The organism is Streptomyces albiaxialis (genome assembly GCF_039530985.1).
Taxonomy (GTDB): Bacteria; Actinomycetota; Actinomycetes; order Streptomycetales; family Streptomycetaceae; genus Streptomyces; species Streptomyces albiaxialis.
In genome coordinates, this window is sequence record NZ_BAAAPE010000007.1 from 1039932 (window position 1) to 1095136 (window position 55205).

The window sequence follows — 55205 nt, forward strand, 5'->3', positions numbered from 1 at the left end:
TCCGGGGCGGTTCAGACGGCCCCTTCGGGGCGTAGCCCGGAAGGGGCGCGGGGAACTGCGCGAGCAACCAGCGCGGCGCGGCAGCCTGGCACGCGCGGCAAGGGGCAGCCCCTGCTCAGCGCGCGCAAGCCGCTAGCAGCCGCGCTCGTAGCCGGTGATCGCCGCGACCTTCGCCGCGGAGCCGGATGTCTCGTCGAAGCGCTGGTCCAGCCACTCGTCCAGCAGCGTGCGGGCCAGCTCCAGGCCGATGACGCGCTGCCCGAAGCAGAGGACCTGGGCGTTGTTGCTGAGCACGGAGCGCTGGACGGAGTAGCTGTCGTGCGCGGTCACGGCGCGTATGCCGGGCACCTTGTTGGCGCTGATGGCGACGCCGAGCCCGGTGCCGCAGATCAGCAGCGCGCGGTCGGCCTCGCCGTCCGCGACGCGGCGCGCGGCCTCGACGGCGACGTGCGGGTACGCCCTGTCCTTGTCGGTCCCGTCGCTGCCCACGCCGACATCCGTCACCTCGGCGACGCGCGCGTCGCCCTTGAGATCGCGCTTCAGCGCCTCCTTGTACTCCAGGCCGGCGTCGTCGCAGCCGACGACGACACGAAAGGGCTGTGCGGTGGTCATGACGGGTCAGCCTCCCAGCGGGATCAGGGCGTTGAGGACGAGGGCGAGCGAGGTGGCGCCCGGGTCGGGGGTGCCGATGCTGCGCTCGGCGAGGGGGCGGGCCCGGCCGAGCCTCGGCCGCAGCTCCGCCGTGGCCTCGGCGGCCGTACGGGCCTCCTCGGCCGCGGCGGCGAAGGCGGCGGCGGGCTCCTCGCCCGCGCCGGTCCGCCGCGTGAACGCGGTCACGAACGGGTCGAGCGCGTCGACCAGCGTCTTGTCGCCGGGCTCGGCCTTGCCGAGCGCGGTGACGGCGTCGCGCGCGGCCCGCGCGCCCGCCGCCCACTCGGCGGGTTCCGGGGCGCGGTCGGCCGGGAGTCCGGCGCCGAGCGCGCGCAGCCCCGCGCCCCACAGGGCGCCGGAGGTGCCGCCCGCCTCGGCGGCCCAGGCGTCGCCCGCCGCCGCGAGCAGCGGCGCGGGCGCGGCGCCGTCGGCGTGCGCCTTCTCGGCGGCGGCGAGCGCCGCGTCGACGCCCTTGCACATGCCCCGGCCGTGGTCGCCGTCCCCGGCGACCGCGTCGAGGCGGCCGAGCGCCTCCTCCTGCTCGTGCAGCACGGTGTGCGCGGCGCGCAGCGCCCGTACGGCCGTCGCGGAGGTCCCGGCGGCGGCGCCGGTGGCCGTCTCCAGGGGGGAGGAGGCCGCGGCGGCACGGGGCTCGGGGGCTGAGTCACGTGCCGCCACGACCGGTCGGGGGGCGTCCGCGAGCTGTCCCCTGCGGAACGCGGGGGTGTCGGCGGGCGCCAGCCACAGCCGCTCCAGCTCCTCGTCGAGCCAGGTGAGCGTCAGCGAGCAGCCCGCCATGTCGAGGCTGGTGACCAGCTCGCCGACCTCGGGGCGTACGAGTTCGAGGCCCGCGTCGGCCAGCAGCCGGGCGACGGTGCCCCAGAGGACGTACAGCTCCTCGTACTTGGTGGAGCCGAGCCCGTTGAGGATGACGGCCACGCGGCGGTCCTCGCGCGCCTCCTCGGGGCGCTCGGCGAGCAGTCCCTCGACCAGGGTGCGGGCCAGGTCCGCTGCGGACGTCAGCTCGCTCTCGCTGACGCCGGGCTCGCCATGGATGCCGAGCCCGAGGCCGAGCTTGCCCTCGGGCACGGTGAAGAGGGGCTCGCGCTGGCCGGGCAGCGTGCAGCCGGCGAAGGCGACGCCGAGGGTGCGGGTACGGGCGTTGGTGCGCTCGGCGATCCGTACGACCCCGTCGAGGTCGGCGCCCTCCTCGGCGGCGGCCGACGCGGTCTTGTAGACGGTGAAGCCGCCCGCGATGCCGCGGCGCTTCGCGAGGTCCTCGCGGGGCGCGCTGGCGATGTCGTCGGTGACGGCGAACGTCCGTGCCGGTACGCCCTCGGAGGTCAGCCGCTGGGCGGCCTGCCCGAAGTTCATGACGTCACCGGCGTAGTTGCCGAACATGAACAGGACCCCGCCGCCGTTCTCCGCTTCGCGGCCGACGCTGTACGCCTGGGCGGCGGAGGGCGAGGTGAAGACGTTCCCTATGACGGAGCCGTCGGCGAAGCCGTCGCCCACGACGCCGCAGAAGGCCGGGTAGTGCCCGGAGCCACCTCCGGTGAGGACGGCGACCTTGGCCTGCGGGCTCTTTCTCGCCCGCACGACTCCGCCGTGCACGGCCCGTATGTGCTCGGGGTGTGCCGCCGCGAACCCGGCGACCATGTCCTCGGCGAACGTCGCCGGGTCGTTGAACAACCTGGTCATGAGTGAGCTCCATGTATCGGCTGCGGCTGTGACTGCGGGTGCGGGTGCGGCTGCGGCTGCGGGTGCGGGTGCGGGTGCGGCTGCGAACGGGCTGCCCCTTGCTGTGCATTGCAGAGTGCGCGCGCGTCGTGGCTGGCCGCGCAGTTCCCCGCGCCCCTGAAGCGCCCCTTCGGGGCGCGCTTCGGGGCGCGGAGCGGCTTCGGGCGCCTGCCGGGCGCGCGGCGGAGAGGGGGCACCCCTGCGATTCCCGGCTGTGCTTGGGAGGTCTGCGCCGGAGGCGCAGGGCTGGCAAGCGCAGCCCCGATGCCGGGTACACACAGGTCGGGCCTCACCAGTTGTCCCTCGCTACCGCCAGGGACCGGAGGTACTGGGCGTAGCCCTCCTCGTAGAAGGCCAGGGCCTCCTCGTCGGCCCGGACGACGTGTGGTTCGGCTCCCTCCGCCTGGGCGGAAACCCCGAGGGCCTCGAACGCGACGCGGGCTGCGCCGCGGATGCCGACCGCGTCGTCGCGGACGTAGAGGTCGCGGCCGAGGACGCCCGCGAAGATGCGTCCCCACTCGCCCGAACGGGCCCCGCCCCCGCAGGCCGTGACGGACGCGGAGACGCCGAGCGTCTCCAGGCAGTGCCGGGCCGAGTAGGCGACCGATTCGCACAGGGCGCGGACCAGGTCCGCGCGGCCGGTCAGCGGGGAGAGCCCGTCCAGGCGGCCCCTCGCCCGCGCGTCCACGAAGGGCGCGCGTTCGCCGCTCGTGGAGAGGAAGGGGAGCGCGGTGACGCCCCCGGCCCCGTACGGGGACTGGGCCAGCAGCGCGTCCAGCTCCTCGATGCGCACGTTGAGCATCTTCAGCAGCCAGTCCAGGCCCGCCGTGCCGATCATCGCGGGCATGACCTTGAGGTACCGGTCCTCGTACGGCGTCGCCAGCACCATCCCGGCCGCCTCGTCGCCGCCCGCCGGGGACGGGTCGTCGGAGAGGACCTGGCACGCCAGGGTCGTACCGATGATCATGTGGCCCTGGCCCGGCTCGCTGAGCCCCGAGCCGAAGCCGCAGGCCGGGATGTCGAACGGGCCCGCGCTGACCGGCAGTCCGGCGGGCAGGCCCAGCTCGGCCGCCGCCTCGGGGAGGAGCGGGAAGAGCGCGCCGCGCGCCGCCGGTTCGGCCAGGAGCTTGCGCCACTCGCCGAGCCCGCACAGGTCGAGGGCCTCCTCGTCGTACGTACGCGCGACGACGTCGAGGAAGGGGACGGACGCGTCGGAGGCGTCGACGGTCCGCTCGCCGGTGAAGCGCTGCACGATCGCGTCGACGCAGTACCCGGCGGTCTCGGCACGCTCCAGGCGCTCCGGCTCGTGCTCGGCGAGGTACGCGAGCAGCGGGCCCGCGGAGCCGGGAAAGAGCCCGGCTCCGGTACGGGCGTGCACCTGGCGCGCGACCCCGTCGGCGACCCAGCGGTCGAGGACGGGGGCGGCGCGGCCGTCCATCCAGGACAGGGCGCGGCCCACGGGCCTGCCCTCGGCGTCGCGCAGCCAGAGGCCGTCGCCCTGTCCGGTGAGGGCCAGGGCCTCGACCGGCTCGTCCGGGTCGAGCGCGGCGGCGTCGGCGACGGCGGCACGGACGACCGTGACGACCGTGCCGACGACCTCGTCCAGGTCCTGCTCCACGCGGTTGCCCGGGAGGGTGTAGACGGTGCTGCGGGCCTCGTGTGCCGGGCCCGTGCGCCCGTCGCGCGCGATGAGCTGGGCCTTGGTGACGGAGGTGCCGACGTCGACCCCGACGATCATGACGCGGAACCTCCCCCCAGTACCTCGGGGTTGGCGACGTGCCGCAGCGGCTCGCCGCGCAGGAAACGCGCGGCCTCGCCCGCGGTGATCGCGGCGGCGCGGTCGGCGGTCTGCCGGGTGGCGCCCGCGAGGTGCGGGGTGGTGATGACGTTGGGCGCGTGGTGCAGGGGCCAGTCGGCGGGCGGCGGCTCGACGTCGTAGACGTCCAGGGCGAGGGCGCCGAGGTGGCCGGAGCGGAGCATGTCCGGGAGCGGCGCGTAGTCCATCAGCTCGCCGCGCGCGGAGTTGACGAGGACGGCGCCCTCGGGGAGGAGGGAGAGGTTCCCGGCGTTGAGCATGTGCCGGGTCTCGGGGGTCACGCGGGCGTGGAGGGAGACGACGGAGCTGCGGCGCAGCAGGTCCTCCAGGCCGGTCAGCTCGACGCCGTCGGCGGCGGCCTTCGCCGGGTCGCAGTACGGGTCGTGGACCAGGACGCGGGAGCCGAAGGCGTTGAGCACGCGGGCGACGATCGAGCCGATCGCGCCGTAGCCCACGAGGCCGACGGTGGTGCCGTCGAGTTCGATGCCCGCGTTCTCGATGGCGTAGTAGTCGCCGCGCCAGACGCCCTTCTTCAGCTCGGCGTCGGAGGAGGGGATGCGGCGCAGCGCGGCGAGCATCAGGCCGAGGGCGAACTCGGCCGCGGCGGCGGCGTTGCGGCCCGGGGTGAAGGTGACGGGGATGCCGGCCTTGGTGGCGGCCGCGACGTCGACGTTGACGGGGCCGCCGCGGGCGACGCCGATCAGCTTGAGGTGGGGTGCCTTCTCGATGACCTCGGCGGTGAAGGGCGCCATCTGGATGAGCGCGATCTCCGCGTCGCCGAGCGCTTCGAGCAGCTCCTCCTCGGTGCCGCTGGCCTCCTTGACGTTCCCGACGGGCCCGAAGGGGGTGAGCGGCCAGGGGGTGGTCTGGGTGCGGAAGTCCAGCTCGATACCGGGCGCGGCCTCGCGCAGCGCGTCGACGAAGAGCCCCGGCGCGATGAAGTGGTCGCCGGAGGCGAGGACCTTGCGCGCGTTCGTGCTCATGCGCGGGCACCTTCCTTGAGCTTGGTGAGCAGGTAGCGGCGTACGTCGGCGTGGTCGGCGGCGACGTGCGCGGACCCGGCGAGGGCGTCCTCGGCCGGGGGGTACGTGGGGTTGGGGATGGCGACGACGGTCATCCCGGCGGCCGCGGCGGCCCGCAGCCCGTTGCTGGAGTCCTCGACGGCCAGGCAGTCGGTGGCCGGGACGCCGAGCTTCCCGGCGGCGGCGAGGTAGACGTCCGGGCTGGGCTTGCCGCGCGGCACCTCGGCGCTGGAGACGGTGGCCTTGAAGTGGTGGTCGACGGCGTGGTGGGCGAGCACCGCGTCGATCACCCGGCGGGGCGCGGAGGAGGCGAGCGCGATGGGACCGAGGGACGCGGAGTCGGTGACCATCTCGCGGGCGCCGGGGAGGAGGTCGATCTCGCCGTCCTCCAGCGCCTTGATCATGCCGTCCACGACGGTCCGCTCGGTGTCCTCCGCGCTGTCGCCCGCGCCCGCGAACTCGGTGAGGAAGGCGGCCCACTCGGGGGCGCTCATGCCCTGGCAGCTCTTGGTCTGCTCGGGTCCCCACTGCTTGCCGCGCTCCGCGGCGAACGCGGTCCACAGGCCTTCCCAGAGGTGCTCGCTCTCGACGAGCACTCCGTCCATGTCAAACACCACTGCATCGGCCACGGCCGGTACTCCTAACATCGCTGTCTCAGCAAATTAACACCCAATCTGTTAGTTGTCACCGACTCATTGATACCGGTGTGGGCCTCGACGACCCCCAGGAGGCAAGATGGCCCGTATGACCGCCCAAGGATCCGGATCCGCCCGTCCCACGCGCCAGAAGCGCCAGCAGCAGATCGTCGACCACGTGCTGGCCAAAGGGGACGCCACCGTGGCGGAGCTCACCGAGCTGACCGGTGTGAGCCTCATGACGGTGCACCGGGACATCGCGGAGCTGGCCGACCGCGGCATCCTGCGCAAGTACCACGGCGGGGTCTCGGCCCAGCCGTCCACCGTCTTCGAGTCCAGCTCCGACTTCCGGCTGCACGCGCACCCCGGCGAGAAGGGCGCGCTGGCCCGCGAGGCGCTCGGCTTCCTCACCCCCGGCATGTCCCTGATGCTGGACGACTCGACCACCGCGCTCGCACTGGCGAAGCTGTTGCCGCAGGTCGGGCCGTTGACGGTAGTCACGAACTACCGCCTGATCACGGAGGAGCTGCGGGCCGCCGACGACATCAGGCTGATCCTGGTCGGCGGCGAGTACTCGCGCACGCACGACTCCTGGATCGGGCTCTCGGCGCTGGAGATGATCAAGAGTTTCTCCGTCGACGTCACGGTCGTCTCGACGTCGGCGATGACGTCCGAGATGACCTTCCACCAGGAGCAGGAGATCGTGGCGATCAAGCGCGCGATGCGCGAGGCCGGGGCCCTGAGCGTCCTGCTGATGGACCACAGCAAGGTGGGGCGCAGCGCCCTGCACCGGCTCGACCCGGTCTCGTCCTTCGACCACGTGGTGCTGACGCCGCCCGTGGAGGACGCGGTCCTCGCGGACATGCGGAAGCTCACGGACGTACGCGTCGTGGGCACCGGCGAGGAACAGGTCACGGAATAACAAAGAGCGTCGTTACCTTTAACACAGCTCTTGATATTTATCGCGACCCGGCTGAGTATCCCTGGTGCAACCTGGTTACCTCAGAGTGGAGGCCGCGATGCTGCTGGATCGCATAGGGCTGCCGAAGACCCTGGTCCTCGGCTATATCGGCGTACTGCTGTTCATGATCGGCGACGGCGTGGAGAGCGGCTTCATCGCTCCGTACATGGCCGACCACGGCGCCGGCACCGACGTCAGGGCCGGTTACGTCATCACCGTCTACGGCGTCGCGGTCATGCTGGCCTCCTGGTTCTCCGGGGCGCTCGCCGAGGTCTGGGGCCCGCGCAAGGTGATGTGGGTGGGCCTGGCGATCTGGGCCGTCTTCGACGCCGCGTACCTGGTCTTCGCGCTCGGCACCGAGAACTACCCGATGATGCTGATCCTCTACGGGCTGCGCGGCTTCGGCTATCCGCTCTTCGCCTTCGGCTTCCTCGTCTGGATCACCGGCACCGCGCCCAAGGCCCGCCTCGGCACCGCCGTCGGCTGGTTCTACTTCGCCTTCACCGGCGGCCTGCCCACCCTGGGCTCGCTCTGGGCCAGCTTCACCATCCCGTCACTGGGCAAGATGGGCACCCTGTGGACCGCGCTCGGCCTGATCCTCATCGGCGGCGCCATCGCGCTGGTCGGCGCGAAGAAGCGGCCGGGCGGCGACCGTATGGCCCCGCCGGAGGTCACCACGGGCGAGAGCCTCAAGAACAGCGTCTCGATCATCAAGACCCACCCGAGGGTCCTGGTCGGCTGCCTCGTGCGGATCATCAACACCGCGCCCGAGTTCGGCATGCTGGTCTACCTGCCGCGCATCTTCTCCGACGACGTCGGCTTCGGCGACGACAAGTGGCTCCAGCTCCTCGCGATCATCTACGGCACCAACATCTTCTTCAACCTGATCTTCGGCGCCGTCTCCGACAAGATCGGCTGGCGTACGACGATCGCCACGTTCGGCGCCCTGGGCTGCGCGATCAGCGTCACCGTCCTCTACTTCGTCCCGACCTGGCTCGGCCCCGACTACTACTGGGTCGCCGTCCTCGCGGGCATGCTCTACGGCGCCACCCTCGCGGGCTTCGTCCCGATCTCGGCGCTCATCCCCTCCATGGCGCCCGAGAACAAGGGCGGCGCGATGGCGCTGCTCAACCTGGGCGCGGGCGGCGCGACGTTCGTCGGCCCGGCCATCGCCAGCCTCTTCCTCCCGCTCGTCGGCGCGGGCGGCGTGACGATCGTCTTCCTCGCCCTCTACCTGGTCGCGATGGTGCTCACGTTCTTCCTCAAGCTCCCGGAGGAGCGCGGCGGCTCGTCCTCGGGCACGCCGAAGCCCAAGAAGGGCGACAGCGAGTCCCCCGCACCGGCGACGGCACCCGCCTGACCCCTCTCCCCTCCCCTCCCCTCCCCTGCCCGCGGGCCCGGTCGCACGGACGACCGGGCCCGCTCCCGTGTCACAACCCCGCGCCCCCGTACGTCATGGGAACGAGAGCGCGGCACCGGGCCGCGCTCCGCACCAGGAGGGCCCGCACATGACCACCACCCCGCGCATCCCGAACCCCGCGATGGCCGTTCCCGGAGCCGTCACGGCGATCCGGGACCTGTTCTCCTCCCTCCAGCAGGGCGGCGTCCCGCAGAAGACGATGGAGCTGGTCCACCTGCGCGTCAGCCAGATCAACGGCTGCGGCTTCTGCGTCGAGTTCGGCGTACGCGGCGCCAAGAAGAACGGCGAGACCGACGAGCGGCTGCACGCCGTGGCCGCCTGGCGCGAGTCGACGCGCTTCGACGACGCCGAGCGCGCCGCCCTCGCCCTCGCCGAGTACGCGACCCGCCTCGCCGACCGTTCCGACCCGGTGCCGGACCCCGTCTGGGAGGACGCCGCCAAGCACTACGACGAGCAGGGGCTGTCCGCGCTGGTCCTGATGATCGGCCTCACGAACCTGGTCAACCGGGTCAACGTCACGACCAAGCAGCCCGCCGACCCGAACGCCACGTTCTGAACCTTCCGGCCCCGGCGTTCCGCACGGCGTCGTAGGCTGTGCGGGACTCGGATACGCGTACGAAAGGGAACAGGCGTGAGCGGCACGAAGTGACTCCAGCGTGCTGACGGCCCCGGCGACCGGCAACGGATCGTCCTGACCGGGCCGACGGCGCGACAGGTGCTCATCGTTCACTCGGCTCTCGCCATGCCCCGGCGAGTGCCTGGCCTGGAGTTCCCTTTTCGTGCACACCTCTCGTCGGCGCGCCCTGGGCGTGCTCTCCCTCCTTCAGTTCCTCATCGCTGTCGACGTCACCGTCGTGAACGTCGCCCTGCCCTCCATCGGCGCCGAACTCGGCGCCGGTCCCGCCTCGTTGACCTGGGTGGTCACGGGGTACGCCCTCGCGGGCGGCGGGCTCCTGCTGCTCGGCGGCCGGATCTGCGATCTGTTCGGCAGGCGCCGGATGTTCCTGCTCGGGACCGCGGTGTTCGGTCTCTCCTCCCTGCTCGCGGGCGTGGCGGACGGCCTGCCCCTGCTGCTCGCCGCCCGCCTCGGGCAGGGCGCGGGCGAGGCACTGGCCTCGCCCGCGGCGATGTCGCTGATCGCGCTGCTCTTCCCCGTGCCCGAGGAGCGCGCGCGGGCGCTCGGCATCTGGGGCGGCATCTCGGCCTCCGGCCTCGTCGGCGGCGTCCTGCTCTCCGGCGTGCTCACCGAACTGCTGCACTGGCGCTGGATCTTCCTCGTCAACGTGCCGCTGGTCGCCGCCGTGCTCGTCGCCACACCCCTGTGCGTACGGCCGGACGCGGCGGGCGGCGGAGCGCGATGGCGGCGGCTGGACCTGCCCGGTGCCGCGCTCCTCACCTGCGGGCCGCTCGCCCTCGTCCACGGCGTCCTGCGCGCCGCCGAACGCCCGTGGACCGGCGCTGACGTGCTGCTGCCGCTGGCGGCCGGTGTCCTCGCGCTGGCCGCGTTCGTGACGGTCGAGGCGCGGACGGCACGGCCGCTGGTGCCGCTGCGCTTCTTCGCGCACCGCACCCGCACCGTCGCCAACGCGGCGACCGTGCTGCTGAGCGCCGCGCTCTCCACCACGTTCTTCCTCGCCACGCTCTACATGCAGAACTCCCTGGGCATGGGCCCGCTCGCCGCCGGGCTCGCCTATCTCCCGTTCTGCGCGGCGCTGCTGGGCGCGATCGCGGTGGTGGGCCGGGTCATCGCCGCGCTGGGGCTGCGGGCGACCGCGGTCCTCGGCCTGGTGTGCGCGGGCGCGGGCTGCGCCTGGCTGGCCCGCCTCCCGGAACGGGGCTCGCTGTGGACGGACGTCGTCCCCGGCATGGTGGCCGTGGCGCTCGGCATGGGCCTCGGACTCATGGCCCTCCAGAACGCCGCCCTCCACGGCGTCACCGAACAGGACGCCGGGCTCGCCTCCGGAGTCCAGCGCTCGGTCGACCAACTCGGCAGCGCACTGGGCCTGGCCGTACTGGTGGGCGCGGGCAGCGGGGCAGGGGCCGGGAGCACCGGGGCGGAGGGCTTCCGTACGGCGTTCCGCTACGCGGTCGTGGGCATCCTGATCGCCATGGCTCTGCTGGCGGCGAGGGGCCGGGAGCGGAAGAGGGCCCGGTGACGCCCGCGCCGCTCACTCCTCCCGGGCCGTGCGCACCGCCTCCGCCGGATCCCAGCCCTCGCGGGGGACGGCGGCGAGCAGGGCGCGGGTGTAGGCGGAGGAGGGCGAGGTGAGCACGCGGGGCGTCGGGCCCTGCTCGACGGCCTCGCCCTTGCACATCACCAGCGTCTCGTCGGTGATGTGCTGGACCACCGCCAGGTCGTGGCTGACGAAGACCAGGGCCACGCCCGTCTCCCGCCGGATGTCGTCCAGGAGGCTGAGGATCTGCGCCTGGATCGAGACGTCGAGCGCGGCCACCGCCTCGTCCAGCACCAGCACCCGGGGGTCGACGGCCAGCGCGCGGGCGATGGCGAGGCGCTGGCGCTGGCCGCCGGAGAGCCCGTGCGGCCGGGCCTCGGCCTCGCGGGCGCCCAGGCCGACCTGGTCGAGCAGGCGCAGCGCCCGTTCCCCGGCGCCGGACGGTGTCGCACCGTGCAGCCGCAGCGCGGTGAGCAGGCACTGGCGGCTGGTGAGGCGGGGGTCGAGCGAGACGTAGGGATCCTGGAAGACCATCTGGATCTCCCGGGCCCGGGCCAGCCGCGCGGCCCTCCCGCGCGGCGGCCGGTGCTCGCGGACGCGGCCCGCGACGGCGATGGTGCCGGAGTCGGGGCGTACGAGCCCGACGAGCATCCGCGCCACCGTCGTCTTCCCGGATCCGGACTCGCCGACGATGCCGACCGAGCCGCCGCGCGGCACCCGGAACCCGATTCCGTCGGCGGCCGTGAGCCGCCCGCCGCCGGGGAGCGGATACGTCTTGCGCAGCGCCTCGACGGTGAGCACGTCGCCCTGCGCGGCGGCGTCCCCGCTCTCGCTGCCCCTCGCGGGCGTCTTCTCGGGTGCGGTCCCGGTCACGGTGCGGTCCTCTCGGCCAGGGCGGGCAGGCGGCGGCACGCGGCCTCGCCCGCGACCACGTCGGCATCGGCGCCATCGCTGTCGCCGTCGTCCAGACGGAACGGCTCCGGCGTCCAGGTCTCGCACGCGGCCTCGGCGTCGGAGCAGCGGGCGGCGAACGGGCAGCCGGTGAAGGCGTCGGCGAGGGACGGCGGGCGGCCGGGGATGGGCCGGAGCCGGGACCCGGTGTCGCCGAGCGCCGGGGAGCAGCCGAGCAGGCCGCGGGTGTACGGGTGGCGGGGGCGGGCGAACAGGCCGCTCGCGGGCTGCTGTTCGACGATGCGGCCCGCGTACATCACCAGCACCCGGTCGCAGTACGCGGCGGCGAGGTGCAGGTCATGGGTGATGAAGAGCATGCCCGTCTCGCGCTCGGCGCGCAGCGTGCGCAGCAGGTCGAGGATCTCGGCCTGCGTGGTGACGTCGAGCGCGCTGGTCGCCTCGTCGGCCAGCAGCAGCCGGGGCTCGGCGGCGAGCGCGCCCGCGATGACGACGCGCTGGAGCATGCCGCCCGACAGCTCGTGCGGGCGCTGGCGCACCCGGCGCTCGGGCGCGGAGAGGCCGACGGTGTCCAGGAGTTCGACCGCGCGCTTCTGTGCCGTGCGCCGGTCGGTGAGGCCCGCGTGGGCGAGGCGCTCGGTGAGGAAGTCGCCTATGCGGCGCACCGGATTGAGCGCGGCGCGCGGGTCCTGGTGGACCATCGCGACGGTGCGTGCCCGGTGGGCGCGGAGCGCCTCGCCGCGCAGGCCGAGGACGTCGGTGCCCTCGACCCGCACGGACCCCGTCGTGCGGGTGCCCTCCGGCAGCATCGCGAGCGCGGCCTTGGCGGTGGTGGACTTGCCGGAGCCCGACTCCCCCACCAGCCCGACGACCTCGCCCAGGCGCACCTGGAGGGAGACGTCGGCGAGGAGGGGGCGCGCGGTGCCCGGGAGTTCGAGGGTGAGGTCCTCGATGTCGAGTAGGGGATGTGGCGTGGCGGACATGGCGGCTACCTCCTGCTGCCGAGGCGGTCGGCGGCCCAGACGCCGACGATGTTGAACGCCACCACGACGGCGGCGATGGCCGTGCCCGGCACCATGGCGGGGAGCAGCGCGCCCTGTACGACGGCCGCCTGTCCCTCCTGCACCATCAGGCCCCAGTCGGAGCTGGGCGGCTGGGCGCCGAAGCCGAGATAGGAGAGGGTGGCCAGGCTCATCAGGGCCTCGCCGAAGAGCACCACCAGATAACCCACCACGGACCGGCCGAGGTTGGGCACCAGATAGCGGGCGCATATCCGGGCCCCGCCCATGCCCTGCACGCGATAGGCGTCGATGTACGGCTTGGCGCGCTCGGCGAGGGCCACGCTGCGCGTGTACTTGGCGATCGTCGGGGTGTACGCGAGGCCGAGCGCGAGCACCGAGGTCGTCATGCCCGCGCCGAACACGGCGATGATGAGCACCACGAAGAGCAGCCCCGGGAACGCGTACATCACATCGGTGATCCGCGAGACCAGCGTGTCCACCCAGCCGCCGCGCCACGCCGCGAGCGTGCCCAGCGTGACGCCGAGCAGCGCGCCGAGCGCGAGCAGGAGCAGCGGGGCTATCAGGCTGGTGCGGGCGCCGTGCAGCACCCGCGAGAGCAGGTCCTGCCCGGAGGCGTCGGTGCCGAGGAGATGGTCGCCGCCGGTGCCGACGAGCGACGCGGAGAGGTCGATGGCGTCCGGTGCGTACGGCGCGACGAGCGGGGCGAACGCGGCGGCGAGCACGACCAGGACCAGGAAGCCCGCCGCGATCAGCACGCCGACCGGCCGCCTGGGGCGCAGCGCCAAGGGGCGTGAGGGAACGGCCGGTTGAGCCTGGGGCGCGGTCAGCGTCGGGGACGTCATGCCGCTCTCCTCTCCGCGCGGACCCGCGGGTCGAGCAGCGGGTGCGCGATGTCCACGAGGTTGGTGACGACGATGTATCCCGTGACCATCAGCAGCAGCACCGCCTGGGCGACCGGGAAGTCATGGGTGTTGATGGCGTTGACCAGCAGGGAGCCGACGCCGCTGAGGCCGAAGGCGGTCTCGATCACGACCGTTCCCGCGAGCATCCCGGCGGTGACCAGGCCGCACATGGTCACGATCGGCCCCAGTGCGTTGCGCAGGATGTGGCGGCGGACGATTTCCCGTTCGGGTATGCCGGAGGCGCGGGCCGCCTCCACATGGTCGGACGCGGCGGCGTCCAGCATGGACTGGCGGGTGACGCGGCTGATGATGGCCAGCGCGCCGAGCGCCATGGAGAGCGCGGGCAGCGTCAGATGGTGCACGGTGCCGCCGAGCCCGGAGCCGCCGCCGGTCACCGGGAACCAGCCGAGGCGGACCCCGAAGAGCGAGACGAGGCCGATCGCGGCGACGAAGTTGGGCACGGAGGCCGCCAGCGTCGTGCCGCCGACGACGGTCTGGTCGACCCAGCCGCGCCGCACGGCGGCGAGGACGCCCGCGCCGACGCCGAGGACGACGAAGAGCAGCGTCGCGTACCCGACGAGGGCGAGGGTGGTGGGCAGCCGGGAGGTGAGCAGGTCGGCGACCTGGTCGGAGTACTTGAACGAGCGGCCGAGGTCGCCGTGGACGCAGTCCCACAGCCAGCGGCCGTACTGCACGACCAGCGGCTCGTCCAGGTGATACTGCTCGCGCACGGCGGCGAGCTTCTCCGGGGTGAGCTTGTCCCGGCCGCCGGCGAGGAAGACGGCGGGGTCGCCGGGGGCCGCGTACACCGCCGCGAAGATCACGAACGAGGCGGCGAACAGCGTCGCCACGAGGCCCGCGGCGCGCCGGAAGAGTCTGCTGAGCATGGCGGTGTCAGCCCTTCTTCCCGTCGGTGTCCCGTGTGCCGCCGAGGTCGGCGGCCCAGGGGTAGTAGAGGTACGCCATGGAGGCGGGCGGGCCCGTCAGGTCGCGGCGCATGACCAGGACGGACGGGACCTGCGCGACCGGTATCCACACGGAGGCCTTCGCGAACTCGCGCTGGGCGCTGACCGCGAGCCGGGCCCGCTTCTTGTCGTCGAGCGTCCGCAGGGCCTCGCGCATGGAGCGGTCGTAGGAGGCGTCCTTGAAGCCGACCCAGTTGTTGGAGCTGTTCGACAGGCCGTTGTCGTAGAAACCCAGGGGGTCGCTCTTGGAGATGTACCAGTCGGCGACGAGCACATCGATATCGGAACGGGCCTCCGGCGAGCTGTAGAACTCCTCGAACTGGGCGGTGGGCACCGTCTTGATCTGGCCCCGCAGCCCGATGCGCTGGAGGGCGGCCCGCAGGGCGTTGGCCACGACCGTGCGGCCCTGGCTGGCGTCGGTGCCGATGACGACCGGGCCTTCGGGCTTCTTGTCGGCCTCCTTGACCAGCTTCTTGGCGCGGGTCAGATCGTCCGCGTCGGGCCTCGCCGGGGCGTAGGCGGCGAGCTTCTTCTGGGCGGCTTCGAAGACCGGCTTCTCGTAACCCCACGCGCCCGAACCGATGTTGCTCGCCCAGGGCTCGACCATTCCCCCGTAACCGGACTGGGCGATGCCCTTGCGGTCCAGGGCGAGGGAGACCGCCCGGCGGACCTTGGGGTCGGCGAGGCCGCCGCGCTCGGTCGGGATGAGGGTGAGGGCCGAGGTGCTGGGGCCGTAGTGCTGGGTGAGGCCCTTCTTGCCGTCGAGGGCCGCCGCGGTGTTGGGCGACTCGGCGAAGACGCCGTCGGCCGCGCCGGTCGTCAGCGCGTTGACCAGCGCGCTGTCGGAGGCCCAGCGGAAGACCAGCTCGCGGGTGAGGGGCTTGTCGCCCCAGTAGTCCCCGAAGCGCTCGATGGTGATCGAGTCGCCGGACTTCCAGCTCTTGAGCCGGTACGGCCCCGAGCAGGCGTCGGTCTGGCCGGGGGTGCCGAAGTCCTTGCCGGCCTTCTTGACCTTCTCCTTCTCGTAGACCAACCCGGCGTCGCCGGCGAGGGCCTTGGTGAACAGCGCGTCGGGCTCCTTGAAGGAGACCGTGATCTCGTGCGCGCCGGTCCTGGCCATCTTCTTGACGTTCTCGAACTCGTCGCCCTGCTCCATGTCCGGGTCGGCGTGCCGCTTGAGGCTCCACAGCACGTCGTCGGCGGTCATCTTCGAGCCGTCGTGGAACGTGACGCCCTTGCGGAGGGTGAGCACGAGGGTCCTGTCGTCGGGGCGGGCCTCCTTGGCGACGAGCCAGGGCTTCACGGACATGTCGGGCCGGAGCTGGTAGAGCCTCTCGCACACGTTGGTCAGGACGATGCGGCCCGCGCTGCTGCCCTGGGTGTCGAGGTCGAGCGAGTCCGGCTCGTCCTCCAGCAGCCACTTGACGGTGTCCCGGGGCTTCTCGGCGGGGGCCGTGGTGGGCTTCAGATCGAGGTCGGCCGCGCTCTTGCCGCCGCGCACCCCGGCGTGGGGGGCGCCGCTGCAACCGGCGGCGACGAGCGCGACCACGGCGGTGAGCCCGGCGATGAGCCCGGCCGCGACGGGCCGCGCGCCTGGCGGTCGGAACCGGGTGTGCGTGAGCTTCATGGCGCTGCTCTCCTAGCGTCCGGGCGGGCCGTCGTAGAGGTTCCAGGGAAGGTGCTGGTACTCGTGGTCGCAGGGGGTGCCGGCCGTGGCGTAGTAATCCCCCGTGGTCAGGTCGGCCAGCGAGGAGATGAGCGTCGTCCAGTGCGTCAGCTCCGGCTTGCGGGGATCCGGGTGGGTGCACAGGCCCTCGGGGTGGCCGAGGTGGTCGGACATGGCCTGGCGGATGAGCTTGCGGGACTCCTCGGGGCCGCTCGCCCCGCGCAGCGCCCGCAGCCCCTGCTCGGCGCGCGGCACCCGCACCAGGGAGTCGGCGGCCATCGGCCGGTACCCCCGCGCGGCCAGCGGGGCGGGGATCCCCGCCTGGTAGTGGTTCCCGTGCACCAGCAGGCCGTCCGTGGGATACATCCAGCCGTGGCCCGCCGGGGTCGTCTCCAGGTCGATGGCGAAGCCCTCGCGGCACGTCAGCAGCGCGTTGCTGGCGATGTGGGCGCGGGCGCGGCACAGCACCTCCAGCGCGTCGGTGACCGAGGGCTGGTCGAGCACCGTGCGCCGCACGACGGTCTGCGGGAGGCCGACCGCGTCGTCGAACCGGCCACCCAGCCCGTTCGCGTTCAGCGCGATCCCCGCCGAGCTGGCGCCCTGGCGGCCGACCTGGCCGGCCTCCACCTGCATGATCAGCGTCGGCTTCGGGGGCTGCACGATCCGCAGCATCACGAGGGTGTCCGCGACGCCCGCGCGCCAGTCCCAGTTCTGGCCCGCGTAGACATGGCCGTCGCCGCTGGCCTCGCCGAAGAGGGCGAACGAGGTGCAGCCGTCGGCCCGTTCGTCCCCGTCCTGGCCGCCGCTCTCGCCCATCGAGGCGAACGACTTGTCGTAGATCACCTCGCCCCGTGCGTTGAGCGCGAGGACGTCGAGCAGGTCCACTCCCGCGCCCTCCGCCGTGCCGCGCATCTCCTCGACCAGCTCCGGTGCGTACGCCCCCACGGGCTCCAGCCAGCGCTCCGCCCGGGCGGTCACCTGCTGCCAGGTCAGCCCGGCGGAGGCGCCGAACGCCGCCTCGTAATACCCCATGGCGGCGCGCAGCCGGTCCCGCACCGCTTCTCCGTACTGCCGGCCACGGTCGCGGGGGGAGCCGGAGATCTCGATGACGGGGAGACTGGGGGCACTTGAGCCGCTCGGGGTCGCCGGAAGGGAGGGATCGTGCGTCATGTCGCTCCTCGCGGGTCCGCACGCCGTAACGCGTGCTGTAACGTGGATTTCAGCAAGCGGACCGATTGAAATGCATTGCCCAGGATCGTAAGCCACGTCACACGGAAGTCAATACCTGTAATGGAAGATTCAGCGGATGGGCTGACGGAGACGACGGACGGCGTCACGCGGCTGCGCAGCGTCGTGCGGGACAACTGGGAGGAGCTGTCCGCCTCCGAGCGCGCCGTCGCGCGGCTGCTGGTGAGCGCGCAGGCCGAGCGGCTGCTCTTCGCCAGCGCGCAGGAGCTGGGCTCCGAGAGCGGGACCAGCAACGCGACGGTGGTCCGCGCCCTCCAGCGCCTGGGATACGCGGGGCTTCCCGCCCTCAAGCGCGAACTGGCGGCCGATTTCACCAACGCGGTCGCGCCCGAGGTCCGGCTCAAGCAGCGCATCGCGCACGTCGGCCGGGACCTGGACGACATCTGGGGGGACGTGTTCGACGAGGCGCAGGAGCGCATCGAGCACTGCCGCCGCCTCACCGGCCCGGAGACGCTCAAGGCGGCGGTGGCCGCGCTCGCGGAGGCGGGCGAGGTGTTCTGCTACGGGGTCGCGGCCTCGGAGGTCGCCGCCCGCCACCTCGCACTGGCGCTGGGCCGCATCGGCAGGCGCGCGCGGTACATCGGCGCGACGGGCTTCGCCTTCGCCGACGAGCTGCTCGCGGTCGGCCGGGGCGACGCGGTCGTCGTCTTCCAACCGGGGCGCGCGCTGACCGAGTTCACGGTGCTGGTCGAGCGGGCGCGGGCGGTCGGCGCGAAGGTCGTCTTCGTCACGGACGAGCTGGGCGACACCTTCGCGGGCCGCGTCGAGGCCGTGATCACCGCGCCGCACACCCCCACGGGCATCACCGCCGAGTCCCTGACAGGGCTGGTCGTCGCGGACGCGCTGCTGCTCGCCCTCACCACCCTGGACGAGACGCGGGCCGTGGAGACCTCGCACCAGTTGACGGCGCTGCGGGAGCAGTTGCTGCCGGAGAAGGAGCGGGACGGGAGGGTGCGCAAGGGGTGAGGGCAGCCAGTGTTGTGATGCGATCCTGACTGGCACATCAGTAAGTGTTGCGCTTTGCTCAACGCCGCCGTACGGTGTCGGACCATGCAGCAGCAACAGCCGGGCAGCCGTGTCGCCGACGCGGCGGGTGACGTGGCCGAGCGCGTGCGGAAGGTCGTCGAGGCGGCCGGATGCAGTCAGCGCGAGTTCGCGCGACGGATCGTGATGGACCCGTCGAAGCTCTCCCGCTCGCTCGGCGGCAGCCGCCGCTTCACGGTCGCCGAGCTGGCCCGCATCGCCGACGCGGCCGGAGTCGACGCCGCGTGGCTGCTGGGCGCGGGCCCCGCCGGTACCGACACCGGTGCCCGTACGGATGCCCGTACAGGGTCCGGTGCCGGTGCCAGTGCCGGCACCGGTACGAGCGCCGCTCCGGCGCCCCTGCCCGGCACCAGCCCGGAAGGCGCCCCGGAATGCACCCCGGAAGACGTACCCGGCACCCGGACCGGCTCCGGAGCACCGGAGCCGCAGGCTCGTCCCGCGACGGACGTACTCCCCCCGGCGCCCGTCGCGGGACGCCCCCTTCAGATCGTTCGCGAGACGGTCCGGCTCATCGCCGAGCACGGCTTCCACGCCGTCCGCGTCTCCGACATCGCCGGTGCCTGCGACACCAGTACGGCCGCGATCCACTACCACTTCCCCGGCCGCGCCGAGCTGCTGGAGGCCGCCGTCCGCTGGTGCATGGACGAGGACACCGCCAGCCGCGCCGCGCACCTCGCGGACGCCGCCGGGACCGGGGAGGGCGACGCCGCGCGCGAACTGCGGCAGCTCATCGCCCTCCAGACCCCCCGCACCCCGCAGCAGCGCCGCCAGTGGATGGTGTGGCTCGACCTGTGGGCGGAGGCGGCGCGTTCGACCGCCATCGGCAAGCTGCACGTCGAGTACTACCGCCAGTGGCGCACGACCGTCGCCGACGTCCTGCGGCGCGGCATCGCCCAGGGCGTCTTCCGCGACATCGACCCCGAGGCCGGAGCGCTGCGCCTCACCGCCCTCATCGACGGCCTCGCCTCCCAGGTGCTGGCCAGCGGCGAGGGCGAGGGGACCAGCGCCGACGACATGCACGAGGCGCTGCTCGCGTACGTCGGGACCGAACTGAGCGCGTAACCCCGTAACCCGTAGCCCAGGGCCCCGTGACCCCGTGATCCAGCAGTCCCGTAACCCCGTAACTCACCCCTCCCCACCCCCCGTTCCGTACGTCCGGAGGTTCACCATGTCCTTCAACGACAGCGTCATCATCACCTGCGCCCTCACCGGCGCCGGGGACACCGTGCGGCGCAGCCCGCACGTGCCCGTGACGCCCGAGCAGATAGCCGCCTCGGCGGTGGAGGCCGCCGAGGCCGGTGCCGCGGTCGTCCACATCCATGTGCGCGACCCCGAGACCGGCGACCCGTCCCGCGACCCGGCGCTCTACCGCGAGGTCGTCGAGCGGGTGAAGGAGACCGGGACCGACGTCGTCATCAACCTCACCGCGGGCATGGGCGGCGACCTCGTGCTCGACGCCGACCAGCCGCTGGAGAAGGGCGCGCTGGAGGGCACGGACCTGGTCGGCGGGCTCGACCGGCTGCCGCACGTCGAGGACCTGCTGCCGGACATCTGCACCCTCGACTGCGGCTCGCTCAACTTCGGCGACAACCTCTACATCTCCACCCCCGAGATGCTGCGCAAAGGCGCCCGCCGCATCCAGGAGCTGGGCGTACGGCCCGAGCTGGAGATCTTCGACACCGGCCAGCTCTGGTTCGCCAAGCAGCTCCTGGACGAGGGGCTGCTGGACTCGCCGACCGTCTTCCAGCTCTGCATGGGCATCCCGTGGGGCGCCCCGGCCGACCCCGGCGTGCTCCAGTCGATGGTCAACTTCCTGCCCGAGGGCGCCCAGTGGGCCAGCTTCGCGCTGGGCCGGATGCAGATGCCGTGGGTCGCCCAGTCGATCCTGCTCGGCGGCAACGTCCGGGTCGGGCTGGAGGACAACCTCTATCTGAGCAAGGGCGTGAAGGCGACGAACGGCCAGCTCACGGAGCGTGCCGTGCGCATCGTCGAGTCCCTCGGCGCCTCGGTCGCCACCCCGGACCAGGCCCGCGAGCGCCTCGGTCTCAAGCCCCGCTCGTAGCCAGGCCGCACGGACGACGTACAGAAGGAGCCGCAGGAGCATGCGACCCACCCCCTCCCTCACCCGCAACATCACCTGCGTCGGCGCCGGAGTCATCGGCGGCGGCTGGGTGGCCCACTTCCTCGCCCGCGGTTACGACGTGACCGCGTGGGACCCGGCGCCCGACGCGGAGCAGAGGCTGCGGCGGCTCGTGGACGCCGCCTGGCCCGCGCTCACCCAGCTCGGGCCGGCCGAGGGCGCGAGCCGCGACCGGCTCACCGTGGCGCCGACTCTCGAAGAGGCGTGCGCGCAGGCGCACTTCGTGCAGGAGAGCGCCCCCGAGAAGCTGGACCTCAAGCGGGATCTGCTCGCGCGGATCGACGCGGCGACGCCCGCCGACGTGGTCGTCGCCTCCTCGACGTCCGGCTATCCGATGACCGACATGCAGACCGAGGCCGCGAACCCCGGCCGGCTCCTCGTCGGGCACCCGTTCAATCCGCCGTACCTGATCCCGCTCGTCGAGGTCGTCGGCGGTGAGAAGACCGACGACGACGCCGTCGCCTGGGCGTCGGAGTTCTACGACGTGGCGGGGAAGTCCGTCATCACCATGGACCGCGAGCTGCCGGGCTTCATCGCCAACCGCCTCCAGGAGGCCCTGTGGCGCGAGGCGCTGCACATGGTCGCCAACGGTGAGGCGACGGTGAAGGAGATCGACGACTCGATCACCGAGGGCCCCGGCCTGCGCTGGGCGTTCATGGGTCCCTGCCTCACCTTCGCGCTCGCGGGCGGCGAGGGCGGCATGGCCCACATGCTCGACCACTTCGGCCCCTCGCTGAAGTCCCCCTGGACCCGCCTCGAAGCCCCCGAGCTGGACCGGAAGCTCTACGACGGCATGGTCCAGGGCTGCGAGGAGGCCGCCGACGGGCGGACCATCGCGGAGCTGGTCGCCGAGCGCGACCAGGGCGTGATCGACGTGCTCCGCGCCACCGGCCGGCTCCCGCGGGGGCGGAACGGGGAGACAGCGTGAGCCTCCCCTTCCACCGCGAGACCGTCAGGCCCGAGTGGATCGACTACAACGGCCATCTCAGCGAGGCGTTCTACGTGCTCGTCTTCGGCTACGCCACCGACGCGATGATGGACGCGACCGGCCTCGGCCCCGCCTACCGCGAGGCGACCGGCTGCTCGCTCTACACCGTCGAGTCCCACATCCGCTATCTGCGCGAGGTGGAAGAGGGCGCCGAACTCGCCGTCCGTACGCGGATCCTGGGGGCCGCCGCCAAAAAGGCGCGGTTCACCCACGAGATGTACGTGGACGGCGGCGAGCGGCCCGTCGCGACGATCGAGCTGCTCGGCGTGCACGTCGGGGAGAACGGCGCCGAGCCCTTCCCCGACGAGGTCAGGGCCCGTTACGAGGAACTGGCCGAGGCCGCCCCCGAGTGGGCGGGCCGTTCGGTCGCGCTCTAGCGCTCCGGAGGCGGCGGGCGGGAGGCGCGGGCGGGAGGCGCGGTTGACGTTCCCGCCCGCCGCTTCCAGAATGTCGCTCATGATCCCGCACCCCGAAGCCCCGTTCGGACGCCTCTGCGTCCCGTGGCGCCGCGGGTGCGAGCGGTCCGGTCTGTAGCTGCGCGCTGCCCTCACCGGCGCACCGACCGACGACCACTCCGTGACCGATCACGCGAAGGATCATTCCCATGAGCATCACCACCGCACCCGCCCCTGCCCTGCGCGAGGCCCGCGTCCCCGAGGGCGGCATGTACGAGGGCGTCCGCGTCCTGCGGCCCTTCCCCGAGGGCTGGGAGGAGCGGCCCTACGAGCACATCGAGGTCGTCCCGCAGACCCGCGTCATCGGCGCGGAGATCCGGCTGCGGGGCGGCGCCGACCTGTCCCGCCCCCTGACGCCCGCGCTGCGCGAGGAGATCAACCGGGCCCTGCTGGAGTGGAAGGTGCTCTTCTTCCGGGGCGCGCACCTCACGCCGGACGAGCAGGCCGCGTTCGGCCGCAACTGGGGCGAGCTGGAGACGAACCCGATCCTCGCGCGCGGCGCCCGCGAGGACATCGTCCGCTTCGAGAAGGGCGGCAGCGCGCGGCCGACGTACGAGAACGTCTGGCACACCGACGTCACCTTCCGCGAGCGGCCCGCGCTCGGCTCGATCCTGCAGCTCCGCGAGGTCCCGCCGCTGGGCGGCGACACGATGTGGGCGGACATGGCCGCCGCCTACGACAACCTGCCCGGCGAGGTGAAGGCGCGCATCGACGGCGCGACCGCGGTGCACGACTTCATCCCCGGATTCGCGCGGTTCACGGAGCGGGAGGAGCTGCTCGGGCTCCAGGAGCAGTTCCCGCCCGTGGAGCACCCGGTGGTGCGCACACACCCGGAGAGCGGGCGGAAGATGCTCTTCGTGAACACCTCGTTCACCACCCACATCGTGGGGATGGGACGCGAGGAGAGCGACCGGCTGCTGAGCCTGCTCACCCGGCAGGCCCATGTGCCGGAGTACCAGGTGCGCTTCTCCTGGCGTCCCGGCGACATCGCCTTCTGGGACAACCGCGCCACGCAGCACTACGCGCTCTTCGACTACGCGCCCCACAGGCGGGTCGCCGAGCGTGTGGCAATCGTGGGAGACCGGCCGTTCTGAGCCGGGCCGCGCACGCCCCGTTCCGCAATTACTGACGAGTCAGTACGGTGCACCCACCACCCCTGTGCACAGGAGAGTTGGGAGAGCCGTATGAAGCACTCATCTTCACTGGCGACATCTCTCGGCAGAGCGCGCACGGCCGGTACCGTCACGGCCGTGCTCGCGCTGTCGGCCCTCGGGCTCGCGGGCGGCGCCCAGGCCCAGGAGGCCCCCGCGTCCCCGAAGGCCGAGGCGGGCCCCGGGGACATCGTCAGCTCCGAGCCCACCACCTTCCAGTACTGGCCGGGCCATCCCGCGGACGCGGACGCCTGGAAGATCAGCTACAACTCGACCAGCGCCGACGGCGAGCAGAACACCGTCTCCGGCACGGTCGTCGTGCCCAAGGACGGCAAGACCGGGCCCCGGCCCCTGATCACGTACGCCGTGGGCTCGGTCGGCCTCGGCGACAAGTGCGCGCCCTCGGCCGGGTTCCCCGACGGGAGCACGGCCGAGGCGCCGCTGATCAACGCGGCGCTGGTGCGCGGCTACGCCGTCGCCGTCACCGACTACGAGGGCCTCGGCACGCCCGGCGACCACACCTACACCGTCGCGCAGGCCGAGGGCACGGCCGTGCTCGACGCGGCACGCGCCGCGCAGAGGCTGCCCGAGGCGCAGAAGATGGGCGTCTCCGCCGAATCCCCCGTCGGCATCATGGGCTACTCGCAGGGCGGCCAGGCCAGCGCGTGGGCAGCCGAACTGGCGGAGTCCTACGCGCCCGAGCTGAAGGTCAAGGGCACCGCCAGCGGCGGCGTCCCGGCCGACCTCGCGAAGGTCGCCGAGCACGCGAACGGCGGCGAGAGCGCGGGCTACATCATGATGGCCGCCGTCGGGCACGACGCGGCCTTCCCCGAGCTGAAGCTCGACAAGTACCTCAACGACGAGGGCCGCAAGCTGGTCGACGTCACCAAGAACGGCTGCGTGGGCGAGATCCTCGACGCGGGCAAGGGCAAGAAGATCGAGGACGTCACCACCAGCAACCCGCTCGACCAGCCGGACTGGCAGAAGGCGATCGACGCCAACAAGCTCGGCACCAAGACGCCGACGGCACCCGTCTTCCTGTACCACGGCGAGGCCGACGAAACGATCCCCTACGAGCTGGGCACGGGGCTCAGGTCGGACTGGTGCGGCAAGGGGCTGCCGGTGCAGTGGCAGTCCTTCCCCGGCAAGTCGCACGTCCAGACCGCGATCGACGGCAACGGCCCGGCCCTTGAGTGGCTGGGCAAGCGGTTCCAGGGCGAGCCCGCGCAGGGCAACTGCGGGTAGCAGCCCCGCCGCACGCCATGTGCCGGTGCCGGACGGGTCCCCGCTCGGAGCCCGTCCGGCGCCATCCCGCCGCGGATTCACTCCGTTCACTCCACGGTGAGCAGGGTCTTCCCCACGACCTCCCTGGCCTCGACCGCCGCGTGCGCCTCCGCGGCGCGCTCCAGTGGGAACGTCTGTCCGATGACCGGGCACACGGTCCCGTTCGCCGCCCACAGCAGCGCCCGTTCCAGCAGCGGCTCGGCCTCGGCCGGGGAGAGCTGGACCTGTTCGATGCCGACGAGCGTCACCCCGCGCTCCGCCGCCTCCAGCGGATCCACCGCCGCGAAGCTCCCGGAGGGCGCGCCGTGCGCGGAGAAGCGCCCGCCGCGCGCCACGACCTCGAACGCGGCGCGGCCCAGCGCGCCGCCCGCGCCGTCCAGGACGAGGTCGGCGCCCTTGCCGCCGGTGGCCTTGCGGACCGCGTCGGTCCAGTCGGGATCGGCCCCCGGGTCCACGACGATGTCGGCGCCCAGCCCGTCCCGCAGCAGTGCCCCCTTCCGCTCGCCGCCCGCCGCCGCGACGACGTGCGCGCCCGCCACCTTCGCGAGCCGCACCAGCAGCGTGCCGAGGCCGCCGCCCGCCGCGAGCACCAGGACCCACGCGCCGGGCCGCAGGCTGCCCGCGCTGACCGCGAGGTCGAAGAGGCGGAGCGCGGTGGGCCCGTCGTACGGCAGCGCGGCGGCGTCGCGCGGCGCGAGGCCGGGCGGAACGGCCATGAGGGTGGCGGCGTCCAGGACCGCCCGCTCCGCGTATCCGCCGGTGTCCCCGGGCGTACGGCCGATGACGTGCCGCCCGCGCCAGGCCGGGCCGACGCCCTCGCCGACCTCGGCCACGCGCCCGCCGACGGCACCGCCGGGCACATACGGCGGCCGTACGTCGAAGGTGCCCGCGCCCGCGCCGCGGCGGAGCTGGGCGTCCAGGAAGAGCACGTCCGCGTGGGCGACCTCGACCAGCACCTGGCCGGGGCCCGGCACGGGGTCGGGCAGCTCCACGGGCTCCAGCACCTCGGGCCCCCCGAACCGCCCGACCCGAACCGCACGCATGGCGACCACTCCCTCGCTCGACTTGCCTCCGCCTCCACGGAGAGTCTCCGACTTGAAGTTCCGTTCAAGTCAAGAGCGGGGATCAGCCGTGTTCCGGGGGTCAGTCGGCGGGCTTGCGGACCTCGTCGCGGATGGTGTTGACGCGCCCGGCGAAGTCCTCCAGATCGACGTCGGCGGGCTTGACCGAGTACGTCTTGAGGCTGTCGTCCGCCACATAGGCCGCCGTGCCCGGGTTGCTCCAGGCGCAGACGGGGATCGTCAGCTTCCGGCCCGCCTGGGACTTGACCAGGACCTCGCAGGTCAGCGGGTCCTCGGCGCCGTCGGGCGTGATGTCGCGGCGCTTGACGGCCACCTTCATGGCCGGACTGCCCTCCATGCCCTTCATCATCTGGTCCTTGGACAGCTCCGGGTTCCCGAAGTCCTCGCCCGCGGCACCGGCGTAGAGGAGGCGCTCGGTTGAAGAGGACGTCGAGGTGTAGCGGCCCATGTGCGCCTTCTGGCCCGGTCCGCCGCCCGCGACCTTGTCGCTCAGGTCGGCGGAGCGGCGGAACTTCCCGTTCTCCAGCTTCGCCGGGAAGGCCAGCTCGTACTCGGCCGCCGACTCGCCCGGCGTGGGCTCCTCCGTGGGCTCCCCGGTCGTCGGCTCCTCGGTCGGCTCGTCCGTCGGTCCGTCCGAGGAGGAGGCGCTCGGGGTGCCCGACTTGTCGCCCCCGGCCTTGTCCTTGCCGCCGTCGTCGTCCCCGCCGCCCGCGAAGAGCGCGACGCCGCCGACGATCAGCGCGGCGACGACCACGCAGGCCACGACGATCGCGACGACCTTGCCGTTCCCCCCGCCCCCGCCGGGCGGCGGCGCGGGCTGCCCGAAGGGCGGACCGGGCGGGCCCGGGGTCCCGGGAGGCCCGAAGCCCCCGCCGTCGTACGGGCCCTGCGGCGGACCGGAAGGCGGACCCGGCGGCGGGCCGAAGCCCCCGCCGTCGTACGGGCCCTGCGGCGGACCGGACGGCGGACCGGAAGGCGGACCCGGCGGCTGCGACGGCGGGGGCGGGGGCGTTGTCATGGCGGTCCCTCCTGCGAGGGCGCTGCGCCTGCCCCCTGATGTCCTCACGTGATACTTATTTCACGTTACCGCCGCCCGGTGACACCGCTACCTCCGGGTCGGATAGAGCTTCTCGATCTCCTCCGCGTAGTCCCGGACGATCGCCGCCCGCCGCAGCTTCATCGACGGCGTGAGATGCCCCGCCCGCTCCGTGAAGTCGCGGGGCAGCACGGCGAACCGCCGGATCGACTCCGCCCGGGAGACCTGGGAGTTCGCCTCGTCCACGGCCTGCTGGAGGTTGCGCAGCAGATCGTCGTCGGTGACCAGCTCGGACACGGCCATGCCCTGCTTCTTGTGCATCTGCTGCCAGTGCGCGAGCCCGTCCGGCTCCAGGGTGAGCAGCGCGGTGACATACGGCCGGTTGTCGCCGATCACCAGGCACTGGCTGATCAGCGGGTGGGCGCGCAGCCAGTCCTCCAGGGGCGCGGGGGCGAGGTTCTTGCCGCCGGAGGTGATGATCAGGTCCTTCTTGCGGCCGGTGATGCTGAGGTAGCCGTCGCGGTCCAGCGCCCCGAGGTCGCCGGTGGGCAGCCAGCCCTCGGCGTCCACGGCGGGCACGGCGGTGCCGCCGGCCGCGTCCCAGTAGCCGCCGAACACCTGGCCGCCCCTGAGCAGCACCTCGCCGTCGTCCGCGATGCGTACGGCCGTTCCCGGGACCGGCCAGCCGACCGTGCCGAGGCGGGGGCGCAGCGGCGGGGTGGTGGTCGCCGCGGCGGTCGTCTCGGTCAGCCCGTAGCCCTCGTAGACGGTCACGCCCGCACCCTCGTAGAACGCGGCGAGCCGGTGGCCGAGTGGGGAGCCGCCGCAGATGACGTAGCGGCAGCGGCCGCCGAGCGCGTCCCGGATACGGCGGTAGATCAGCAGGTCGTAGAGGCCGCGCGCGGCGCGCAGGCCGGGGCCTGGCCCCTTGCCGAGGCCGTGCTCCTGGGCCTCGACGGCCTCCCCGTAGCGCTGCGCGATCCGGGCGCCCCGGTCGAAGGAGGAGGCGCGGCCCATCTTCTCGGCGGTGGCGCGGGCGGTGTTGTAGACCTTCTCCAGCACGTACGGGATGCCCAGCAGGAACGTGGGCCGGAAGCCCGCGAGGTCGGCGAGGAGGTCCTCGGTCTGGATGCTGGGCGCGTGCCCGAGCCGGACGCGGGCGCGCAGGCAGCCGATGGCGACCATCCGCCCGAAGACGTGCGAGAGCGGGAGGAAGAGCAGCGTCGAGGCCGGGTCGTCGCTGACGGACTTGAAGACGGGGTGGAGCAGCTCGATCGCGTTGTCGACCTCGGCGAAGAAGTTGCCGTGGGTGAGGACACAGCCCTTGGGGCGGCCCGTGGTGCCCGAGGTGTAGATGAGGGTGGCGATGTGGTCGGGACCGACCCCGGCGCGGCGCTCGTTGACGAGCGCGTCGGGGATCTCGCGCCCGGCGTCGATGACATGGCCGACGGCGCCCGTGTCGAACTGCCACAGGTGTTCCAGCGCGGGCAGGTTGCCGCGCTCGGCACTGAGCATCCTGGCCTGCTCGACGTCCTCCACGAAGCAGGCGCGTACGCCCGCGTCCTGGAGGATGTGCCGGGCCTGGGAGGCCGACGAGGTCGGGTAGACGGGCACGGTGATCAGGCCGGCGGCCCAGGCGGCGAAGTCGGCCAGCGTCCACTCGTACGTCGTCCGCGCCATGATCGCGAGCCGGTCGCCGGGCCGCAGCCCGTGGGCGAGCAGCCCCTTGGCGACGGCCTGGACCTCGGCGGCGAACTCCCGCGCGCTCACGTCCCGCCACGCGCTGCCGTCCCCGCGGGTCTTGCGGCTGAGCACGGCCTCGTCCGGTGCCTCGACGGCGTTGGTGAACGGGATGTCGCCGAGCGAGCCATGGGTGACGGCGGGCGCGAGGGCCGGTACGGACACCTCCCGGACGACGCCGTTCTCGGTCTTCTTGTACGGCTCCGTGACCACGGGCGCCGGTGTCTGTGCCTGAACGCTCATGCGCGGCTCCTCCTCAGTGCGCTGGTGTCCCCCGTGCCCTGGTCGTCCGTCCCCGTGCTCACGTTCTCGGCTGCCGTCGGCCGGACGGCGTGCGCGTACGCCTACGCCCGTTCCAGAACCGCCGTCACCCCCTGGCCGCCCGCGGCACAGACGGAGATCAGGCCGCGCGCGCCGGGCGGCATGCCCTCGCGCTCGGCGAGGAGCTTGGCGAGGGTCGCCACGACGCGGGCCCCCGTCGCGGCGAAGGGGTGGCCGGTGGCGAGCGCGGAGCCGAGCACCGCCTCGCGCGCGAGGTTGCTGCGTCCTTCCGGGGGGCGACCGCCGGACCCCCGTTCCCTGCTGTGCTTGAGCACCGCACCGGCGGCGAACTCGCCCACCGCGCCCGGGCCCTGGAGCCCGAACCGCTCGACGAGCCCGTCGAGCGCGGCCGTCAGCATCTCCTGGTTCGAGCAGCGCGCGTACGGCCCGTCGGCGCGCGCGAACGGAATCCGGCTGCCGCCGATCACCGCGACGCGGCGGGAGACACGGGGACTGAGAAGACCGCCGGCGCTCTTCGCGCTCTTCGTCGACATCCGCTGCCAAACTCCTGACCTGAAAGTAACCTTACTCCGAAGTAAATTTACGTGAGGCGAAGGAGCAGGGGAATGGCCGATCGGTACCTTCATTGGACATCCACACGCCCCGGCCGATTCCTCACCCGCCGCCTGGGCCTCCCGCGCCCCGCGCGTCTCCACCGCTGGTCGGCGGAGCGTCCGGTGCTGGAGGGCGGGCCGCTGCTGCACCTCACGGCCTCCTCGCTGTACGAGGAGAAGGAGGTGTCGGCCGCGCTCGACGCCTGCGGCTGCGGCCTGCCGGTCGTGCAGGGGGTCGCCCGTGGGGACACGCCGCGCTGTGCTGCCGTGGTCCTCGACGCTACGGGCATCGCGACCGTCGCGGAACTGCGCGGAGTTCACGAGCTGCTGCACCCGGTTGTCCGCTCGGTGACAAACGGCGGGCGCGTGGTGGTCCTCGGCGCCGTCCCCTCGCCCCGCGACCACCACCAGGCGGCGGCCCAGCAGGCCCTGGAGGGCTTCGTCCGCTCGCTCGGCAAGGAGCTGGGCGGCGGCCGTACGGCGCAGCTCGTCCGGATCGCCCCGGACACGGTCATGGGGGCGGCGAGTTCGACGCTCGGCTTCCTCCTCTCGCCCCGTTCCGCGTACGTCAGCGGGCAGGTGATCGGAATCGACGGGCCCGGACCCGACGGCCCGGGGCCCGGGGCGCGCACGGCCCTGGTCACCGGCGCGGCGCGCGGCATCGGCGCCGAGGTCGCGGCGGTGCTCGCACGCGAGGGCGCCTCGGTGGTCTGCCTCGACGTCCCCGGCGCGGCGGCCGAACTCGACGCCGTGGCCGGGCGCATGGGCGGCACGGCGCTGCCGCTCGACATCACCGCGCCGGACGCGGGCGCCCGTATCGCCGAGGCGCTGCCGTCCGGCGGGCTCGACGTCCTCGTCCACAACGCGGGCATCACCCGCGACCGCCGGCTCGCGAACATGGCCGCGGACCGATGGGACGCGGTCCTCGACGTCAACCTCGCGAGCGTGCTGCACACGACCGACCACCTGCTGACCGTCGGCGCGCTGCGCGAGGGGCAGGGGCGCGTGGTGGCCACCGCCTCGATCGCGGGCATCGCCGGGAACACCGGGCAGACCAACTACGCGGCGAGCAAGGCGGGGATCATCGGCCTGGTCCGCTCGCTGGCGCCGCGCGCCGCCGCCGAGCACGGCGTGACCGTCAACGCCGTGGCGCCGGGCTTCATCGAGACGAAGATGACGGCCGCCGTACCGCTGTTCATCCGCGAGGCCGGGCGCCGGATGAACTCCCTGTCCCAGGGCGGGCTTCCCGTCGACGTCGCGGAGACGGTCGCCTGGCTCGCCGACCCCGCCTCCTCGGCGGTCAACGGCCAGGTCGTCCGCGTCTGCGGCCAGTCCCTGCTGGGAGCGTGAGACGAGCCATGGCCCTCCCCCTGCTGAAGGCGGCGCTCTCCCCGCTGGCCAAGCGCGGCCCGTACGAGAGCGCCGCGCTCCCCGGTGCCGAGGTGACGCGCGAGGTGGTGCCGGACCCGGCGCGGCTGCGCGCGTACGCGCGGGTGTGCGGATTCGAGGACGACGGAACGCTTCCGGCCCCCTATCCGCACGTGCTCGCCTTTCCGCTGGCGATGCGGCTGATGACGGCGCGGGACTTCCCGTTCCCCGTGCCCGGGCTGGTCCACACCCGTATCGCGCTGACCCGGCACGCCCCGCTCGCGGCGGCGGACCGGCTCACGCTCGCCGTACGCGCGGACGGGACGGCGCCGCACGCGCGGGGCACCGAGTTCGGCCTCGTCACCCGCGCGCTGCTCGACGGGGAGGAGGTGTGGCACTCGCGCAGCACGTATCTCTTCCGCCACGAGCGGGCGGCCCCGGGGACCCGCGAGGACAGGGAGGAGCGCGCGGCGCTGCCCGCGCGCGCCACCTGGGAGCTGCCCGCCGGGCTCGGTCGCCGGTACGCCGCGGCCTCCGGCGACCGCAACCCGATCCATCTGCACCCGCTCACCGCGCGCCTGTTCGGCTTTCCGCGCGCCCTCGCGCATGGGATGTGGACGTTCGCGCGCTGCCTGGCCGAGGCGCCCGCGGACCTCCGCACCGCCGAGGCCGTCTTCCGCTCTCCCCTGCTGCTGCCCGCGCGGGTGACCTACGGGCAGGAGGAGGGGAGGTTCGAGGTGCGCGGCGGCCGTCGCGGTGTCTCTTCGTTCGCTTCTCCGCCCGCGCGGCAGTCCGTGCCTTCCGTCGTCGACTGCGACCCGGCAGCCGCGCGTGCGTCGCTCACGGACTCGCGGCTCCATGTGTCGGGGAAGTGGGGCGGGAAGGCGTCCACCGCTCGCCCTTCATCAGGTTCTCCAGGCCCGCCCAGCAGAAGTTCATGAGCGTCGCCGCGGTCTCCTTGGCCGAGGGGCCCTCCGCGGGGGCGTCGTCCCTGCGCGCGTTGGCCCACTCGGCGAGCGACTCCGCGGCGCCCACCAGCGCGTGCGCGAGCCCGGAGACCTCGCGTTCGGCCAGCTCGCTGTCGCACCCGGCGTCCTGCGCGGCCTGCGCCAGCAGCACCGTCACGATGTCCGTGATCTGGGCCCGCATGGCGACGACCTCCTGCGCGAAGGGCTCCCCCTGCGTGCGCGCCCGGTGCAGCACGGTCACCCCGTCCGGGTGCGCGGCGGTGTGCGTGAAGAAGGCCCGCAGCCCGTTCCAGAGCTGCCGGTCCGCCGGTATGTCCCGCTCCCGCGTGCCCTCGCGCACGGTCTCCACCAGCGCCTTGACCTCGCGCCGCACGCAGGCCATGAACAGCTCTTCCTTGGACTTCAGGTAGAGGTAGACGAGCGGCTTCGAGACACCGGCGGCCTCGGCGATGTCGTCCATCGACGCCGACTGGTAGCCGTGCCGCGCGAAGGCGGCCACCGCCGCGTCGAGCATCTGCCGCTCGCGCACGGCGCGCGGCATCCGCTTGTGCCCCTTGCCCGTCCTGGTCCCGACGTTGGTCCCCACGCGCGTCCCTCCGCCGCCCCGTAGCCATGGTCACGGCAAGGGTACGCGCCCCACACCGAAGGGGGAGGGCTCATCGATGAGCCCTCCCCCGGGAGTTGACGGATGCCGGGCGCTCAGCCGCCCGCGCCCGCCGCGGCCGGGACCGGCGCGCCGCGCTGCGAGTCGTCCTGCTCGGCCTCCTCGATGCTGAAGCTCCGCGCCGTACGGAAGGCCTCCAGGTCGAGGATCTTCTCGCGGGCCGAGACGAGCACCGGGACCACGACCTGGCCCGCGACGTTCACCGCGGTGCGGCCCATGTCGAGGATCGGGTCGATGGCGAGCAGCAGCCCGACGCCCTCCAGCGGCAGGCCCAGCGTCGACAGCGTCAGGGTGAGCATCACGGTCGCACCGGTCAGACCCGCCGTGGCGGCGGAGCCGACGACCGCGACGAACGCGATGAGCAGGTACTCCTTGATGCCCATGTCGACATGGAAGAACTCGGCCACGAAGATCGCCGCGATGGCCGGGTAGATCGAGGCGCAGGCGTCCATCTTCGTCGTGGAGCCGAACGGCACCGCGAACGAGGCGTACTCCTTCGGCACGCCGAGCCGCTCGGTCACCTTCTGCGTCAGCGGCATGGTGCCGACCGAGGAGCGGGAGACGAACGCGAGCTGGATGGCGGGCCAGGCGCCCTTGAAGAACTGCAGCGGGTTGACCTTCGCCACCGTCGCCAGCAGCACCGGGTAGACGACGAAGAGGACGAGCGCGCCGCCGATGTAGACGTCCGCGGTGAAGGTCGCGTAGGAGCCGATCAGGTCCCAGCCGTAGTCCTTGATCGCGGTGCCGATGAGGCCGATGGTGCCGATCGGGGCGAGGCGGATGATCCACCACAGCGCCTTCTGGAGCAGCGCCAGCACGGACTCGCCGAGCTTGAGGATGGGCTCGGCCTTCTCGCCGAGCTTCAGCGCGGCGATGCCGACGACGACCGCCATGAAGACGATCTGGAGCACCTTCAGCTCGGTGAACGGCGTGATGACGTCCGTCGGGATGATCCCGGTGAGGAAGTCCAGCCAGGAACCGGTGCTGTCGGACGGCGGCTTGGCGGCGTCCTTGGAGGACAGGCCGGTGCCGGAGCCCGGGTTGGTCAGCAGGCCGATGACGAGCCCGATGACGACCGCGATCAGCGAGGTCACCATGAACCACAGCAGCGTGCGGGTGGCGAGCCTGGCCGCGTTGTGCACGTTGCGCAGGTTGGTGATCGAGATGGTGATCGCGAAGAAGACGAGCGGCGCGACCGCCAGCTTCAGGAGCTGGACGAAGATCTCGCCGACCTTGGTGAGCGTGGTGCCCAGCCAGGCCACGTCCCAGTTGCGCGCGACCCAGCCGAGGACGACACCGAGGACGAGGCCGAGCAGGATCTGGGCCCAGAAGGGGATCTTGGGTATCCGGGGCCGCGCCGGGGCCGGCGCGGACGTATCTGCGGAAGAAGACGACACGGACATACTCCGGAGGCTTCAGAGACGGGGAGGGGGAAGGGTGACGGGATGCGCCGGAGGGTAGTCCGGGCCGGAGGTCAGCGACAGACCGCTGACAGACACCGGCACAGGTCGACATGCAGCCGCGCGACGAGCGGCACGCCGGGGCGCGCCGTGTCGGAGGTGGGGGCTGCGGTCGTCACGCCGGTCACGCTAACACTCCGTCTTTGGCTTACCCAAAGCATTCCTTTGGGGGGCAGGTACGAGAAACGTCAACGCCCCACCGGGGAAGGGACATTCCCGGTGGGGCGCTGAGAAGTGTGTGACGCGTGTTACACGAAGATGAACCGCGCAGGTCAGGCGCGGCGGAGCGGGACCGCCGTCAGGCGATGCTGTCCTCCTGGCTGCGGTTCGCCGCCAACCGGTCCTTCGCCCTGTCGACGCCGTCCACGATCTGCTCGGACATCGCCTGGCGCTGCTTGCGCAGCAGCACGTAGCTGAGCGGCGCCGAGATCACCAGGGCGAGCAGCACGACCCACAGCGGGTTCGACTTGCCGATGCCCGACGGGACGACGCCGAACTGCGCCAGCAGACCGACGACGACGAGGCAGCCGACGAAGACGCCGAGCCGCATGGTGGTGTAGCGAAGCGTCGCGTGCGACTTGCTGCTACTGCTCACAGTGAATCTCTCCCAACCTCTCAGTGGAGCGACAGCCACATGGTGACGTCGTCCCTGAAGTCGCCCTCTCCGGCCTTGATCGCGCCAGGCACGCGCCCGACTTCCTTGTACCCGCACGAGCCGTAGAACCGCTCCAGCCCCTCGCCGCCGCGCAGCGTGAGCCGGATCCCCTCCACCCCGTCCAGCGACCGGGCGGCTTCCTCGGCCGCCGCCATCAGCTCGCGCCCGGCGCCGCGGCCCTGCACGGAGGGATGCAGCATCACGGTGTAGAGCCACACCCAGTGTCGCATCAGGCGGTGGGTGTTCTGGAAGAGGAAGACCGTGCCGACGGCACGCCCCTCGTCGTCCAGCGCGACGAGCAGCCTCGCCCGCCCCTCCGCCATGGCCCGCAGGTGGCTGATCAGCTCGGGCCGTATGTCCTCCACGGTGACCGGCGGCACGAAGCCGACCGAGCCGCCCGCGTTGCTCACGTCGCTCCAGAGCGCCAGCAGCTCGTCGCGGAACGCCGGGGTCATCCCCGGATCGAGTACGTACCGCACGGACTCACACCCGCATCGGCTGCGGCGACTCGCGCCGCTCCGGGTCGGGCCCGTCGTACGTCCCCAGCTCCGCGTACCCGCCGTCCCGCTCGACGGGGCGGAACCCGGCGTCGCGGATCAGGTCGATCAGCTCGTCGCGGGTGACGCCGGAGTCCGGGTCCGGGCCGTCGGTGTCGTCGGCCCCGTGCTGGAGCGCGAGCTGCGCGAGCTGGTCGCCGTGCGCTGCCCACAGGACACGGACGTGCGGCACGTTGTCGAGCAGGATCCGGGCGACGGCGAAGGCGCGCAGCGCCTCGGCGCCGGTCACCTCCGAGCCGAGCGGCACGGCGGCCTGGACGCCGCCCTGCCCGTCCTGCAGCTCGCGCAGCCGCAGCACCTGGTCGACGGTGCTCTCCGCGGCGCCGCACTCGATCGTGTGCACGCCGTCACCGGGGACGCCCGGGTCCCCGAAATACGCCGCGTCCCCGTGCCGTTCCGTCCGCACCGCGTGCGCGAGACCGCCCAGCCAGGCCATGTCGTCGCTGTCGAAGAGCGCGAGGCCGTCCGCACGGCCCAGCCTCTCCCCGGAGCGGATCCTGTGTTCGAGGTCCCGCCGCAGCCCCGCGTCCATGCCTTGCGCCACCCGCCTCACGTTTGTCTGTTTCGCACGCTCCAGCGAGCGTACGCCCCCGGGTTCCGCGCTCACTCCTCGGGCAGCTCGCCGACGCGGTTCTCCCACTTCGTGGACAGCACGATGGTGGTGCGGGTGCGCGAGACGCCCTTGGTGCCGGACAGGCGGCGGATGGTGCGCTCCAGCCCGTCGACGTTGCCCGCGCGGACCTTGAGCATGTACGAGTCGTCGCCCGCGATGAACCAGCAGTCCTCGACCTCCTGCAGCTCGCGCAGCCGGTTCGCGACGTCCTCGTGGTCGGTCGCGTCGGAGAGCTGGACGCCGATGAGCGCCGTCACCCCGAGCCCGAGCGACGAGGCGTCCACGGTGGCGCGGTAACCGGTGATCACCCCGGCGGCCTCGAGACGGTTGATGCGATCCGTGACGCTCGGTCCGGAGAGGCCCACGAGACGCCCGAGCTCGGCGTACGACGCTCTCCCGTTCTCGCGCAGCGCCTGGATGAGCTGCCTGTCCACCGCGTCCATGGATGCCGCTGCCTCCCGTTGTAGAGATTCGAGACAACGAATCTAAGGCATGGGCCCGGTGGCCCCGTTCCCCTGTCCGCTCCCCTGTCCCAGCTCCCCTTCCCAGCGGTGGTAGAGCTTGTGCGGGACCCCCGCGGCATCCAGCGCGCGGCCCGCGACGAAGTCGACGAGGTCCTGGATGTGCCGCGCTCCCGCGTAGAACGCCGGCGAGGCCGGGAGCACCACGGCCCCCGCCTCGTCCAGCGCCACCAGATGGCGCAGCGTCTGGCCCGTCAGCGGGGTCTCGCGCAGCGCGACGACCAGGGGGCGGCGCTCCTTGAGGGTGACGCTCGCGGCGCGCTGGAGCAGGTCCTTGGAGAGCCCGAGCGCGACCCCGGCCACGCACGCCGTGCTGGCGGGCACGATCAGCATCCCCTTGACGGGGTACGAGCCGGAGGACGGGCCCGCCGCCAGGTCGCCCGGCGTCCAGTGGCGCACCCGCGAGGTGTCGGTGCCCGCGTCCACGTCGAACGCGTCCGGCGTCCCGTCGGCGCCGCGCGCCAGCCAGCGGCGCAGGTCGGCGTCGGCGTGCGCGTCCCGGAAGGGGTGGCCCGTCTCGTCGAGGATCGTGAGCCGCGAGGCGCGGCTGACCACCAGGTCGACGTCCTCCCCCGCGTGCAGCAGCGCCCGGATCACCGACGCGGCGTACGGCGTGCCGGAGGCCCCGGAGACGCCGACGAGCCAGGGCCGTCGGTCGCCGCTCGTCTCGCTCATCCTTCGAGCGTACGCGCGCGGCCGCGTGGGTTTTCCACAGCCCCCGGGGGCGACGGGCGCGGCCCACGTACCCTCAAGGGATGCGCGTTACCCGCCGACCCCTGCGTTTCGTGGCGACGGCCACCGGACTCGCCGCCCTGCTCGCGACCGCGACCGTGGGCTGCTCGGTCACCGAGAAGATCACCACCGGGCTGAAGGTCAAGCACGCCTTCGAGAAGCTCGGCGAGCAGCCGTCCGCCTCGGTCATGGTCTCCGTGGACGGCACGGCGGGGGACGCGGAGAAGTTCCTCCGCGCCTCCGGCGCCCGGGACGAGACGGCGACCCGGCGCGCGGCGAAGCTGCTCACCCGCGGCGAGCTGACCTTCGCGGTCGGCTCGGACAAAGAGGAGACCCCGCTGCGCGAGCTGAGCCGGTCCGAGCGGCTGCGCCTGGCCGCCGCGGTGAATTTCGGCGGGAAGGACGTGCTGGCCGCCAAGTCCGTCGAGGAGAAGCTCTATCTCCGGGTGAATCTGCCGTCGCTGGTCGCCCAGCTCGGCGGCTCGGAGCACGACCGGGCCCGCGCCCGCCGCGTGGTGGAGCTGGCGGACGAGCTGCCCAGGACGCTGGGCTCCGCGAAGGACGCGCTCAAGGGCAAGTGGGTCGAGGCCGACCCCGAGTCGTTCGACGACTTCGCGCGGGCCTCGCGCGAGATCTCCGAGGGCGGCCCCACCCCGGACCGCGCCCGCGCGCGTACGCACGACGACGCGGGGACGCGCGAGGCCCGCGAGACCCAGGAGACCAGCGAGCGCGTCAGCCGCGCGACGGCGGCGGGCCGCGCGCTCAACGGCCAGTCGGAGCGCGAGTTCCTCGACGGCCTGGAGAAGACCCTCGGCCGCCACGCCTCGTTCAAGAAGGCGGGCGAGCGCGGCGGCGCCGAGCACATCACCGTCTCGATGCCCGCGCGCCAGGCCGCCTCCGGCCTGTCGGACGCGCTGGAGGCGCTCGGCGCCCGACTCGACCCCGCGGGCGTCCCCGACAGGACCGTCGAGGCCGACCTGGAGATCCGCCGCGGACAGCTCACGGGCCTCACGGCCGACCTGGGCCAGTTCCTCGGCGGCAAGGACGCGAAGGACGTGAAGCTGCCCCTGCGGATGGACTTCGGCGGGGGCGACGCGGTCTCGGTCGAGGCCCCCGACGGCGCGCGGGAGCTGAAGCCGCAGGACCTGCTGGCCGCGATGATGTACGGCGCGCTGGGCACGAGGGATTACTGACTGTTGACCGCTGACCTTTTGGTCACATGAACGGGGAACTGTCCGCACCGCACGTGTCGTTGTACGTACGGACGGGCACCGCTCTCTCCGAGGGGAGGCGACATGGCGAACGAGTCGGGCGCGCGGACCGCCAGCACCATGGCCGCGGGCAAGCTGATAGTGGGGTGGGTCGCCCTGCTGTGGGTGCTGGAAGCGGTCGACCAGCTCTCGGGGAACGCGCTGGACACGTTCGGCATCGAGCCGAGGCGCGTGAGCGAGCTGGTCGATGTGATCCCGGCGTCCTTCATGCACTTCGGCTTCGACCACCTGGTGGCGAACACGCTGCCGCTGCTGATCCTCGGCTTCCTCGCCGCCCTGCGCGGCACGGCGAGATTCCTCTCGGTGGCCCTGATCATCATCGTCACCAGCGGCCTCGGGGTCTGGCTGATCGCCCCGGAGCACAGCAACACGGCGGGCGCCTCGGGCCTGATCTTCGGCCTCTTCGGCTATCTCCTGGTCCGCGGCTTCGTCGACCGCCGCATCACCGACGTGGCCCTGGGCGCCGTGGTCGCGGTCTTCTACGGATCGATTCTCTGGGGCGTCCTCCCCAGTGACGGCGGCATCTCCTGGCAGGGCCACCTCTTCGGCCTGATAGGCGGCGTCCTCGCGGCGTACGTCACCGCGGAGAACCGCCGCGCGGCGGGCTCCACGGAGAAACCGGCCTGGCACTGAGGCCCCATCGATCACCCGTGCCGATCGCGGCATAAGAAGACGGCTCTTGATCGGCCGTTCCGCGGTCGAGCAGGCTGGGCGTCCCTCACCGGCGCGGCGTCCCCCCTTGCCGCCCGCGTCCGGTGGGCCGCTCTGTCCACTCGTCCCACGGGGAATCCATGCGCCTCACTCGCTTCCGTACCGTGCTCCTCACCGGAGCCGCAGCCGCAGCCGTCGCCCTGGGCGGCACCGTGCTGACCGCCCCCAGCGCCACCGCCGTCGGCTCGACAGCCTGCACCAAGAACATCAAGAACGAGCAGTGGCGCACCACGTCCATGATCGACCGCCGGACGATGCTCCAGAACGGCCCCGGCGTCGCGTACAAGAACAAGGGCCAGGTCGGTCAGGGCGGTCCCTTCTACGCCTACTGCAAGACGAAGAACAAGCACGGCAACACCTGGTACTACGGCAAGGCCAACTGGCTCGGCAAGAAGGGCTGGCTGCCCGCCAGCGCGTTCTGGAACGACCTCCCGGGCGACTGACCAGGGCGTGACCGCGCACGTGCCGAGGGCCCCGGAGCGATCCGGGGCCCTCGGCACGTGCGCGTTCCGCGCGGGAAGGGGGGAAGGTCAGACGCCCAGCCGGTCAGACGCCCAGGCCCCGTACCGTCAGGTCCAGCAGCGCGCAGAGGAAGAACGCGATGCCGATGAAGCTGTTGACCTGGAAAAAGGCCCGGTTGAGGCGGCTGAGGTCGTGCGGCCTGACGATCGTGTGCTCGTAGACGAACGCGACGGCGACGACCACGAGGCCGAACCAGTAGAGGACCCCGGCGTGCGTCGTCACGCCGAAGAGGACCAGCAACGCGACCGTGACCAGGTGGGCGACGCGCGTGGCGCGGATCGCGTTGGCCGTGCCGAAGCGCGCGGGCGTGGACTTCACGCCGTTGGCGCGGTCGGCGGCCACGTCCTGGCAGGCGTAGATCAGGTCGAAGCCGCCGATCCAGACGCCCACGGCCAGGCCCAGCACGACCGCGTCCCAGGACCAGGCGCCGGTGACCGCGATCCACGCGCCGATCGGCCCGATGGCCTGGGCCAGGCCCAGGATCGCGTGCGGGAAGTGGGTGAACCGCTTGCCGTACGGATAGACCACCATCGGGATCACCGCGAGCGGCGCGAGCGCCAGGCACAGCGGGTTGAGCAGCGCCGCGGCCCCGAGGAAGATCACCAGCGCGACGACGGCTCCGGTCCACGCGGTCCGTACGGACACGGCGCCGGTCACCAGCTCGCGCGAGGCCGTGCGCGGGTTACGGGCGTCGATCTCGCGGTCGATGATCCGGTTGGCGGCCATGGCGAAGGTCCGCATGCCGACCATCGCGACGGTCACCAGGAAGAGCTGCCACCAGTGCACGCTGCGGGAGTCCCGGAACATCGCGGTGAGCGTCGCCGTGTACGCGAAGGGCAGCGCGAAGACGGAGTGCTCGATGACGACGAGCCGCAGGAAGGCCCGCACCTTCCCGGCCTCGGAGGCGCCCGGATCGGGCCCGATGACCCCTTCTGCAGCGCTCACAGCCCGTACTCCCTCCACCGTCGGGTCACTTTCTCCGCGACCTCCGGGTCCGACGTGATCATCTCCGGCCAGCCGCCGTCCCGCGTGTAACCCTCCTCGGGCAGCTTGCGGGTGGCGTCGATGCCCGCCTTGCCGCCCCAGAACTGCTGGTAGGAGGAGTGGTCCAGATGATCCACCGGGCCCTCGACGACCGTCAGGTCGCGGGAGTAGTCGACGTTCCCCAGGGCCCGCCAGGCGACCTCGTCCAGGTCGTGCACGTCGCAGTCCTTGTCGACGACCACGATCAGCTTGGTCAGCGACATCATGTGCGCGCCCCAGATCGCGTGCATCACCTTCTGCGCGTGCTTGGGGTAGCGCTTGTCGATGGCGACGATCGCGCAGTTGTGGAAGCCGCCCGCCTCGGGCAGATGGTAGTCCACGATGTCCGGCACGATGATCTTGAGCAGGGGAAGGAAGAAGCGCTGTGTGGCCCGGCCCAGCGGGCCGTCCTCCTGCGGCGGGCGCGCGGTGACGATCGAATGCAGGAGGGGCCGCTTGCGCGTCGTCACGCAGTCGATGCGCAGCGCGGGGAAGTCCTCCCGCGGCGTGTAGAAGCCCGTGTGGTCGCCGAACGGACCCTCCGGGCGCATCTCGCCCGGCTCCAGCCAGCCCTCCAGCACCACCTCGGCGGAGGCGGGGACCTGGAGCGGCACGGTCTTGCAGTCGACCATCTCGACACGCTTGCCCTGGATGAAGCCCGCGAGGAGGTACTCGTCGATGTCGGCGGGCAGCGGCGCGGTCGCCGCGTAGGTCACGGCGGGCGAGCAGCCGAAGGCGATGGCGACCGGCAGCTTCTCGCCGCGCCGCGCGGCGACCTGGTAGTGGTTCCGGCTGTCCTTGTGGATCTGCCAGTGCATGCCGATGGTGCGGCGGTCGTGCCGCTGGAGGCGGTAGAGGCCGAGGTTGCGGACGCCGGTGTCGGGGTCCTTCGTGTGCGTGAGCCCGAAGTTGAAGAACGAGCCGCCGTCCTCGGGCCAGGTGAACAGCGCGGGGAGGCGGTCGAGATCGACCTCGTCGCCCTGGAGCACGACCTCCTGGACCGGCGCCTCCTTGACCTTCTTCGGCGGCACGTGGGCCATCGAGCCGAGCTTGCCGAAGGCCTCGCGGAAGCCGACGAAGCCCTGCGGCAGCTCGGGCTTGAGGAGGCCGCCGATCTTCTCGCTGATCTCCTCGTACGAGGTCAGGCCGAGGGCCTTGAGGAGGCGGCGGTCGGTCCCGAAGACGTTCATGGCCAGGGGCATGTCCGAGCCCTTGACGTTCTCGAAGAGCAGCGCGGGACCGCCCGCCTTGTTCACCCTGTCGACGATCTCCCCGACTTCGAGGTACGGGTCGACTTCGGCCTTGATCCGCTTGAGGTCGCGGTCGCGCTCCAGGGCCCGCAGGAACGAACGGAGATCGTCGTATGCCATACGCCCCAGTATCGGCCATGGCCTCACCGGCCCGGCAGCGGGGCGCCGGGGCCCCGGCCCGGAAGTGCCGTCCGGGCCATTACGCTGGGGCTTGTCGTCATCCTCCACCCGGGAGCGTCCGCATGCTCAGGTATCTGCCGTTCCTTCTGATCCTGGCGGTGTGGATCTACGCGTTCATCGACTGCCTCAACACGCCGGAGAAGGAGGTCAGAAAGCTCCCGAAGGTCGTGTGGGTGATCATCATCCTCCTCTTCGGGCAGGTCCTCCTCGGCCCGGTCGCCTGGTTCTTCGTGGGCCGCCCCCGGCGCAACGCGCCGTACGGGGCCACCCGCCCCCAGGAGCGGACGTGGGTGGCACCCGACGACAACCCCGAGTTCCTCAAGTCGCTCAAGGACGACAAGCGGCCCCCGGAGCCGGGCCCTCGGTCCGAGACCGCGCCCGAGCCGGACCCGGACCCGGAGCCGGGCCCGAAGCCGGACCCCGCCGCCGAGGACGAGCTGCGCCAGCGCAACGACAACGGCGGCCCCGAGGACCCGCCCTCCCCGTCACGCTGAGCGGGCCGCCCCCTTCGCGTACTCCTCGGTGACGTACGCGGTGAAGTCCCTGGGCTCCCGGCCCAGCGCGCGCCGGACCCCGTCGGAGAGCGCGTCGGAGCGGCCCTCGCGGATGTGGCCGAAGATCACGGAGAACAGCTCCACCACGTCGTCCGGGAGCCCCTGCGCGGTGAGTTCCGCGCGGTACTCCTGATCGCCGACCGGGGTGAGCCGCACCGTACGGCCCGTCGCGCGGGACAGCTCCTCGACGGCCTCGCCCCAGGTCAGGGCGCGGGGACCGGACAGCTCGTAGGTCTCCCCCGCGTGCCCCTCCCCGGTGAGCGCGGCCACGGCGACCTCGGCGATGTCCCGTACGTCGACGAAGGACTCCCGCCCCTCGCCCACGGGCAGCCGCAGCTCGCCCTTGTCCACGCCGTCGGAGACGGGCGGGAACTCGCCGAAGTTCTGCGAGAACCAGGTCGGGCGCAGCACCGTCCACTCCGCGCCGGCCTCCGTCACGGCCCGCTCGGGCCCCAGCAGGTCGCCGGGGGCGCCGAGCGCGTCCAGCTCCGCGTAGGCGCGCGAGGCGAGCAGCACGAGCCGCTCGGCGCCGCGCGCGACGGCGAGCCGGGAGAACGCGCGCAGCTCCTCCGCCGCCTCGGCGGTCTGCGAGTCGACGAGATAGACGGCGCGTACGCCCTCCAGCGCGGGCTCCCAGGTCGAGCGGTCCGTCCAGTCGAAGCGGACCTCCGCGGAGCGCGCGGCCACGCGCGGGGTGAAGCCGCGCTCCGCCAGCAGGGAGGCGACGTGGCGGCCGGTCTTGCCGGTGCCGCCCAGAACGAGGATCGGTGAAGTGGTCGAGATCGTCATACGGCCAGTCAACGCGGGAAGGAGTGGACGGACGATGGCTGCCGGTCTCATTCCGATGTCCGCGCGTCTCACCCTCGCGGGCTCCGTGCCGCCCGTACGGCCTAGGCTTCCGGCATGGATGACGCGCTGTCGAGCCTGCTGCACGACGTCCGGCCCCGGGGTGCCCTCTTCGACCAGACGGTGATGCGGTCCCCGTGGTCGCTGAGGTTCGAGGAGGGGGAGCCGCTGACCCTGCTGACGCTGCTGAGCGGCGAGGAGGCGTGGGTGACGCCGGACGGCGGGGCTCCGGTCGCGCTGCGCCCGTTCGACGTGGCGCTCGTCGTCGGCCCCGCGCCGTACACGGTCGCGGACCGCCCCGGCACGGCGCCGATGGCGGTCGTCCACGCGGACGACCGGTGCACCACGCCCGACGGGCGCCTCATCCTCGACGACGAGCTGCCCTGGTGCACTCCCGGGCGCGGCCCCGTCCCCGGCGGCGTCTCCGGCGGCGCCGCGGTCGCGCTCAAAGGGACGTACCGGGTGCACGGCAGCGTCTCGCAGCGCGTGCTGACCGCGCTCCCGCCCCTCGTCCACTGCCCCGCGACGCCGGAGGGCTGCCCTCCGCTCGACATGATCGTGGACGAGCTGGGGCGGAACTCCCCCGGCGGCCAGGTCGTCCTGGACCGGCTGCTGGACCTGCTGCTCGTCTCCGTCCTGCGCGAGTGGTTCGACAGCCCCGGGGCGCACGCCCCCGCCTGGTACCGCGCGCACAGCGACCCCGTCGTCGGGACGGCGCTCCGGCTCGTCCACGAGGACCCGGCCCGCCCGTGGACCGTCGCGTCCCTCGCGGCCGAGACCGGCACCTCCCGCGCCCGCTTCGCGCAGCGCTTCACCGAACTCGTCGGCCAGCCGCCCATGGCGTACCTGACCGAGTGGCGCATCTGCCAGGCCGCCGACCTCCTCGCCACGACCACCGACACGGTCGACGCGGTCGCCCGCCGCGTCGGCTACTCGACGTCGTACGCGCTGAGCGTCGCCTTCAAGCGGACGATGGGCATCCGCCCCACCGAGCACCGCGCGCTGGCGCGCGCGGTGTGACGGCCGGGAACCGCGCGCGGCGCGCGGCCCGTCCTCACCCGGAGTACCGGGAGGATCGGGGGACTCCATGGCGCACGTGAACATCGGGGGCGGCCGACGGCGGGTGCTCGGCCCCGCCCGGGGCATTGCCCTGGCGCTGGGCATCATCGCCGCGACCTGGGGCCTGCTGCTCTGGCTGGATACGGACAACTCCTCCTCGGACGAGTGCCGGACGACCGGTCCGGTCGCGCACTCGTGCGAGGACGAGCCCCCGGGCGGCAGCGGCGGGATCGGCGAGGACGCCGGGATCGGCGACGGGGCCACCGACGGCGGCCTCACCACCGGCGGGACCACCGGCGGCTCCCTCCCCTGATCCCTCACAGCCCCTTCGGGCACACCCCCGAGAACGAGCCGCCGTAGGTGCGGTACGGGGACTTCTCGCGGGTCGCGCCGCCCTTCGGGGCCGGGTACTCCAGGACGTGGACGCCCTTGCAGACCGGCCAGAGACCGGCGCTGGCGCGGGGATTGAAGCCGTACGTGCCGCCCGCTCCCTCGACACACGGGTTGCAGCCCTCGGCGTCGCCCCGCCGGTCGGGGTTGAGGTTCAGCAGCTTGTTGTGGACGTCCTTGCGGACGCGCTCGGGGGACTTGGACTCGCCGCCCGCCTTCGACTTCGGCGTGTCCTCGTAGGCGAGCCCCGAGGCCTCGCTGACGGCGGTGAGCGCGTCGTAGTACATGACCGCGTAGCCGTCGTCGAGGGGCTTGCTGCCGAGGTCCTGGCCCTCCGTGACGGCCTCGTACGCCTTGGCGAACGCCGCGTAGCCGCTGGGTCGTTCGCCCGTGCCCCGCGCCCAGGCGGGGTCCACGGAGGCCGCCTGGACGAGGCGGATCCCGGCGGCGCGCATGCGCGCGGTGATGTCCTTGCCGGTCAGCTCGGGCGGCAGCCCGATGCCGACCTTCACCAGCCGCAACGGCTTGCGGTAGCCGCAGTTCGGCGAGGACGCGAGGCGCTCGACCAGGGCGGGGAGGTCCTCGTCGCGCCCGGCGTAGAAGACGGTGTCGGCCTTGGCGGCGCACAGGTTGAGGACGGGGATCCGGAAGAGGTTCGGGGTGCCCGCCTCGTCGCCGCGGGTGCCGACGAAGGAGGCGGAGTTGCGCCGCAGGTCGAACTCCTTGCCGAACGCCTTCAGGACGTGCCGTTCCAGGTCGCGCGAGTACGTGTCCTCGGCACGCTCGTCGAGCACCAGGAACCCCGTCTTCGCGTCCTCGCGGCGGTCCAGGTAGCGCCCGAGGGCCGCCGTGAAGTGGGCGTTGGACGGCGAGGTCTTGAAGAAGAAGCGGCCCGCGTTCATGTCCGAGGAGGTGATCACCGGCCCGACGGACGGGATCTCGCGCTTCTCCAGGGCCTTGATGGCCTGCTTCGACTCGCTGGTGCTGCTCGGCAGCCCCACGGCCGCGATCAGCGTCTCGCTGTCCGGCAGCGCGTCCAGCCGGTCCACGACGGGCCGCCACTCCTTCATGTCCTCGCCGATGTCGGCGAGGAGCAGCCGCAGCTTGGGCCCCGGCCTGTCGTTGGCGGCGCGCTGGGCTGCGAGGGCGCCGGCGAGACCGTGCTCGATCAGCCCGGGCGACATGGCGCTCGTCGCGTCCGAGGTGAACGGCATGGTGAGCGCGACGCTCCGGTACGTCCCCCCGGACGCCTCCGCGTTCTCCTCGGCCACCCCCTCGATCAGGCCGCGCAGCCCCTCGTCGTACGCGAAGTCGCCGTCCGCGACGGCCATGCACTGGCCCTCGACCCGCTGCACGCCGCGCGGGCAGTCGTCCTCGCCGCCCCAGTCGGGGACCGTGACGAGGACGGTCACCCCGGCGGCGACAGCGAGGACGAGCAGCACGGCGAGCGCCTTCTCGCCGGGACCCCAGGGGCGGCGGAACGGTCTGCGCGCGAGATCGATCACGGAACTCAGCACGGTCCGGTCAGTCCAATCCTTCGACGGGGTAGGGGCGTCGGCTGTCCCGCGCGGCGGCGGCCCACGCACCGGCGGCCGCGTCCAGCACGGTGAAGCCCGTGGAGTGCCGGGGCGCCAGGAACGCCAGCTCCTTGTGGAGGGCGACGCACAGCTCGTCGCGCGGCTCCCGCACGGGGTCGTCCAGATACCACAGGGCGTGCAGCAGCCGGTTGACGGAGCGGTGCACGCCGTCCGCGCCCTGGTGCCGGTGGTCGAGGGCGCCGCGCGCCGTCTCCACGCGCTCGTCCCGCCACTCCCCGTACGGCGGTGCGGGAGGGTGCGGGGCGCTCGCGAGGTGCCGCAGCAGGGCGAGCCAGGCGCGCGCGTCGTCCTGCCCGGTGAAGGCGGGCACGAGGCGTTCGACGACGCCCCAGGCGTCGCCGCGGGCGAGCCGGTGGCGCAGCGCGTCCGGATCGCCCTCGCCGCCGCGCTCCAGGTGGTGGCGGTGCAGCAGGGCGTGCAGGTCGTCCCAGCGGCGCCCGGGCTCGGCCTGGGGCGAGCCCCGGCGCACCTCGTGGACGAGGAGCGCGTGCAGGAAGGGGTGCGCCACGAACGAGGGCGCCGCGCCGTGCGGGTCGTCCGCCTCCGGCGTCCACCGCTCGCGCTCCAGGTGGCGGGCGGCCTCGGCGACCCGGGCGCGCTCCGCGTCGGCGCCGCTCTCCCCGGCGGGGCCGGACTCCTCGGCGAGCAGCGCGCCGGTGGCGAGCGCCTCGGCCGCCTCCCGGTCGCGCGCGAGGGAGAGCACCATCAGGTGGTGGCGCAGCGGCAGTTCGGGCACGAGCCGCTGGACGAGCAGGTCCCCGGCGGGCGTGCCGTCCTCGGTCTCCAGGTCGAGGAGTTCGCCGGGCCGTACGTCGCGCGAGGCGGAGGCGCTGACCACCGCGTCGCACAGCAGCGCGCTGCCCTGCGGGTGGCCGCCGGTGAGCCGGTAGAGGACGGTCTGCAGGCGGGCGTGGACCGGCTTGGGGGTGCGCTGGAGCATGGCCCGTACGTCGGCGGGCGACAGCGGCGGCAGCGCGACCCGCAGCGCCCCCGCCGACGGCCGGTCCAGGTGGTCGTGCGCGTGCCGGTCCCAGCCGCTGCCGTGGGCCAGCTCGGCCAGCTCCGCACGGGCCGCGTCCGGGTACGCCTCCCCGGCGCCGCCCAGATGGGTGGCGAGGACGACGAGGGGGTCCCGGGCGCCCTCCGTGCGGTGTTCGAGCACACGGTCGAGGAAGGCGCGGCCCGCGGCCGTATGGGCGTCGTCGAGCAGGGCTAGGGGGCGGGGCTTGCGGTTGACCCGCATCCACCAGCCCGACCAGGCGTCCGTGAGGTCGTCGAGGAGCGCGGTGACCAGGGTCTGTTCGACGGGCGACTGGAGGTCGCCGCCCTGGTGGAAGTCGAGGCAGAGGCGCACCAGGGGATCGGCCTGGGGCTGCCCGGGGGCGCGGGCCGCGTACCAGTCGTGGACGGTGCCGCGCTCCTTGCCGCCGGTGTGCCGTGCGGCGTACTCGCGGACGACCTCGGCAGCGACGGGCTCGACGTCCGCCTCTGCCGCGGCGCCCGCCAGCCGGGCGCTGATGCGGTCGGCCCACTCCTCGCCGCTCTCCGCCTCCCCGCCGTCCGCGAGGGGCAGCAGCCGGGCGAACCGGGCGGCGGCCAGGGCCCGCTGCTCCCCGTGCCCGCGCCGCCAACTGGAGACGGCGAACAGGCCGGGCAACAGCCGGGGGAACCGGACGCGGCGGTAGCCCGGCACCGGCGCGGCGAGCGCGACGGCGAGCCGCTCCAGCACCTCCACGACGCCCGAGGTGTTGGACAGGGAGGCGTACGGGTCGGACGCCGGGTCCAGCTCGGGCCACTGCGCGGCGAAGGGGGCGAGCGCGGCGAGATCGACCCGGGCCAGGGGTAACGCGCCCGCGTACGCGTCCCGTACGGCGTCGAGGACGGCGGTCTTGCCCGCGCCGTGCCCTCCGGTGAGCAGCACCGCCGGGTGGTCCTCGGGATGCTCGTGGCGGACCAGCCGGGGCTTGGGCCCGGTGTCGAGCCCGGTGAGGCGGGGCAGCAGTCCGCCCAGCAGGGGGGCGCGCCCGTACAGAGCGGGCTCTCCCGGTTGACCTGTCGCTCCCGTCACTCCTGACGCACCCGTCGGGCCCACCCTTCTCCCCCTCGCCGCCTCGAAACCGCCGCCCCTCGCGCCCGGCGGTCCTACATGCCCAGCCCCCTGGTCACGGCCTGCGCGACCACGTCCTCCAGCAGCGTCTTCACCGCCCCGCCCGAAGCGGACGACACCAGTTCCCGCACCCTCCCCAGCACGCCGCGCTGCCGTACGGGAAGGGGCGTGCCGTTCGGGTCGACGGGAACGGGTCCGCCGGGCCCGGTCACGCCCGGATCGCCCTGGTGGGCCAGCTCGCCGCTGAGCCGGAGCAGTTCGGCGAGCGAGTCGCCGTCCAGCTCCAGGTCGGGGGCGAGCCGCTGGACCAGCAGGCCCAGCTCGGCCGGGCCCATCTGGACGGAGTAGGTGACCTGGACGACCGTCTGGGCCGGGGCGTGCTCGCGTTCGCGCCATTCGCGCACGTACTCGTCGAGCCGGGACCCGCTCCACACGAAGTCCCGCCCGTCATCGGTGAGCGTGATCCCGGCGCCCTCGTCGCTCCGCTCGACCAGGCCGACCCCTGCGAGGTACCCGACGGCCTCCTCGACCTCGTCCAGCGTCAGGGCCGTGCCCAGGAAGAAGACCTGCGGCGAGTCGTAGAACCCGCTCAGCGGGTACGGGGGCTGGCCCCGGTGCACCCGGAGCCACTCCAGGACGGCGTCCTGCGCGTACCGGGCGCGCTCGGTCTCGTCCTCGCGCCGTCTGCGCAGCCTGCGCGCCTGCTCGACGCCCGGGGGTTCGAGCCGGACGTGCGGGTCTCCGGGCCCGCCCTCACCGCCGCCCAGGCCCTCGTACGTGCTGAGGAAGCCCAGCTCGGAGAGATGGTCGACCAGGGCGCGCAGCGCCGCGGGGTCCATCTGCTGCCAGGTCCGGAACTCGGCGCAGTCCACCGGTGAGGCGGGCACACCCTCGGACCGGTCCGCCACCCACAGCAGAAACCGTGGGGCGTACCGGTCGAAGTCCATGGGCCAGAAGATTACCGAAGCAACTACCTTTACCCAAGGGAATGTTCGGGATCAGTGCCCCTCAGCGCACCTCAGTGCCCCGCACCGGCATACGCGCCGCGCAGCGCGGCGAACCGGTCGGGGGTCCAGGACGTCCAGTCCGTGGGGTGCCCCTCCAGCTCCTCGCAGAGCAGCTCCAGGTGGTGGTGCCACCCGGCGAGCTGGTCGAGGGTGGCCTCGCCGTCCCCGGTGAAGTCGTTGCTGAGGCTCAGCCGCGTGCCCGCGCCGTCGTCCACGGGCCGGAGGGCGAAGCCGAAGACGCCGTGGACGTCCACCGCGTACTCGGCGAGGCGGCGCTTCTGCCAGGCGGTGATGCGCCCGGGCGCCGTCACCCCGCCGTTCAGCCAGCGCAGCGTGACCGCGCCGCCGGGGCCGGGCTCGAACGGGTCGGCCGCCGCCAGCCAGCCCCGGAGTCCTCCGGGGGTGGCGACGGCGGCCCAGGCGCTCTCCAGGGGGTGCGCGAGGCGCAGCTCGAAACGGATCGTGTGCGCCTCGCCGCTGGTGCGGACGGTGCCGTAGGGGACCGGGCTGTCGGTGCTCATGTCTCCACCCTCACCCCGCACGCACGGGCCCGCCCCCTCAGACGCCCGCGTACGAGTGCTTGCCGTTGAAGAAGATGTTCACACCGTAGTAGTTGAACAGATAACAGGCGAAGGCGAGGAGCACCAGATAGGCGGCCTTCCGGCCCTTCCAGCCCGCCGTGGCGCGCGCGTGCAGGTAGCAGGCGTAGGCGACCCAGGTGATGAAGGACCAGACCTCCTTGGGGTCCCAGCCCCAGTAGCGGCCCCAGGCGTCGCCCGCCCAGATCGCGCCCGCGACGATGGTGAAGGTCCAGAAGGGGAAGACCGTCGCGTTGATCCGGTACGAGAACTTGTCGAGCGAGGCCGCCGAGGGCAGCCGCTCCATGATCGACGTACCGACCCGGCCGGGCTTCACGCCCTTGAGCAGCTTGGTCTCGTAGGAGTCCCGGAAGAGGTAGAGCACGGCGCTGACCATGCCGATGTAGAGCAGCGCGCCGCAGATGATCGCCAGCGAGACGTGGATCCACAGCCAGTACGAGTGCAGCGCGGGGACGAGCTGGTCGCTGTCGGTGTAGAAGACCGTGACGGCGAGGCCGAGGTCCAGCAGGACGGTGGTGACCAGGGGCAGGCCGATCCAGCGGATGTTCTTCTTGGCGAGCAGGAAGCCCAGGTACGCGCCGACGGCGACCAGCGAGAAGGCCGTCGAGAACTCGTACATGTTGCCCCAGGGGGCGCGCTGCACGGAGAGCGAGCGGGTCAGCACGCTGCCCGCGTGGATCAGGAACGCGAGGACCGTGAGCGAGACGGCGATGCGCCCGTAGGTGTCGCCCTGCTCGTCCTCGCCCGCCGCTCCGGGCCCGTCCGGCAGCTCGCCACGGCCGCCGGCCGAGGAGCGCGTGACGACCTTCGGCTTCTCGGGCGCGGGCCGCTCCAGCACGGCCGTGCCGCCGCCCTCGGCCTTCGTCTTGACCTTGACGGCGGGCGCGGCCTGCGCGGGTACGGCGTCCTCGCCGCTCTTCTCCTTGGTCAGCGCGGCGGCCGTACGGGCCACGCGGCTGCGGCTGCCGAAGACCCACTCCGCGCAGTGCGCGCAGAAAGCCAGGACGTAGACGGCCATCGCCGAGTAGATCAGCACGTTGCTGATCTCGGCGAGTTGCTCATTGGTACCGGCGGCAGCGAGATTCACTGGCGTTCTCCTCGTGGTGTGTCCGGCGCGTCGTCCGCCTGTGGCTCAGGCTCCGTGGCGACGGGCGCGGCGTCGTCCCGCAGTGCGAGGGCGAGATCGCCCAGCTCCTCGGGGAGCCGTGTGGACTCGCTGCGGCCGAGTCCCGCCATCTCGACGACCGTACGGCCGTCCTTGCCTTCGTAGGACCGCACCCACACCCGGCGGCGCTGGATGAAGAGCGATCCGGCGAGCCCCGCGATGGCGGCGATCGCACCGCCCAGGGCCCAGCCGTTCCCCACCTGGTGGGAGACCTGGAAGTTGGCCCACTCCTTGATGCCCTCGAACTTCAGGCTGCCCGCGCCCTTCGGGAGGGTCATCGTCTGGCCGGGGACGAGCTTCTTCGCGAAGGGTCCGCCGTCCTTGTCCTTGAACTTCTTCATGTTCGTCGTGTCGAGCTGGTACACGTTCTGCGCGGGCCCGCCGTCCACGCCCAGGTTGCCGTGGTACGCGGTGAGCATGAGCGCCGGGTTCTTCAGCTCCGGGGACTGCGAGAACATCGTCCCGGACCCGGGTTGGAAGTCCGGCACGAAGAAGCCCTGGAAGCCGAGCTGGTCCTTGCGGCCCTTCGCGTCGCGGTAGTCGGTGACCTTCACCACGCCGCTGGACGTCTGGTTGTTGTCCTGCTGGAGGAAGGGGACGGGGCCCCGGTACGCCACGTCGCCCTTGCCGTCCTTGACGGTGACGACGGGCGCGAAGCCGTTGGCCAGGAGGTAGACCTTGGAGCTGCCGACGCTCAGCGGCTCGTTGACCTTGATCGTGGTCTTCTTCTCCTTGCCGTCCGCGCCCTCCCAGTACGCGATGTCGGCACGGTAGTCGCGCGCAGTGCCCTTCTGGGGGCCGCTCTGCTCGTACTTCGCGTGGAAGTCGCGCAGCCGGAAGCCGAACGAGTCCAGGCTGTCGGCGGTGAAGAGCGAGCCGGAGCGGAAGTCGTCGTACTGGGTGAGGGTGTTGGAGAACCCGTCGCCCTGGACGATGAGCTTGTTGCCCTCCGACTTCCAGAGCTGCCCGGCGGCGAAGGCCAGCAGCAGCACGATCAGCGCGATGTGGAAGACCAGGTTCCCGAACTCGCGCAGATAGCCCTTCTCCGAGGCGACGGCGTCGCCCTCACGGTGCGTACGGAACCGCTTGCGGCCCAGCACCCCGCGCGCCGCCTCCAGCACCTTCTCCGGCTCGGCGTCCGTGTGCCAGGTCGTGTAGACGGGCATCCGGTCGAGCCTGCGGGGGGCGCGCGGCGGGCGGGCGCGCAACTGGCCGACGAACTGCCAGGAGCGCGGCACGATGCAGCCCGCGAGCGAGATGAACAGCAGGATGTAGATCGCCGAGAACCAGACCGACGTATAGACGTCGAAGAGCTGGAGCTTGTCGTAGAGCGGGGCCAGCGTCTCGTGCTGCTCGCGGAAGCGGTCCACCTTCGTCGCGTCGACCGAGGTCTGCGGGATGACGGAGCCGGGGATCGCGCCGAGCGAGAGCAGGAAGAGCAGGATCAGCGCGACCCGCATCGAGGTGAGCTGCCGCCAGAACCAGCGCAGCCAGCCGACCGGCCCCAGCGAGGGGACGTTCAGCCGCTCCTCGGAGGGCGCGGTGGAGAGCTGCGAGGTGGCCTCGCGCTCCGCGGCCTCCTCGGACTTGGGGGGCTCGGTACCGGTCGTGCTCATGGATCAGATCCCCACCGTGAAGTCGGACGACCAGACCTGGATGTCGTAGACGATCCGGTCCCAGATGCCTGTGATGAGCAGGATGCCGACCACGACGAGCATCCCGCCGCCGATCCGCATCACCCACGCGTAGTGCCGCTTGACCCAGCCGAACGCGCCCAGCGCGCGGCGGAAGGCCACGGCGGCGAGGACGAACGGGACGCCCAGGCCCAGGCAGTACGCCACCGTCAGCAGCGCGCCGCGCTCCGCGCTCGCCTGGTTCGAGGAGAGCGTGAGCACGGCGGCGAGGGTCGGGCCGATGCAGGGCGTCCAGCCGATCCCGAAGAGGACCCCGAGCATCGGCGCGCCCGCGAGCCCTATGGCGGGCCGCTTGTGGATACGGAACTCGCGCGAGGTGAAGCGCGACAGCGGCCCGAGCGCCCCCATGAACGCGAGGCCCAGGACGATCGTCAGCGCGCCCATCACCTGCGACAGGCCCGTCTTGTGCGCCTGGAGCGTCGCGCCGAAGCCGCCGAACAGGGCGCCCGTCGAGACGAACACCGCCGTGAAGCCGAGCACGAAGAGCCCGGCCCCGAGGAACATCCGCCCGCGCCGCGCCTCGGCCAGGTCCGTCCCGCTGACGCCCGTGACGTACGAGAGGTAGCCGGGGACCAGCGGGAGGACGCAGGGCGAGAAGAAGGAGACGAGGCCGCCGAGGAGGGCGACGGGGAGGGCCAGGAGGAGAGCGCCGTTGAGAACGGTCTCGTTCATTCCGGTGGCGGCGAGGGCGTTCATGGGAGGGTCACTTCGCCTCGATCAGGGGGTCGAGGGCGGAGCGCAGTTCCTTCTCGCTCAGCTCCTTGAGCGCCCGCACGGCGATCTTCCCGTCCTTGTCGAGGATGAGGGTGGAGGGGATCGCCTGCGGGGAGAGCGTGTTCTTGGGGAACTTGAGGATCAGCTTCCCGCTCGGGTCGTAGAAGCTGGGGTAGGTCACCCCGTAGTTCCGCTCGAACGCCTTGGCGTTCGCCTTGTCCAGGTCCCGGGTGTTGATCCCGAGGAACTGGACGCCCTTGTCCCGGGTGTCCTTGGCGACCTTCGCGAGGTTCGGGGCCTCGGCGCGGCACGGGCTGCACCAGGAGCCCCAGACGTTCAGGACGACGACCTTGCCCTTGTAGTCGGAGAGCTTGAGTTCCTTGCCCTCGACGGACTTTCCGGACAGGTCGGGAGGAGTCTGGCGTTTTCCGCTGGCCACCTTGGTGATCTGGCCCGTACCCTGCACGAACTTCGTGTCACCCGAGGCCGATCCGGTCTCGCCGTTGCCACACGCGGTCAGGACGAGCGCACCGGTGGCCGCCCCGGCTGCCAGCAGGGCGAGGCGACGGGATGCACGGCGGGTCTGGCTCATGTGAAAAGTTTCGCATGGCCCTCGAAGGGATCTTCCGCTGGGGGTTCCAGGCGTTGCCGGTCCCATCGGGCGCATGGTGATCCCATTCCTCACCCTGCTCACGGGAGAGGAGCTGAGGCCCGTGGCAGACGGGCCACGCTCTCTGCCCCGCCCCTCAGCCGGCCCTCAGTCGCCCCGTTCAGGCATCGGCCGATCCCGCCGGACAGGCGTCAGGCCCCGAAACCTTTCGCCCCCTTCTTGGGGCGGGCCCCCGCGCGCAGGTGCTCGGGGACGAGGTCCCGCGCGGGCTCGGTGTACCCGACGGCCAGCAGCCGGTCGCCGAGGAACGTGAAGCTCGTGAGCGAGGCGAGCGTGCACTGCCGGTGGCGCGGGTCGTGCCAGAGGCGGCGGCCCTCCACGAAGCTGCGCAGGATCCAGATCGGGAGCTGGTGGCTGACCAGCACCGCCTCGTGCCCCTTCGCCGCGTCCTTCGCGCGCTCCAGCGCCCCGCGCATCCGTACGACCTGGTCGAGGTACGGCTCGCCCCAGGACGGGCGGAACGGATTGCGCAGATGGCGCCAGTTCTCCGGCCTGCGCAGCGCGCCGTCGCCGACGCCGAACGTCTTGCCCTGGAAGACGTTGTCGGCCTCGATCAGCCGCTCGTCCGTGGCGATGTCCAGCCCGTGCGCCTTCGCGATCGGCGTCGCCGTCTCCTGCGCCCGCTCCAGCGGGGAGGCGCCGACGTGGGCGATGTCACGCTCGGCCAGGTGCTCGGCGACCCGGTCGGCCATCTCCCTGCCGAGTGCCGAGAGGTGATACCCGGGCAGGCGCCCGTAGAGGATGCCGTCCGGGTTCTCCACCTCGCCGTGCCGCATGACGTGGACGACGGTGACGGTCTTGTCCCCCGGCGCCGCGCCCGCTTCCTCGTCTCTCATGGCCCCTGTTCTGCTCATCCCGCTCGCACCGCTCATCCCGCCTATTCCACTCATTCCGGTCATGCTGCCGACGCCGCTCGTACCGCTCGTACCGCTCGCGCCGCGATCGCCGCTCGTACCGCTCACGCCGCGACTGCCTCCGCCGCGGCCCGGGCCGCCACCGGCAGCGCCTCGGCGATCCGTTCCACGGCCCGCTCGTCGTGCGCGGCGGAGACGAACCAGGACTCGAAGCCGGACGGCGGCAGATAGACGCCCTCGGCGAGCATCGCGTGGAAGAAGGCCGTGAAGCGGAACGACTCCTGGCGCTTGGCGTCCTCGTAGTTCCGCACGCCACGCTCGCCGAAGTCCCCGAAGAAGACGGAGAACATGCTGCCCGCCGTCTGCAGCGTGTGCGCCACGCCCTCCTTGGCCAGCGCCTCGCTCGCGAGCTGCCGCACCTGGCGCGAGGCGGCGTCCACCTTCTCGTACGCGGCGAAGCCGTCGGCGGCGAGGAGCCGGAGCTGGGCGACACCCGCCGCGGTCGCGACCGGGTTCCCGGAGAGGGT

53 protein-coding genes and 1 pseudogene (1 of these 54 only partly in view) are annotated in these 55205 nt (G+C 72.7%); 19 read left to right on the forward strand and 35 right to left on the reverse strand.

From position 1 onward, the window contains the following. Positions 1-132: 132 nt before the first annotated feature. The 5 genes from ABD343_RS15815 to ABD343_RS15835 all read right to left on the reverse strand — a co-directional run bounded on the left by ABD343_RS15815 (position 133) and on the right by ABD343_RS15835 (position 5858). Positions 133-612, reverse strand: a complete 480-nt coding sequence (locus ABD343_RS15815) for a ribose-5-phosphate isomerase (RefSeq protein ID WP_344528353.1) — start codon at positions 610-612, stop codon at positions 133-135. Between the two features lie 6 nt (positions 613-618). After that, complete coding sequence (locus ABD343_RS15820; protein ID WP_344528355.1) at positions 619-2352, reverse strand: dihydroxyacetone kinase family protein; 1734 nt, start codon at positions 2350-2352, stop codon at positions 619-621. A gap of 328 nt (positions 2353-2680) precedes the next feature. Further along, positions 2681-4129: an FGGY family carbohydrate kinase gene (locus ABD343_RS15825; protein ID WP_344528357.1), complete on the reverse strand. Its 1449-nt coding sequence runs from the start codon at positions 4127-4129 to the stop codon at positions 2681-2683. Further along, positions 4126-5190, reverse strand: a complete 1065-nt coding sequence (locus ABD343_RS15830) for a 2-hydroxyacid dehydrogenase (protein WP_344528359.1) — start codon at positions 5188-5190, stop codon at positions 4126-4128. The genes ABD343_RS15825 and ABD343_RS15830 overlap by 4 nt, the downstream gene beginning before the upstream one ends. Beyond that, the gene (locus ABD343_RS15835) at positions 5187-5858 is read right to left on the reverse strand and encodes an HAD family hydrolase (protein ID WP_344528361.1); all 672 of its coding nucleotides are present in this window, start codon (positions 5856-5858) and stop codon (positions 5187-5189) included. The genes ABD343_RS15830 and ABD343_RS15835 overlap by 4 nt, the downstream gene beginning before the upstream one ends. A gap of 115 nt (positions 5859-5973) precedes the next feature. On the opposite strand from ABD343_RS15835, the gene ABD343_RS15840 reads away from it, so the two are divergent. From ABD343_RS15840 to ABD343_RS15855, 4 genes are all read left to right on the forward strand, one after another. After that, positions 5974-6786 carry a DeoR/GlpR family DNA-binding transcription regulator gene (locus tag ABD343_RS15840; protein WP_344528363.1) on the forward strand — a complete coding sequence of 271 codons (813 nt, stop codon included), beginning with the start codon at positions 5974-5976 and terminating at the stop codon, positions 6784-6786. A 97-nt stretch (positions 6787-6883) separates the two neighbouring features. Continuing rightward, positions 6884-8185, forward strand: coding sequence for an MFS transporter (locus ABD343_RS15845; RefSeq protein ID WP_344528364.1), 1302 nt, complete (start codon positions 6884-6886; stop codon positions 8183-8185). A 148-nt stretch (positions 8186-8333) separates the two neighbouring features. Then, positions 8334-8801, forward strand: a complete 468-nt coding sequence (locus ABD343_RS15850; RefSeq protein WP_344528366.1) for a carboxymuconolactone decarboxylase family protein — start codon at positions 8334-8336, stop codon at positions 8799-8801. A gap of 223 nt (positions 8802-9024) precedes the next feature. Then, a complete protein-coding gene (locus ABD343_RS15855; protein ID WP_344528368.1) occupies positions 9025-10401 on the forward strand; it encodes an MFS transporter in 1377 nt (458 codons plus the stop codon). Positions 10402-10413: 12 nt separating this feature from the next. Here ABD343_RS15855 and ABD343_RS15860 read toward each other — a convergent pair whose 3' ends face one another. From ABD343_RS15860 to ABD343_RS15885, 6 genes are all read right to left on the reverse strand, one after another. Beyond that, positions 10414-11220, reverse strand: coding sequence for an ABC transporter ATP-binding protein (locus ABD343_RS15860; RefSeq protein WP_344528621.1), 807 nt, complete (start codon positions 11218-11220; stop codon positions 10414-10416). A gap of 68 nt (positions 11221-11288) precedes the next feature. Beyond that, positions 11289-12311, reverse strand: coding sequence for an ABC transporter ATP-binding protein (locus ABD343_RS15865; RefSeq protein WP_344528370.1), 1023 nt, complete (start codon positions 12309-12311; stop codon positions 11289-11291). Between the two features lie 5 nt (positions 12312-12316). Continuing rightward, a complete protein-coding gene (locus ABD343_RS15870; RefSeq protein ID WP_344528372.1) occupies positions 12317-13192 on the reverse strand; it encodes an ABC transporter permease in 876 nt (291 codons plus the stop codon). Beyond that, entirely contained in the window at positions 13189-14139 is a 951-nt protein-coding gene (locus tag ABD343_RS15875; RefSeq protein ID WP_344528374.1) for an ABC transporter permease, read from the reverse strand. Before ABD343_RS15875 ends, ABD343_RS15870 begins: the two co-directional genes overlap by 4 nt. Before the next feature lie 7 nt (positions 14140-14146). After that, positions 14147-15844, reverse strand: coding sequence for an ABC transporter substrate-binding protein (locus tag ABD343_RS15880; RefSeq protein ID WP_344528376.1), 1698 nt, complete (start codon positions 15842-15844; stop codon positions 14147-14149). A 12-nt stretch (positions 15845-15856) separates the two neighbouring features. Continuing rightward, entirely contained in the window at positions 15857-17053 is a 1197-nt protein-coding gene (locus ABD343_RS15885) for a C45 family autoproteolytic acyltransferase/hydrolase (protein WP_344528378.1), read from the reverse strand. 120 nt (positions 17054-17173) lie between these two features. On the opposite strand from ABD343_RS15885, the gene ABD343_RS15890 reads away from it, so the two are divergent. From ABD343_RS15890 to ABD343_RS15920, 7 genes are all read left to right on the forward strand, one after another. After that, positions 17174-18097 (forward strand): MurR/RpiR family transcriptional regulator, encoded by a 924-nt coding sequence (locus ABD343_RS15890; RefSeq protein ID WP_344528380.1) that lies wholly within the window; start codon positions 17174-17176, stop codon positions 18095-18097. 84 nt (positions 18098-18181) lie between these two features. Further along, entirely contained in the window at positions 18182-19237 is a 1056-nt protein-coding gene (locus tag ABD343_RS15895) for a TetR/AcrR family transcriptional regulator (RefSeq protein WP_344528382.1), read from the forward strand. Positions 19238-19343: 106 nt separating this feature from the next. After that, positions 19344-20237: a beta-keto acid cleavage family enzyme gene (locus tag ABD343_RS15900; protein ID WP_344528384.1), complete on the forward strand. Its 894-nt coding sequence runs from the start codon at positions 19344-19346 to the stop codon at positions 20235-20237. Between the two features lie 40 nt (positions 20238-20277). Then, positions 20278-21243, forward strand: coding sequence for a 3-hydroxyacyl-CoA dehydrogenase NAD-binding domain-containing protein (locus tag ABD343_RS15905; RefSeq protein WP_344528386.1), 966 nt, complete (start codon positions 20278-20280; stop codon positions 21241-21243). Next, the gene (locus ABD343_RS15910; RefSeq protein ID WP_344528388.1) at positions 21240-21680 is read left to right on the forward strand and encodes a thioesterase family protein; all 441 of its coding nucleotides are present in this window, start codon (positions 21240-21242) and stop codon (positions 21678-21680) included. Before ABD343_RS15905 ends, ABD343_RS15910 begins: the two co-directional genes overlap by 4 nt. A 227-nt stretch (positions 21681-21907) precedes the next feature. Further along, entirely contained in the window at positions 21908-22852 is a 945-nt protein-coding gene (locus tag ABD343_RS15915) for a TauD/TfdA dioxygenase family protein (protein WP_344528390.1), read from the forward strand. 90 nt (positions 22853-22942) lie between these two features. Beyond that, positions 22943-24154 (forward strand): lipase family protein, encoded by a 1212-nt coding sequence (locus tag ABD343_RS15920; RefSeq protein ID WP_425578186.1) that lies wholly within the window; start codon positions 22943-22945, stop codon positions 24152-24154. Positions 24155-24240: 86 nt separating this feature from the next. Here ABD343_RS15920 and ABD343_RS15925 read toward each other — a convergent pair whose 3' ends face one another. From ABD343_RS15925 to ABD343_RS15940, 4 genes and pseudogenes are all read right to left on the reverse strand, one after another. Beyond that, complete coding sequence (locus tag ABD343_RS15925) at positions 24241-25236, reverse strand: zinc-binding dehydrogenase (RefSeq protein ID WP_344528392.1); 996 nt, start codon at positions 25234-25236, stop codon at positions 24241-24243. Between the two features lie 100 nt (positions 25237-25336). Then, positions 25337-26293 (reverse strand): hypothetical protein, encoded by a 957-nt coding sequence (locus ABD343_RS15930; protein ID WP_344528394.1) that lies wholly within the window; start codon positions 26291-26293, stop codon positions 25337-25339. An 87-nt stretch (positions 26294-26380) separates the two neighbouring features. Then, complete coding sequence (locus ABD343_RS15935; protein ID WP_344528396.1) at positions 26381-28294, reverse strand: AMP-dependent synthetase/ligase; 1914 nt, start codon at positions 28292-28294, stop codon at positions 26381-26383. A 119-nt stretch (positions 28295-28413) separates the two neighbouring features. Next, positions 28414-28866, reverse strand: a pseudogene (locus ABD343_RS15940) (hypothetical protein); the annotation flags it as partial. Between the two features lie 72 nt (positions 28867-28938). On the opposite strand from ABD343_RS15940, the gene ABD343_RS15945 reads away from it, so the two are divergent. Further along, complete coding sequence (locus tag ABD343_RS15945; protein ID WP_344528400.1) at positions 28939-30276, forward strand: 3-oxoacyl-ACP reductase; 1338 nt, start codon at positions 28939-28941, stop codon at positions 30274-30276. A gap of 8 nt (positions 30277-30284) precedes the next feature. After that, positions 30285-31235 carry a MaoC family dehydratase gene (locus ABD343_RS15950; RefSeq protein WP_344528402.1) on the forward strand — a complete coding sequence of 317 codons (951 nt, stop codon included), beginning with the start codon at positions 30285-30287 and terminating at the stop codon, positions 31233-31235. On the opposite strand, the gene ABD343_RS15955 is transcribed toward ABD343_RS15950, so the two are convergent. The 7 genes from ABD343_RS15955 to ABD343_RS15985 all read right to left on the reverse strand — a co-directional run bounded on the left by ABD343_RS15955 (position 31135) and on the right by ABD343_RS15985 (position 36407). After that, the gene (locus tag ABD343_RS15955) at positions 31135-31803 is read right to left on the reverse strand and encodes a TetR/AcrR family transcriptional regulator (RefSeq protein ID WP_344528623.1); all 669 of its coding nucleotides are present in this window, start codon (positions 31801-31803) and stop codon (positions 31135-31137) included. The genes ABD343_RS15950 and ABD343_RS15955 overlap by 101 nt on opposite strands. A 158-nt stretch (positions 31804-31961) precedes the next feature. After that, positions 31962-33329 carry a dicarboxylate/amino acid:cation symporter gene (locus ABD343_RS15960; protein WP_344528404.1) on the reverse strand — a complete coding sequence of 456 codons (1368 nt, stop codon included), beginning with the start codon at positions 33327-33329 and terminating at the stop codon, positions 31962-31964. Between the two features lie 355 nt (positions 33330-33684). Further along, entirely contained in the window at positions 33685-33981 is a 297-nt protein-coding gene (locus ABD343_RS15965; protein ID WP_344528406.1) for a DUF4229 domain-containing protein, read from the reverse strand. A gap of 20 nt (positions 33982-34001) precedes the next feature. Beyond that, positions 34002-34496 (reverse strand): GNAT family N-acetyltransferase, encoded by a 495-nt coding sequence (locus ABD343_RS15970; protein ID WP_344528625.1) that lies wholly within the window; start codon positions 34494-34496, stop codon positions 34002-34004. A gap of 28 nt (positions 34497-34524) precedes the next feature. Continuing rightward, positions 34525-35130, reverse strand: a complete 606-nt coding sequence (locus ABD343_RS15975; RefSeq protein WP_344528627.1) for a hypothetical protein — start codon at positions 35128-35130, stop codon at positions 34525-34527. A gap of 71 nt (positions 35131-35201) precedes the next feature. Continuing rightward, a complete protein-coding gene (locus tag ABD343_RS15980) occupies positions 35202-35654 on the reverse strand; it encodes an Lrp/AsnC family transcriptional regulator (RefSeq protein ID WP_344528408.1) in 453 nt (150 codons plus the stop codon). Positions 35655-35696: 42 nt separating this feature from the next. Next, the gene (locus ABD343_RS15985; protein WP_344528410.1) at positions 35697-36407 is read right to left on the reverse strand and encodes a UbiX family flavin prenyltransferase; all 711 of its coding nucleotides are present in this window, start codon (positions 36405-36407) and stop codon (positions 35697-35699) included. 80 nt (positions 36408-36487) lie between these two features. Here ABD343_RS15985 and ABD343_RS15990 point away from each other — a divergent pair, with 80 nt between their 5' ends. The 3 genes from ABD343_RS15990 to ABD343_RS16000 all read left to right on the forward strand — a co-directional run bounded on the left by ABD343_RS15990 (position 36488) and on the right by ABD343_RS16000 (position 38889). Then, positions 36488-37657 (forward strand): hypothetical protein, encoded by a 1170-nt coding sequence (locus tag ABD343_RS15990; RefSeq protein ID WP_344528412.1) that lies wholly within the window; start codon positions 36488-36490, stop codon positions 37655-37657. A 102-nt stretch (positions 37658-37759) separates the two neighbouring features. Then, positions 37760-38368 carry a rhomboid family intramembrane serine protease gene (locus ABD343_RS15995; protein WP_344528414.1) on the forward strand — a complete coding sequence of 203 codons (609 nt, stop codon included), beginning with the start codon at positions 37760-37762 and terminating at the stop codon, positions 38366-38368. A 158-nt stretch (positions 38369-38526) separates the two neighbouring features. Beyond that, complete coding sequence (locus ABD343_RS16000; RefSeq protein ID WP_344528416.1) at positions 38527-38889, forward strand: hypothetical protein; 363 nt, start codon at positions 38527-38529, stop codon at positions 38887-38889. Between the two features lie 103 nt (positions 38890-38992). On the opposite strand, the gene mqnP is transcribed toward ABD343_RS16000, so the two are convergent. Together mqnP and ABD343_RS16010 are read right to left on the reverse strand one after the other, a co-directional pair. Further along, complete coding sequence (gene mqnP, locus ABD343_RS16005; RefSeq protein WP_344528418.1) at positions 38993-39913, reverse strand: menaquinone biosynthesis prenyltransferase MqnP; 921 nt, start codon at positions 39911-39913, stop codon at positions 38993-38995. Continuing rightward, on the reverse strand, positions 39910-41361 hold the full coding sequence (locus ABD343_RS16010; protein WP_344528420.1) for a menaquinone biosynthesis decarboxylase: 1452 nt from the start codon (positions 41359-41361) through the stop codon (positions 39910-39912). Before ABD343_RS16010 ends, mqnP begins: the two co-directional genes overlap by 4 nt. 122 nt (positions 41362-41483) lie before the next feature. On the opposite strand from ABD343_RS16010, the gene ABD343_RS16015 reads away from it, so the two are divergent. Next, the gene (locus ABD343_RS16015; RefSeq protein ID WP_344528422.1) at positions 41484-41915 is read left to right on the forward strand and encodes a PLD nuclease N-terminal domain-containing protein; all 432 of its coding nucleotides are present in this window, start codon (positions 41484-41486) and stop codon (positions 41913-41915) included. Here ABD343_RS16015 and ABD343_RS16020 read toward each other — a convergent pair. Then, entirely contained in the window at positions 41907-42764 is an 858-nt protein-coding gene (locus tag ABD343_RS16020) for an NAD(P)H-binding protein (RefSeq protein WP_344528424.1), read from the reverse strand. The genes ABD343_RS16015 and ABD343_RS16020 overlap by 9 nt on opposite strands. Positions 42765-42878: 114 nt before the next feature. Between ABD343_RS16020 and ABD343_RS16025 the strand changes: the two genes are divergently transcribed. Continuing rightward, positions 42879-43841, forward strand: coding sequence for an AraC family transcriptional regulator (locus tag ABD343_RS16025; RefSeq protein WP_344528426.1), 963 nt, complete (start codon positions 42879-42881; stop codon positions 43839-43841). Between the two features lie 67 nt (positions 43842-43908). Continuing rightward, positions 43909-44193, forward strand: a complete 285-nt coding sequence (locus ABD343_RS16030) for a hypothetical protein (protein WP_344528428.1) — start codon at positions 43909-43911, stop codon at positions 44191-44193. A 4-nt stretch (positions 44194-44197) separates the two neighbouring features. Here the strand turns inward: ABD343_RS16030 and ABD343_RS16035 are convergent, their stop codons facing one another. The 10 genes from ABD343_RS16035 to hemL form a co-directional block, all read right to left on the reverse strand. Next, positions 44198-45787 carry an ABC transporter substrate-binding protein gene (locus ABD343_RS16035; protein ID WP_344528430.1) on the reverse strand — a complete coding sequence of 530 codons (1590 nt, stop codon included), beginning with the start codon at positions 45785-45787 and terminating at the stop codon, positions 44198-44200. Between the two features lie 7 nt (positions 45788-45794). Beyond that, positions 45795-47936, reverse strand: coding sequence for an ATP-binding protein (locus ABD343_RS16040; protein WP_344528432.1), 2142 nt, complete (start codon positions 47934-47936; stop codon positions 45795-45797). Positions 47937-48010: 74 nt separating this feature from the next. Continuing rightward, positions 48011-48922, reverse strand: coding sequence for a hypothetical protein (locus tag ABD343_RS16045; protein WP_344528434.1), 912 nt, complete (start codon positions 48920-48922; stop codon positions 48011-48013). A 71-nt stretch (positions 48923-48993) separates the two neighbouring features. After that, on the reverse strand, positions 48994-49503 hold the full coding sequence (locus ABD343_RS16050) for an SRPBCC family protein (RefSeq protein ID WP_344528436.1): 510 nt from the start codon (positions 49501-49503) through the stop codon (positions 48994-48996). A gap of 37 nt (positions 49504-49540) precedes the next feature. After that, complete coding sequence (gene ccsB / locus ABD343_RS16055) at positions 49541-50668, reverse strand: c-type cytochrome biogenesis protein CcsB (RefSeq protein WP_344528438.1); 1128 nt, start codon at positions 50666-50668, stop codon at positions 49541-49543. Further along, entirely contained in the window at positions 50665-52362 is a 1698-nt protein-coding gene (resB, locus tag ABD343_RS16060; RefSeq protein ID WP_344528439.1) for a cytochrome c biogenesis protein ResB, read from the reverse strand. Before resB ends, ccsB begins: the two co-directional genes overlap by 4 nt. Positions 52363-52365: 3 nt before the next feature. Continuing rightward, a complete protein-coding gene (locus tag ABD343_RS16065) occupies positions 52366-53136 on the reverse strand; it encodes a cytochrome c biogenesis CcdA family protein (protein ID WP_344528441.1) in 771 nt (256 codons plus the stop codon). A gap of 7 nt (positions 53137-53143) precedes the next feature. Beyond that, positions 53144-53746, reverse strand: coding sequence for a TlpA family protein disulfide reductase (locus tag ABD343_RS16070; RefSeq protein WP_344528443.1), 603 nt, complete (start codon positions 53744-53746; stop codon positions 53144-53146). Positions 53747-53955: 209 nt separating this feature from the next. Then, positions 53956-54660 (reverse strand): histidine phosphatase family protein, encoded by a 705-nt coding sequence (locus tag ABD343_RS16075; protein ID WP_344528445.1) that lies wholly within the window; start codon positions 54658-54660, stop codon positions 53956-53958. Positions 54661-54782: 122 nt separating this feature from the next. Next, positions 54783-55205 carry the 3' portion of a glutamate-1-semialdehyde 2,1-aminomutase gene (gene hemL / locus ABD343_RS16080; protein WP_344528629.1) on the reverse strand. 906 nt of this gene lie beyond the right edge of the window, so 423 of the gene's 1329 nt are visible here — the last part of the coding sequence; its start codon lies beyond the right edge, outside the window — the gene reads right to left on this strand; its stop codon occupies positions 54783-54785.

Coding starts and splice junctions, on each gene's coding strand:
- ABD343_RS15815 (WP_344528353.1), bottom strand. CDS start 612: ATGACCACCGCACAGCCCTTTCGTGTCGTCGTCGGCTGCGACGACGCC.
- ABD343_RS15820 (WP_344528355.1), bottom strand. CDS start 2,352: ATGACCAGGTTGTTCAACGACCCGGCGACGTTCGCCGAGGACATGGTC.
- ABD343_RS15825 (WP_344528357.1), bottom strand. CDS start 4,129: ATGATCGTCGGGGTCGACGTCGGCACCTCCGTCACCAAGGCCCAGCTC.
- ABD343_RS15830 (WP_344528359.1), bottom strand. CDS start 5,190: ATGAGCACGAACGCGCGCAAGGTCCTCGCCTCCGGCGACCACTTCATC.
- ABD343_RS15840 (WP_344528363.1), top strand. CDS start 5,974: ATGACCGCCCAAGGATCCGGATCCGCCCGTCCCACGCGCCAGAAGCGC.
- ABD343_RS15845 (WP_344528364.1), top strand. CDS start 6,884: ATGCTGCTGGATCGCATAGGGCTGCCGAAGACCCTGGTCCTCGGCTAT.
- ABD343_RS15850 (WP_344528366.1), top strand. CDS start 8,334: ATGACCACCACCCCGCGCATCCCGAACCCCGCGATGGCCGTTCCCGGA.
- ABD343_RS15865 (WP_344528370.1), bottom strand. CDS start 12,311: ATGTCCGCCACGCCACATCCCCTACTCGACATCGAGGACCTCACCCTC.
- ABD343_RS15870 (WP_344528372.1), bottom strand. CDS start 13,192: ATGACGTCCCCGACGCTGACCGCGCCCCAGGCTCAACCGGCCGTTCCC.
- ABD343_RS15875 (WP_344528374.1), bottom strand. CDS start 14,139: ATGCTCAGCAGACTCTTCCGGCGCGCCGCGGGCCTCGTGGCGACGCTG.
- ABD343_RS15880 (WP_344528376.1), bottom strand. CDS start 15,844: ATGAAGCTCACGCACACCCGGTTCCGACCGCCAGGCGCGCGGCCCGTC.
- ABD343_RS15885 (WP_344528378.1), bottom strand. CDS start 17,053: ATGACGCACGATCCCTCCCTTCCGGCGACCCCGAGCGGCTCAAGTGCC.
- ABD343_RS15890 (WP_344528380.1), top strand. CDS start 17,174: ATGGAAGATTCAGCGGATGGGCTGACGGAGACGACGGACGGCGTCACG.
- ABD343_RS15895 (WP_344528382.1), top strand. CDS start 18,182: ATGCAGCAGCAACAGCCGGGCAGCCGTGTCGCCGACGCGGCGGGTGAC.
- ABD343_RS15900 (WP_344528384.1), top strand. CDS start 19,344: ATGTCCTTCAACGACAGCGTCATCATCACCTGCGCCCTCACCGGCGCC.
- ABD343_RS15905 (WP_344528386.1), top strand. CDS start 20,278: ATGCGACCCACCCCCTCCCTCACCCGCAACATCACCTGCGTCGGCGCC.
- ABD343_RS15915 (WP_344528390.1), top strand. CDS start 21,908: ATGAGCATCACCACCGCACCCGCCCCTGCCCTGCGCGAGGCCCGCGTC.
- ABD343_RS15920 (WP_425578186.1), top strand. CDS start 22,943: ATGAAGCACTCATCTTCACTGGCGACATCTCTCGGCAGAGCGCGCACG.
- ABD343_RS15925 (WP_344528392.1), bottom strand. CDS start 25,236: ATGCGTGCGGTTCGGGTCGGGCGGTTCGGGGGGCCCGAGGTGCTGGAG.
- ABD343_RS15930 (WP_344528394.1), bottom strand. CDS start 26,293: ATGACAACGCCCCCGCCCCCGCCGTCGCAGCCGCCGGGTCCGCCTTCC.
- ABD343_RS15935 (WP_344528396.1), bottom strand. CDS start 28,294: ATGAGCGTTCAGGCACAGACACCGGCGCCCGTGGTCACGGAGCCGTAC.
- ABD343_RS15945 (WP_344528400.1), top strand. CDS start 28,939: ATGGCCGATCGGTACCTTCATTGGACATCCACACGCCCCGGCCGATTC.
- ABD343_RS15950 (WP_344528402.1), top strand. CDS start 30,285: ATGGCCCTCCCCCTGCTGAAGGCGGCGCTCTCCCCGCTGGCCAAGCGC.
- ABD343_RS15955 (WP_344528623.1), bottom strand. CDS start 31,803: ATGCCGCGCGCCGTGCGCGAGCGGCAGATGCTCGACGCGGCGGTGGCC.
- ABD343_RS15960 (WP_344528404.1), bottom strand. CDS start 33,329: ATGTCCGTGTCGTCTTCTTCCGCAGATACGTCCGCGCCGGCCCCGGCG.
- ABD343_RS15970 (WP_344528625.1), bottom strand. CDS start 34,496: ATGACCCCGGCGTTCCGCGACGAGCTGCTGGCGCTCTGGAGCGACGTG.
- ABD343_RS15975 (WP_344528627.1), bottom strand. CDS start 35,130: ATGGACGCGGGGCTGCGGCGGGACCTCGAACACAGGATCCGCTCCGGG.
- ABD343_RS15980 (WP_344528408.1), bottom strand. CDS start 35,654: ATGGACGCGGTGGACAGGCAGCTCATCCAGGCGCTGCGCGAGAACGGG.
- ABD343_RS15985 (WP_344528410.1), bottom strand. CDS start 36,407: ATGAGCGAGACGAGCGGCGACCGACGGCCCTGGCTCGTCGGCGTCTCC.
- ABD343_RS15990 (WP_344528412.1), top strand. CDS start 36,488: ATGCGCGTTACCCGCCGACCCCTGCGTTTCGTGGCGACGGCCACCGGA.
- ABD343_RS15995 (WP_344528414.1), top strand. CDS start 37,760: ATGGCGAACGAGTCGGGCGCGCGGACCGCCAGCACCATGGCCGCGGGC.
- ABD343_RS16000 (WP_344528416.1), top strand. CDS start 38,527: ATGCGCCTCACTCGCTTCCGTACCGTGCTCCTCACCGGAGCCGCAGCC.
- ABD343_RS16010 (WP_344528420.1), bottom strand. CDS start 41,361: ATGGCATACGACGATCTCCGTTCGTTCCTGCGGGCCCTGGAGCGCGAC.
- ABD343_RS16015 (WP_344528422.1), top strand. CDS start 41,484: ATGCTCAGGTATCTGCCGTTCCTTCTGATCCTGGCGGTGTGGATCTAC.
- ABD343_RS16020 (WP_344528424.1), bottom strand. CDS start 42,764: ATGACGATCTCGACCACTTCACCGATCCTCGTTCTGGGCGGCACCGGC.
- ABD343_RS16025 (WP_344528426.1), top strand. CDS start 42,879: ATGGATGACGCGCTGTCGAGCCTGCTGCACGACGTCCGGCCCCGGGGT.
- ABD343_RS16030 (WP_344528428.1), top strand. CDS start 43,909: ATGGCGCACGTGAACATCGGGGGCGGCCGACGGCGGGTGCTCGGCCCC.
- ABD343_RS16045 (WP_344528434.1), bottom strand. CDS start 48,922: ATGGACTTCGACCGGTACGCCCCACGGTTTCTGCTGTGGGTGGCGGAC.
- ABD343_RS16050 (WP_344528436.1), bottom strand. CDS start 49,503: ATGAGCACCGACAGCCCGGTCCCCTACGGCACCGTCCGCACCAGCGGC.
- resB (WP_344528439.1), bottom strand. CDS start 52,362: ATGAGCACGACCGGTACCGAGCCCCCCAAGTCCGAGGAGGCCGCGGAG.
- ABD343_RS16065 (WP_344528441.1), bottom strand. CDS start 53,136: ATGAACGCCCTCGCCGCCACCGGAATGAACGAGACCGTTCTCAACGGC.
- ABD343_RS16070 (WP_344528443.1), bottom strand. CDS start 53,746: ATGAGCCAGACCCGCCGTGCATCCCGTCGCCTCGCCCTGCTGGCAGCC.
- ABD343_RS16075 (WP_344528445.1), bottom strand. CDS start 54,660: ATGAGAGACGAGGAAGCGGGCGCGGCGCCGGGGGACAAGACCGTCACC.